This window comes from Pseudomonas sp. Au-Pse12, assembly GCF_021341665.1.
In the GTDB taxonomy this organism is placed as follows: domain Bacteria; phylum Pseudomonadota; class Gammaproteobacteria; order Pseudomonadales; family Pseudomonadaceae; genus Aquipseudomonas.
Window position 1 is genome coordinate 849,093 of record NZ_JAJTTH010000001.1, and the last position, 57,671, is coordinate 906,763.

General features: G+C 65.6%; 39 protein-coding genes (2 of these 39 cut by a window edge). 20 read left to right on the forward strand and 19 right to left on the reverse strand.

What is annotated here, in order from left to right:
• The 5 genes from LXM55_RS03725 to LXM55_RS03745 form a co-directional block, all read left to right on the forward strand.
• Positions 1-1,673, forward strand: partial view of an ATP-binding protein gene (locus LXM55_RS03725; protein ID WP_233318687.1) — the 3' portion only. It extends 1,165 nt beyond the left edge of the window; 1,673 of the gene's 2,838 nt are visible here — the last part of the coding sequence; its start codon lies off the left edge, out of view; it ends in the stop codon at positions 1,671-1,673.
• Complete coding sequence (locus LXM55_RS03730) at positions 1,660-2,850, forward strand: EAL domain-containing response regulator (RefSeq protein ID WP_233318688.1); 1,191 nt, start codon at positions 1,660-1,662, stop codon at positions 2,848-2,850. Before LXM55_RS03725 ends, LXM55_RS03730 begins: the two co-directional genes overlap by 14 nt.
• Before the next feature lie 107 nt (positions 2,851-2,957).
• Positions 2,958-6,140 (forward strand): hybrid sensor histidine kinase/response regulator, encoded by a 3,183-nt coding sequence (locus LXM55_RS03735; protein ID WP_233318689.1) that lies wholly within the window; start codon positions 2,958-2,960, stop codon positions 6,138-6,140.
• 74 nt (positions 6,141-6,214) lie between these two features.
• Entirely contained in the window at positions 6,215-6,862 is a 648-nt protein-coding gene (locus LXM55_RS03740) for a response regulator (RefSeq protein WP_233318691.1), read from the forward strand.
• Positions 6,863-6,888: 26 nt separating this feature from the next.
• On the forward strand, positions 6,889-7,299 hold the full coding sequence (locus LXM55_RS03745; RefSeq protein ID WP_233318693.1) for a TIGR03067 domain-containing protein: 411 nt from the start codon (positions 6,889-6,891) through the stop codon (positions 7,297-7,299).
• A gap of 27 nt (positions 7,300-7,326) precedes the next feature.
• Here LXM55_RS03745 and LXM55_RS03750 read toward each other — a convergent pair whose 3' ends face one another.
• Together LXM55_RS03750 and LXM55_RS03755 are read right to left on the reverse strand one after the other, a co-directional pair.
• Positions 7,327-9,615 (reverse strand): ATP-dependent DNA helicase, encoded by a 2,289-nt coding sequence (locus LXM55_RS03750; RefSeq protein WP_233318695.1) that lies wholly within the window; start codon positions 9,613-9,615, stop codon positions 7,327-7,329.
• The gene (locus LXM55_RS03755) at positions 9,612-11,264 is read right to left on the reverse strand and encodes a VRR-NUC domain-containing protein (protein ID WP_233318697.1); all 1,653 of its coding nucleotides are present in this window, start codon (positions 11,262-11,264) and stop codon (positions 9,612-9,614) included. The genes LXM55_RS03750 and LXM55_RS03755 overlap by 4 nt, the downstream gene beginning before the upstream one ends.
• Before the next feature lie 206 nt (positions 11,265-11,470).
• On the opposite strand from LXM55_RS03755, the gene LXM55_RS03760 reads away from it, so the two are divergent.
• Positions 11,471-11,695: a YgdI/YgdR family lipoprotein gene (locus tag LXM55_RS03760; protein WP_233318699.1), complete on the forward strand. Its 225-nt coding sequence runs from the start codon at positions 11,471-11,473 to the stop codon at positions 11,693-11,695.
• A gap of 16 nt (positions 11,696-11,711) precedes the next feature.
• On the opposite strand, the gene LXM55_RS03765 is transcribed toward LXM55_RS03760, so the two are convergent.
• The 12 genes from LXM55_RS03765 to LXM55_RS03820 all read right to left on the reverse strand — a co-directional run bounded on the left by LXM55_RS03765 (position 11,712) and on the right by LXM55_RS03820 (position 31,734).
• Positions 11,712-12,092 carry a hypothetical protein gene (locus LXM55_RS03765; protein ID WP_233318702.1) on the reverse strand — a complete coding sequence of 127 codons (381 nt, stop codon included), beginning with the start codon at positions 12,090-12,092 and terminating at the stop codon, positions 11,712-11,714.
• A 164-nt stretch (positions 12,093-12,256) separates the two neighbouring features.
• Positions 12,257-14,110, reverse strand: coding sequence for a polyurethane esterase A (pueA, locus tag LXM55_RS03770; RefSeq protein WP_233318705.1), 1,854 nt, complete (start codon positions 14,108-14,110; stop codon positions 12,257-12,259).
• Between the two features lie 112 nt (positions 14,111-14,222).
• The gene (locus LXM55_RS03775) at positions 14,223-17,342 is read right to left on the reverse strand and encodes an autotransporter outer membrane beta-barrel domain-containing protein (RefSeq protein ID WP_233318707.1); all 3,120 of its coding nucleotides are present in this window, start codon (positions 17,340-17,342) and stop codon (positions 14,223-14,225) included.
• A gap of 65 nt (positions 17,343-17,407) precedes the next feature.
• Entirely contained in the window at positions 17,408-20,386 is a 2,979-nt protein-coding gene (eprS, locus tag LXM55_RS03780) for an autotransporter serine peptidase EprS (protein ID WP_233318708.1), read from the reverse strand.
• 188 nt (positions 20,387-20,574) lie between these two features.
• On the reverse strand, positions 20,575-22,260 hold the full coding sequence (gene pueB, locus LXM55_RS03785; protein ID WP_233318709.1) for a polyurethane esterase B: 1,686 nt from the start codon (positions 22,258-22,260) through the stop codon (positions 20,575-20,577).
• A 49-nt stretch (positions 22,261-22,309) separates the two neighbouring features.
• Positions 22,310-23,659 carry a TolC family outer membrane protein gene (locus LXM55_RS03790; RefSeq protein ID WP_442799725.1) on the reverse strand — a complete coding sequence of 450 codons (1,350 nt, stop codon included), beginning with the start codon at positions 23,657-23,659 and terminating at the stop codon, positions 22,310-22,312.
• Between the two features lie 14 nt (positions 23,660-23,673).
• A complete protein-coding gene (locus tag LXM55_RS03795; RefSeq protein WP_442799736.1) occupies positions 23,674-24,990 on the reverse strand; it encodes an HlyD family type I secretion periplasmic adaptor subunit in 1,317 nt (438 codons plus the stop codon).
• Positions 24,991-25,004: 14 nt separating this feature from the next.
• On the reverse strand, positions 25,005-26,822 hold the full coding sequence (locus tag LXM55_RS03800; RefSeq protein ID WP_233318716.1) for a type I secretion system permease/ATPase: 1,818 nt from the start codon (positions 26,820-26,822) through the stop codon (positions 25,005-25,007).
• A gap of 212 nt (positions 26,823-27,034) precedes the next feature.
• On the reverse strand, positions 27,035-27,418 hold the full coding sequence (locus tag LXM55_RS03805; protein ID WP_233318718.1) for an AprI/Inh family metalloprotease inhibitor: 384 nt from the start codon (positions 27,416-27,418) through the stop codon (positions 27,035-27,037).
• Between the two features lie 93 nt (positions 27,419-27,511).
• Positions 27,512-28,960, reverse strand: a complete 1,449-nt coding sequence (locus LXM55_RS03810; RefSeq protein WP_233318720.1) for a serralysin family metalloprotease — start codon at positions 28,958-28,960, stop codon at positions 27,512-27,514.
• 299 nt (positions 28,961-29,259) lie between these two features.
• Complete coding sequence (locus LXM55_RS03815; RefSeq protein WP_233318722.1) at positions 29,260-30,360, reverse strand: DmpA family aminopeptidase; 1,101 nt, start codon at positions 30,358-30,360, stop codon at positions 29,260-29,262.
• Positions 30,361-30,369: 9 nt separating this feature from the next.
• A complete protein-coding gene (locus tag LXM55_RS03820) occupies positions 30,370-31,734 on the reverse strand; it encodes an APC family permease (protein WP_233318724.1) in 1,365 nt (454 codons plus the stop codon).
• A 205-nt stretch (positions 31,735-31,939) separates the two neighbouring features.
• Here LXM55_RS03820 and LXM55_RS03825 point away from each other — a divergent pair, with 205 nt between their 5' ends.
• Positions 31,940-32,743, forward strand: coding sequence for a helix-turn-helix transcriptional regulator (locus LXM55_RS03825; RefSeq protein WP_233318727.1), 804 nt, complete (start codon positions 31,940-31,942; stop codon positions 32,741-32,743).
• Between the two features lie 82 nt (positions 32,744-32,825).
• On the opposite strand, the gene feaR is transcribed toward LXM55_RS03825, so the two are convergent.
• From feaR to LXM55_RS03845, 4 genes are all read right to left on the reverse strand, one after another.
• A complete protein-coding gene (feaR, locus tag LXM55_RS03830; protein WP_233318729.1) occupies positions 32,826-33,764 on the reverse strand; it encodes a transcriptional regulator FeaR in 939 nt (312 codons plus the stop codon).
• A 149-nt stretch (positions 33,765-33,913) separates the two neighbouring features.
• Positions 33,914-34,507, reverse strand: a complete 594-nt coding sequence (locus LXM55_RS03835; protein ID WP_233318731.1) for a DUF3156 family protein — start codon at positions 34,505-34,507, stop codon at positions 33,914-33,916.
• Positions 34,473-35,993: an APC family permease gene (locus LXM55_RS03840; RefSeq protein ID WP_233318733.1), complete on the reverse strand. Its 1,521-nt coding sequence runs from the start codon at positions 35,991-35,993 to the stop codon at positions 34,473-34,475. Before LXM55_RS03840 ends, LXM55_RS03835 begins: the two co-directional genes overlap by 35 nt.
• A gap of 129 nt (positions 35,994-36,122) precedes the next feature.
• On the reverse strand, positions 36,123-37,610 hold the full coding sequence (locus tag LXM55_RS03845) for an aldehyde dehydrogenase family protein (RefSeq protein ID WP_233318735.1): 1,488 nt from the start codon (positions 37,608-37,610) through the stop codon (positions 36,123-36,125).
• Positions 37,611-37,876: 266 nt separating this feature from the next.
• On the opposite strand from LXM55_RS03845, the gene LXM55_RS03850 reads away from it, so the two are divergent.
• The 13 genes from LXM55_RS03850 (at position 37,877) to LXM55_RS03910 (ending at position 56,769) form a co-directional block, all read left to right on the forward strand.
• Entirely contained in the window at positions 37,877-39,211 is a 1,335-nt protein-coding gene (locus tag LXM55_RS03850) for an aspartate aminotransferase family protein (protein ID WP_233318737.1), read from the forward strand.
• 217 nt (positions 39,212-39,428) lie between these two features.
• Positions 39,429-40,103: a helix-turn-helix transcriptional regulator gene (locus LXM55_RS03855; RefSeq protein ID WP_233318740.1), complete on the forward strand. Its 675-nt coding sequence runs from the start codon at positions 39,429-39,431 to the stop codon at positions 40,101-40,103.
• Positions 40,104-40,190: 87 nt separating this feature from the next.
• Positions 40,191-41,006 carry a molybdenum cofactor biosynthesis F family protein gene (locus LXM55_RS03860; RefSeq protein ID WP_233318742.1) on the forward strand — a complete coding sequence of 272 codons (816 nt, stop codon included), beginning with the start codon at positions 40,191-40,193 and terminating at the stop codon, positions 41,004-41,006.
• 67 nt (positions 41,007-41,073) lie between these two features.
• Positions 41,074-42,462 (forward strand): aspartate aminotransferase family protein, encoded by a 1,389-nt coding sequence (locus LXM55_RS03865; RefSeq protein ID WP_233319051.1) that lies wholly within the window; start codon positions 41,074-41,076, stop codon positions 42,460-42,462.
• Positions 42,459-43,220 (forward strand): SDR family oxidoreductase, encoded by a 762-nt coding sequence (locus LXM55_RS03870; protein WP_233318744.1) that lies wholly within the window; start codon positions 42,459-42,461, stop codon positions 43,218-43,220. The genes LXM55_RS03865 and LXM55_RS03870 overlap by 4 nt, the downstream gene beginning before the upstream one ends.
• 167 nt (positions 43,221-43,387) lie before the next feature.
• Entirely contained in the window at positions 43,388-44,341 is a 954-nt protein-coding gene (locus LXM55_RS03875) for a D-2-hydroxyacid dehydrogenase family protein (RefSeq protein WP_233318746.1), read from the forward strand.
• A 538-nt stretch (positions 44,342-44,879) separates the two neighbouring features.
• Entirely contained in the window at positions 44,880-46,448 is a 1,569-nt protein-coding gene (gene glgA, locus LXM55_RS03880; protein ID WP_233318747.1) for a glycogen synthase GlgA, read from the forward strand.
• 13 nt (positions 46,449-46,461) lie between these two features.
• Positions 46,462-48,258: a malto-oligosyltrehalose trehalohydrolase gene (gene treZ, locus LXM55_RS03885; protein ID WP_233318749.1), complete on the forward strand. Its 1,797-nt coding sequence runs from the start codon at positions 46,462-46,464 to the stop codon at positions 48,256-48,258.
• Entirely contained in the window at positions 48,255-50,336 is a 2,082-nt protein-coding gene (gene malQ / locus LXM55_RS03890; RefSeq protein ID WP_233318751.1) for a 4-alpha-glucanotransferase, read from the forward strand. Before treZ ends, malQ begins: the two co-directional genes overlap by 4 nt.
• The gene (locus tag LXM55_RS03895) at positions 50,333-53,119 is read left to right on the forward strand and encodes a malto-oligosyltrehalose synthase (RefSeq protein WP_233318753.1); all 2,787 of its coding nucleotides are present in this window, start codon (positions 50,333-50,335) and stop codon (positions 53,117-53,119) included. Before malQ ends, LXM55_RS03895 begins: the two co-directional genes overlap by 4 nt.
• Before the next feature lie 21 nt (positions 53,120-53,140).
• Positions 53,141-53,431: a DUF2934 domain-containing protein gene (locus LXM55_RS03900; RefSeq protein ID WP_233318755.1), complete on the forward strand. Its 291-nt coding sequence runs from the start codon at positions 53,141-53,143 to the stop codon at positions 53,429-53,431.
• Between the two features lie 114 nt (positions 53,432-53,545).
• Positions 53,546-55,708, forward strand: coding sequence for a glycogen debranching protein GlgX (gene glgX / locus LXM55_RS03905; RefSeq protein ID WP_233318757.1), 2,163 nt, complete (start codon positions 53,546-53,548; stop codon positions 55,706-55,708).
• A 302-nt stretch (positions 55,709-56,010) separates the two neighbouring features.
• Positions 56,011-56,769, forward strand: a complete 759-nt coding sequence (locus LXM55_RS03910) for a PIG-L deacetylase family protein (protein WP_233318758.1) — start codon at positions 56,011-56,013, stop codon at positions 56,767-56,769.
• Positions 56,770-56,913: 144 nt separating this feature from the next.
• Here LXM55_RS03910 and glgB read toward each other — a convergent pair whose 3' ends face one another.
• Positions 56,914-57,671, reverse strand: the end of a protein-coding gene (gene glgB, locus LXM55_RS03915; protein WP_233318760.1) for a 1,4-alpha-glucan branching protein GlgB. The gene runs 1,474 nt beyond the window's last position; the window shows 758 of its 2,232 coding nt (coding positions 1,475-2,232); its start codon lies off the right edge, out of view; its stop codon occupies positions 56,914-56,916.

Consider the following 57,671-nt stretch of genomic DNA (forward strand, 5'->3'; position numbering starts at 1 on the left):
GCTCCGGGTGGATCGAACAGGCCTTCGACCCTGCCCGCCCCAACAGTTCGGACTACTTTGAAACCGCCGACGGGCGCCACCTTTACCTCAGCTCCGCGCCCACCCGCTACAACGGCGAGGACGTGCTGTTCTGCGCCTTCAGCGATATCAGTGCGCGCAAGCAGATCGAAGCCGCCCTGGAAGAAGCCAAACGCCTGGCCGACACCGCCAACGAAGCCAAGACGCTGTTCCTGGCCACCATGAGCCACGAGATCCGTACCCCGCTGTACGGCGTGCTTGGCACCCTGGAACTGCTCTCGCGGACCCAGCTGGACAACCAGCAGCGGGATTACCTGCGGGCCATAGAAGGCTCTTCCGGCACCTTGCTGCAGTTGATCTGCGACGTGCTGGACGTGTCCAAGATCGAAGCCGGGCAACTGGCCCTGGAGCTCAGCGAATTCTCCTCGCTGGACCTGGTGCACGAGATCATTCAGGCCTACGCCGCCGCGGCCCAGGCCAAGGGCTTGCAGTTCTATGCCTGTGTCGACCCGCATTTGCCGGAAATCCTTCTCGGCGATGTCACGCGGATCCGCCAGATTCTCAGCAACCTGCTGAACAACGCGGTCAAGTTCACCGATTCGGGGCGTATTGTCCTGCGAGTCCGGGTGGAAAGCCGTGATGGCGAGCGCAGCAACATCCTCTGGCAAGTCTCCGACACCGGCCGTGGAATCGCCCAGGACGATCAGGCGCTGATTTTCGAGCCCTTCTACCAGACCGAAGGCAATACCAACGTGATTGCCGGCACCGGCCTGGGGCTGCCGATCTGCCAGCGCCTGACCCAATTGATGAACGGCAATATCCGCATGGTCAGCGAGCTGGGCCTGGGCAGCAGTTTTACCCTGACGCTGCCGCTCGAAGCCTCTTCCGTCCAGGGCGCCGCGCCGCTGATCAGCCCGCTGCTGCCAGAGATGATCTACGTTGTGTCCCCGGTGCGCGAACTGGCCGAGTCGGTGGCCGGCTGGCTGCGCCGCTGGGGCGCCCGGGCCCAGTTCAGCCTGCCCAGCCAATTGGATCGTGCGCGGGGCAACGTGCTGATCGAGCTGCACCCGGGCAGCGTCGAGCAACGCCTGGAGCCCGACTGGCAAGGCCCCCTGGTGCTCGCCAGCGGCGATGGCCATAACGAGCCGCGGATCCGTGGCGGCAGTTGGCAGATCAACACCAACAACCTGCGGGCGATTCACCAGGCCGTCAGCCAGGCCCAGGGAGTCTGGGTGGCCCAGAGCGAGGAACACAACGACGGCCGCGAGCTGAAAAAGCTCAGCCTGCATGTCCTGGTGGCTGAAGACAACGTCATCAACCAGTTGATCCTCAAGGACCAACTGGAGGAACTGGGGTGCAGCGTGGAGCTGGCCTCGAACGGTGAAGAGGCCCTCAACATCTGGAAAGGGGGGCACTTCAACATCGTGTTGACCGATGTGAACATGCCGAAGCTCAACGGTTATGAACTGGCCAAGGAGCTTCGACGCCAAGGCTGCTTGATCCCGATCATTGGGGCGACGGCCAATGCAATGCGCGGAGAAGAAGAGCTCTGTCTTGCAGCCGGGATGAACCACTGCCTGGTGAAGCCCTTTGCATTAAGAGCGTTGTTCAACTATCTGGCGCCCTATGAAAGAGCCTCTCATGAAGTCCTGTAGCATTTTGATCGTCGAAGATCAGCCGTTTCAGTACATGTACCTGCAACACTTGTTCAACGAGTTGGGGCTATACCAGCTGGAAGTCGCGAGCAACGGCAGCGAAGCGCTGGAACGCCTCAAGCAACGGCACTTCGACCTGGTCCTCACGGACCTGCTGATGCCCGGCATGGATGGTGTGCAGTTCATTCAGGGCCTGGCCACCCATCGGGTGCGCCCGGCCCTGGCCATCATGAGCGCCTCCTCGCGGCGCATGCTGATGGGCGCCAGCCTGGTGGCCCGCAACCTGGGCCTGAAAGTCATCGGGCTGATCTCCAAGCCGGTGAACCTGGCCGCGCTGCGCGCGCTGACCGCGCAGTTGCCGGGGCTCGCCAACGACAGCAGCACCCCGCAGATCTGGGTCGAATGCAGCCCCGAGACCCTGCGCGAGGCGCTGCACAACGGGCAGATCCAGGCCTGGTTCCAACCCAAGAAAGCCTTGAGCAACGGCCGTATCGTCGCGGCCGAAGCGCTGGTGCGCTGGATGCACCCGCAACACGGGATGCTGCTGCCCTGCGACTTCCTGCCGGAGATCAACGGCGCCAACCTTGAAGAAGAACTGCTGTGGCTGATCCTCGACCAGGCCCTGGCCGCCCAGGTGCACTGGCGCGAAGACGGTTACGACATCCCGGTCTCCATCAACCTGCCGACCCACTTGCTCAACAGCCCCGACCTGGCCGACCGCCTGCATGACTTCGTGATCCAGCGCAACGGCGTGCCGGGCAAGATCTGCTTCGAACTCATGGAATGCTCGACCCCGGAGCACATCAGCAACTTCTACGCCGGCGCCTGCCGCCTGCGCATCAAGGGCTTCGGCCTGTCCCAGGACGACTTCGGCAAGGGCTACAGCTCCTACATGAACCTGGTGTCGACGCCCTTCACCGAATTGAAGATCGACCGCGGGCTGGTCCAGGGTTGCCACAACAACGAAGAAATGGCCCAGGCCCTGACCAGCATTATCGCGCTGGGCCGGCAACTGGGCCTGACGGTCGTCGCCGAAGGCGTGGAAAGCGCCCATGAGCTGGCCCTGCTGAGAAAGATCGACTGCACGCAAGTGCAGGGCTTCCTGATCTCGCATGCCGTTTCATCGCAACAGTTTCAGCAACTGCTGGCCCAAGACGGGCCGGCTACGGTGTATTAGCCGATGAACGCATTGCCCACCCGCGCAACAGTCAATCGTCGCTGACGGCCCTGCTCCAGAGATAGGAATCTCGGCAGGGACCTTTTTTTGTGCTTGGGAAATCAGTGATGAAAGACAGCAGCACCTTTCTGGAGAACCTGACTCGCAGTTCGCTCCGGTTGAACAAGGGCATGTTGATATTGTTGGGCCTGGCGTTGCTGCTGTTTGCCATTCTGTACTGGGCCACCGAGCGCCTGATCGACGAGCAGTACAGCACCGTAAGCGTTCACTTCACCCGCATGATGGAAAACGTCCAGGAACAGGAGCTGTTTCTCCAGCGCCTGGCCTCGAGCCATGCGATCGAATCGATGACGATCGAGGCCCCCCATCGCCTGTACCTGCAGCAGCCCCTGCACAACCAGGGGGAAAACGCCTATGAAGGCCAGGAATATCCGTTTTCGACGCCCTTCAGCCTGAACTTCAATCACCAGCAATTGCCCTCCAGCGAACTGCCCAAGGTGTTCACCCTGGGGGTTCACCTGTCGGCCTTCTACAGCGCCTTCTGGTCCACCTCGCACTATCCCGCGCCGCGCACCTTCCTGTTCAACACCTTCGGCAACTTCGACATCAGCGTCCCGGCGGCGCGGCACATGCGCGGCACGCCCTGGAAAAGCGATAGCCCCTACAACCGCGTGGTCGACCGGGTGCTGCGGCACCTGGCGGAGCAGAACAACGGTTCTCCCGATCACGCGGTCCGTTGGGAAAAATACAACCCACCCGCCTCCACGGACATAACCCCCAGACTGCTGGCCTACATCAACCTGCATGTCAGGCCGCAACAGCTGCACCTGCACGGCGCCAACAGCTGGATGGTGGTTGCGTCGCTGCTGAACCTGGACGAGATCAACAACATCGAGCGCCTGATGCCGTGGTCGATCCATGACGACTTCACCCTGATCGAACCTGCCGGCACCACCCTCACCGGCTCCCAGGACCCGGCCAACGTGCTGCACGAAGGCCTCAACTTCGGTTGGCGAGGCATAACCTTCAAAGTCTCCAGCCACACCCCGCAACCGTGGACCGGGCTTTACGCCATCAGCTACAAGAGCTATTTCGACTACGCCCTGTGGGCCCTGCTGGGCCTGTTGACGCTGGTGCTGGGGGTCATCGTCTGTGGCTGGTACGCCAGCCGCTGGTACCGCGCCAAGGTGCTCGCTCCGGCGCAACTGGCGCATCAGACCGTGACCGAGAGCGATGCCTTCAGCCGCGTGGTCATCGACACCGCCCCGACGGGCCTGTGCGTGGTGCGCCGCGACAACTTCCAGTTACTGCTGGAAAATCGCCAGGCTGCGCAATGGCAAGGCACGGTGAAGTTGCTGTCGCTGCTGGAACAGGACCAGCGCCTGATCGACAACGGCGAAGTCTATCTCGACATCGATGGCCGCCAGTTGCAGGCAGGATTCGTCTCGACCCGCTACCAGGGCCAGGATGTACTGCTCTGCGCCTTCAACGATGTCACCCAGCATGCCGAGAATGCCCAGGCACTGGAGCAGGCACGACGCTCGGCGGACGCCGCCAATGAAGCCAAGACCCTGTTCCTGGCCACCATGAGCCATGAAATCCGCACCCCGCTGTACAGCGTGCTCGGCACCCTGGAGCTGCTCGGGCTGACCCCTCTGGACAGCCGCCAGAGCGGCTACCTGCAAACCATCCAGCGCTCCTCCAGCACCCTGTTCCAGCTGATCAGCGACGTGCTCGACGTCTCCAGGATCGAGGCCGGGCAGATGAGCATCGAAGCGGTGGAGTTCTGCCCGTTGGACATGGTCGAAGACGCCTTGCACACCTATGCCGCCTTTGCCGAACGCCGCGGGCTGCTGCTGTATGCCTGCATCGATCCGAGCCTGCCGGACCTGATGCTGGGAGATGCCACGCGAATCAGCCAGATTCTCAACAACCTGCTGAGCAACGCGATCAAATTCACCGACAGCGGCCGCGTGGTACTGCGGGTGCGCGTACTCAAAGCGGACGACACCCAGGCCGGCGTCGAATGGCAGGTCACCGACACCGGCATTGGCATTTCACCCGAGCAGCAACCGCAGTTGTTCGCGCCCTTCTTCCAGGTGCGCGACGCCTCCAACGAAGCCGGGGCCGGCCTTGGGCTGGCGATCTGTCAACGCCTGTGCGACATGATGGGCGGCCAGATGCAGGTCACCAGCGAGCTGGGGCTGGGTAGCAGTTTTTCCCTGCGCCTGGAGCTGCAACGCCTACCGGGCAGGCTGCCGGGGCTGCAATCATGGCCTGACGGCGCCCCGGTGTATGTCCGGGCACCGGTGCGGGACCTGATGAAAAGCACCTGCGACTGGCTCGCGCGCCTTGGGCTGCAGGCGTATCCGGCCCCCGCGAACTGGAGCGATGAACCACAGGCCGGCGTCCTGATCGACATGCTCCCGCGAGACGCCCTGGCGCCGTGGCCCGGCCCCTGCATCAGCGCGGTCTCCACTGGCCGCAGCGGCCCTGCCACCCAGCTTGCGCCATGGCAGGTCGACGCCCACGACATCCGCGCCATCGCCCGGGCTGCGGTCCTGGCGCGCCAAGGCCGCCCCCCGTACCCCGAGCAGCACGAGCCCTGCCTCTGGCGGCCACTGGACCTGCACATCCTGGTGGCGCAAGACAGCCCGATCAATCAGGCCATCCTCCAGGAACAGCTCGAAGCCCTGGGGTGCCAGGTGACCCTGACGAGCAACGGCGAGCAAGCCCTCGAACAATGGCTGCCGCAGTTGTTCGACATGGTCGTCACCGACGTCAACATGCCGGTCATGAACGGCTACGAACTGACCCGTGAACTGCGCCTGCGCGACCCGCGACTGCCCATCATCGGGGTCACCGCCAATGCCCTGCGCGAAGAAGGCAGCCGCTGCCTGGCCGCCGGCATGAACACCTGGATGGTCAAGCCGATGAATCTGCAAACCCTGCGCGAACAGCTGTCTAAGCTATGTCAGACAGGCCCCCTGAACAGCCCACCGAACGAGTGCATCCAGGTTTCGGAGAAAATGCGCCCCTTGTTCATCAGCACCATGCACGAGGATCTGCAACGGCTGGCAGACGCTCTGGAAAGCGGGGCCAGCAAGACCGCTGCCGAGCGCCTGCACAGTATTGCCGGCGCCATGGGAGCCGTGCAGGCGGTCGCCCTGGCCAAGGCTTGCGCCGAACTGGAGAGCCAATTGCTGGAAAACGCCCTGACCCCCGATCTGCAAGGCCGGGCCAGACAACTGATGCAACGCTTGTACAAGCTCGTGTTACCCCTTGAATAATGGCCTACAGGGTTTAATGTACCGACGGCCTCAAGCTTCTTTACTAAATTGCGTATTACACGGGTGTGTTTGCCATGGAAAAACTGAAAGTAGTCATTGCTGACGATCACCCTATTGTCTTGCTTGGTGTGCGTGAGCTGATGGAACGTGATGACCGATTTGAAATCGTCGGTGAAGCGGTCTGCTCCAAAGGCTTGATCGAGCAGCTGGAAAACCGCCAGGTCGACGTTGTGATCACCGATTACAACATGCCCGGGGACTCGCCCTACGGCGACGGCCTGAAGCTGGTGGAGTACCTCAAGCGCAACTTTCCGCACCTGCAGATCCTCATCCTGACGATGATTTCCAATCAGCTGATCCTGACCCGTCTGCGAGAGTTGGGGGTGGTTGGGGTGATCCAGAAAAGCCAGTTGCATGAGGAAATCCAGACCGCACTCAAGGCCATCGCCCAGAAAGCCGTCTACCGCAGCCTGGAGCCGGTCTCCAATTCGGTGCTGGAATCGAATGTGGCCATCGACGAGCGCATTTCCACCCTGTCGCCCAAGGAGTTCGAGATCCTGCGCCTGTTCGTCTCGGGAAAAAGCGTCAGCGACATTGCCCGCAGCCAGAACCGCAGCTCCAAGACCATCAGCGCGCAAAAGATCTCCGCCATGCGCAAGCTGGAAGTGCAGAGCGACCAGGACCTCCTGACCTACTGCATTGGCCGCAATATCTTCAACTGACCCTCAACTCAAGGAAGTACCGGCAAATGGATTTTCCAGCATCGCCCAAGGCGGCCGACCAACGGGAACTGCAACGCTTGCAAGGCGCCTGGGAACAGACCGGGATGGAAGACAGCGGCGTGCTGAACCCACCGGACGAGCACAGCGCCCCGGGCGCCCTGACCTTTATCGAAGGCAACCGGTTCCGGGTGGTGACCGTGGCGGGCGAACTGCTGCTGGCCGGGACCTTCACCCTGGACAGCAGCACCTGCCCCAAGTCGATCACCTGGGTCGACTCCATGGGCGCGGACGCTGGCCAGCCGCTGTCGGCCAGCTACCAGCTGACCGACGACGAGTTCGTGTTCATCGCCGCCGATACCGGGCAACCCCGCCCAAGCCACTTCAGCACCGGCCCGGGCCAGACCCTGCGCCGCTTCGTCCGCGCCCGCCAGGCCTGAGGCTGGCGCCGCGACAGTGGCGGCCCCTCACTCGCTGATGGCATCGCGAGCCGGTGGCGCGTCGATGGCCCACCAGCTGGGCAACAACTGCCGGACCCTGGATTCGGCAAAACGATCATCGATCAGCATCAGCACACCGCGATCGCTCTGCCCGCGGATCACCCGCCCGGCCGCTTGCACCACCTTCTGCAACCCCGGGTACAGGTAGGTGTAGTCATACCCGGCACCGAACAACGCGGCCATGCGCTGCTTCATCTGCTCGTTCAGCGGGTTGAGCTGAGGCAGGCCCAGAGTGGCGACAAAGGCCCCGATGAGTTTCGACCCCGGCAGATCGATGCCCTCGCCAAAGGCTCCGCCGAGCACGGCAAAACCGATGCCCTGCCCCTCCGCGCGAAAGGCCTGGAGAAACGCCTCGCGAGAAGCCTCGTCCATGCCTCGGGACTGGCACCACAACACAATGTCCGGGTGCTCCCGCGCCAGCAGCCCGACCACCTGCTGCAGATAATCGAAGCTGCTGAAGAACGCCAGATAATTGCCCGGGCGCGCCGCGAACTGCCGGGCCATGAGCTCGACGATCGGCGCCAGGGAGGCCTGCCGGTGGGCATAGCGGGTGGAAATGCGGCTGACGATCTGCACCTCCAGTTGCCCGGCGTCGAACGGCGACTCGACATCCAGCCACACGGTGTTGTCCGGCAAACCCAGCAGGTCGGCGTAGTAGCGTCGGGGGTTGAGGGTCGCGGAAAACAGCACGGTGCCGCGGGCCGCCGTCAACCGCGGCCCCAGCAGCGCCGCCGGCACCACGTTGCGCAGGCTCAGGCGCGACAGGCTGCGCCTGGCGCCGAGGGCACGCTTGCTGATGTCGAAGATGAACGACTGCTCATCGAACAGCTCGGCCACCCGGGCGAACTGCAGCAACTCGAAGTACAGGCCCTGCAAGCCGCTGTCCAGGCCCTGGGGCTGTTCGTTGAAATAGTCGCCCAGGGCCGCCACGCACAGGGCCAGGGCCTTGAGCAGCGCGGTGGGCAACCGGGCATAGGCCTGATACTCGGCCACTTGCTCCTTATGCAAGGCGTTCCACTCACGGTTGAGCCGCTGCAATGGGCTTTTCAAGGCCGGCGGCGCGCTGCTGCGCACATGCGCCAGTTGCTGCTGGTCCAGGCTCGCGCTGTACATGCCGCGCCCGCGCTCCACCAGGTTGTGGGCCTCGTCCACCAGCACCGCCAGTTGCCACTGGTTGGCCTGGGCCAGGCCGAAGAGCAAGGCGCTGAAGTCGAAGTAGTAGTTGTAGTCGGCCACCACCAGGTCGCTCCAGCGGGCCATTTCCTGGCTCAGGTAGTAAGGGCAGACCTGATGGGCCAGGGCCACCTCGCGCAGCGCCTGGCGATCCAGCAGTGGCACTTGGCTGGCGGCCTGGCGCGCCGCCGGCAAGCGATCGTAGAAACCCTTGGCCAATGGGCAGGACTCGCCATGGCAGGCCTTGTCCAGATGCTCGCAAGCCTTGTCCCGGGCCACCAGTTCCAGCACCCGCAACGGCAGCCCGGCGGCCCCGGCGAACAGCACCCGGGCGGCATCCAGGGCCAGTTGCCGGCCCGGGGTCTTGGCGGTGAGAAACAGCAGCGTGTCCAATTGCTGCGGGGCCATGGCCTTGAGCATCGGAAAGATCGTGCCCAGGGTCTTGCCGATGCCGGTAGGCGCCTGGGCCAGCAGGCAGCGCCCGGTGCTGACCGCCTTGTACACCGACTCGGCGAGCTGACGCTGGCCGCGGCGGAACTCACCATGGGGAAAGACCAGCTCGCGGGTGGCCTGGTCGCGAGCCGCGCGGTGGCGCATTTGCTGTTGCGCCCAGTGCAGGAACAGCGCGCACTGGCGATTGAAGAACTCTTCCAGCGCCTCGGCGCGGTGCTCTTGCACCAGCGCGGTCTCCCCTTCGCTGAGCACATCGAAATACACCAGCGACACGCGGATGCTCGGCAGTTGCAGGCTCTGGCACAGCAACCAGCCATAGACCTTGGCCTGGGCCCAGTGCAATTGCCGGTGGTTGTCGGGCATGCGCGCCAGGTCACCACGGTAGGTCTTGATCTCTTCCAGCAGGTTCTGCGCCGGGTCGTAGCCGTCCGCCCGGCCCTTGACCAGCAGCTCGGCGTATTGCCCCTCCAGGGCCACTTCGCTCTGGTAGCCGGGGTTGCGCCGCGCGGCCACGGTGCGGTGCCCGGCGATCCCTTCCAGCGCGGTGGGCGATGGGGTGAAACGCAGGTCCAGGTCGCCGGCCTTGGCGCTGAATTCGCACAAGGCGCGTACCGCGATCCGATAGCTCACGCGCTACAGTCCTGCCATTGCACGTAGCACACCGCCACCGGCATCCGATGCTCCTGGCAGAAATCCAGCCAGCGCAGCTGGTTGTCCTGCAGGCGATCGCCCGGGCCCTTGACCTCGATCATCCGGTAGGCCTTCTGCGCGGGCCAGAACTGGATCAGGTCCGGCATGCCGGCGCGGTTGGCCTTGATGTCCAGCAGCAGGCGCTGGAACCAGTGCTTCAGGTGCTCGGCGGGCAGGCAGTCAAGGGCCTGATCGAGCAACGCTTCGCTGAGCGCGCCCCAGAACACGAAGGGCGACTGCAACCCCCACTTGGCGACAAAACGCTGGCGGATGCTCTGTCGATAACGGCCATCGTCGAGCTCCGCCAGGCAGGCCTGGAACAGCTCGCGGCGCCGCTCATGGAAGTCTTCACTGAGCAGGTCCACCGGCCCGCGCTGAAACGGATGGAAAAACGCCCCCGGCAAGGGCGCGAAGATCGCCGGCCAGCACAGCAGGCCGAACAGCGAGTTGATCAGGCTGTTCTCCACGTAGTGCACCGGCGCCTGCTCCTGGTGCAGATGGGCCTGGACATGCAGTTCCACCGCCAGGCCGTCGGCATCGCGTGGCAGGCACAGGTCCAGGCGCGGCACCTGGCGGCTGACCGCTCGCGCGGCCGGTGGCCCGCCGAGCTTGCGCCGCAGCCGAGGCATGATGCGCAACAAGTGCTGGGCCTCGGCGGCGCTCTCGGGCGCGGCGGCCGCCTGCTCGGCCAGGGCCAGGGCGGCCTGGTACTCGGCGCTGCGCTCCAGCACCCGGATCAGCCGTGAACGCGCCCCCGGGTAGGCGCACTCACGGTAGATCTGCCGGGCCAGCGGCCACTGCGCCAGGCGTTCGCAATGCTGGCCGAGCAGGAACAGCAGCTTGGCGCGGCGTTTTTCCAGCCAGGGGTTGAGGGTGCTGAACGCGCCAATGCGCGCCAGTACCTCGGGCAGCTCGGTGCCGCCCTCGAAGGCTTCCTGGCACTCATGCAGGTAAAAGTAGCCGTCCACGTCTTCACGGCTGCGCAAACCACGGGCATCGGCGCTGATTTCGACCTTTTCGTAGCTGTAGATGCCCAGGTCCGCGAGGACGAATTCCGACCAGTCCTGGTAGAGGTTGCCGAAAAACATCAGGCGCAAGCGATCGCACAGGGGCATCAGGGTCAGGCTCAAGAGCCGTTCGGCCAGCTCCGGGCACCATTGGGCGAAGGCCCGGGGCGGCAGATCGAGCTCGGCCAGCGCCTGCAGCCACTGCTCCTTCCTGGCCTTGGCCGGCAGGCCCTGGGCCTTGAAGCTGTGCAGTAGCTCGGTTTTCTGCAGCAGGCCGAACAGTTCTTCCAGGCTCAGCGCGGCCTGTTCATCGACCCAGCCCAGCGCCAGCAGCGGCACCAGGGCCGCGGCGCTGTCGCCGATCTCCGGGTAGCTGAGCTTGCTCAAGCGAAAATGCCGGCCCTTGCGCATCACCATGCGCACCAGCAAGGCCTGGGAAGGCTGGGCCAGTTGCGCGAAATCGTCGATGAAACGCTGCTCATCGGCGCTCAGCACGTCGGCATAGCGCTGCCCAAGCCAATTCAGTACCTGCTGGAAGTTATGCAGGTAATAGAGGGGGTTTTCGAGGGGATTGGAAGTCACTGAACGAAGGCGCCACGGCTGGTCGAATACTGGTTATGCGTACAGATAACAGCCGACACCCGGGTCTGGCAAACACTATTGGATAAATGGCCACCTTGAGTTTTTTGCGATCCCCTGGCGAACTTTCGTCGTCTTCACTACACCAAGGGGCCATGGCTATAGTGTCCGCCGCCAATGCGCTTGCGCATCATTGATGAGAGGTCTGTATGAAAGTGAAGCACCTGGGATTGTTCCTTGCCGCTTGCGGCGCCCTGGCCTTGGCCGGTTGCGCCACGCCCACCGTGGTGACCCTGCAGAACGGCACCCAATACCTGACCCGGGACCAGCCCAAGACCAAGACCGCTGACGGTTTCTACGAATTCCAGGACATTTCCGGCAAGACCATCCGGGTCAAGGCGGACGATGTGGCCACCGTCCGCCAGGAAAAATGATCCACCGCGGTTGCAGTCAGTGCGACCAGGGAAAGGGCCCCTGCCCTGGCTCGCAGAAAACCCCCAGGGGCTTGCCGCGCCTGGACAACTCGTTGCGCACCTGCTGGCAACGCTCGCGCTCCCGGGCCTCGGCGTTGTCGATGCTGATGTTGCCGGTGGTGTCCGGCCTCTTTTCGTCTCCCAGGCGCACCTGGGCCCAGGGTTGTTCGGGTTGCACATGGAAGCGGCTCGGGGCCGGTTCCTCCTTCACCTCAGGCGCCGGCTGGCCGGCCGGCAGCTGGTCCGGCGTCACCCCGTAGCGCTTCAGAATCGAGCTGTGAGGCAACTCCTCGGCGGATGCCATGGCCACCCACAGGGCCAGCACCACACCGCTCGCATACCTCTTGCTGTTACTCACCGTCAAAACTCTCCTGTCATTGCCGTAGCGTGAATGCCTGCCTGTACTAACGAGCTGACACGTTTCAGCTTTACCGTTATTGGAGTCGTAAATCGACCGATAGGTCACTTGCCCCTGGCAATGAACGGCGCGAGGCCCATTGCAGGCCCCGCGCCGCAAAGGCATCAGGCGAGAACGATGCCCGAACCGTTGAGGTGCTCCAGGCTGACCCCCACCAGGGTCACCGAGTCCTGGCCGAAGGTCAGCACGGTGTCGTTACTGCTGCTGCTGGCGTGGGCCCGGTAGTCCTGGTCCGGCAGCACGCCGCTGACGCCCATGAACACCAGCTTGTCGCCACTCTGGTAGCCGAGGATGCGGTCCTGGCCGAAATGCCCGGTGAACAGGAAGGTGTTGTGGCCACCGCCCGACTCCATCAGGTCATTGCCGGCACCGCCGACGAACACGTCATTACCCTGGCCGCCGATCAGGTGGTCGTTGCCGTCGAGGCCGAACAGCCAGTCGCCGCCGTCATGGGCCTTGAGCACGTTGTCAGCGGCATCGCCCCTGACCGAAGACGCGTACGAGGTCAATTGGTTGCCGACCTTGAGCCCCTGCTCGCTGACCTGGTGGATCACATCGTCCTTGAGCAGGCCCCAGAGGAACCCCGGCTCCTTGCTCTGGATCGCGCCGATGTCGCGGGTCATGCTGATCCCGCCATGGGCGTCACGCACATACAGGGTGCCAGCGCCGTCGCTGGCGAAACTGTAGTCCTGCACCGAATGCTGCAGGTCCAGGGTGTTGTGGCCCTGGCCGCCAAGGATGATGTTGTAGCCGCCGCCGTCGCGGAAGGTATCGTTGCCGGCCCGGCCTTCCAGGTAGTCGTTGCCGCTGCCGCCCTGGATCAGGTCGTTGCCGTCGCTGCCGATGATGAAGGTGCTGCCCTTGTGCGTCTCGGCGTTGCGGTTGAGGTCCTGGACCCAGGTACTGGCCCGGGCCGGGTCCGACAGGTTGGCCACGACAATGGTCGAGTCCTTGCTGGTGAAGTCGTAGAACTTCGACTCCAGCACCCGGGTCAGGCCGTCGCCGTAGCCGGTGGGCAGGTGCGAGATCCAGGTGGGGATGTTGAGGATCGAGAACGGCAAGGCGTTCCACAGGGTCGAGGCGTAATGGTCGTTGAAGTTGACGATGTTGTTGGTCGCCGAGTCCTGGTGGGCGTCGTGCACCCCGAGCGATGACAGATTGAAGCTGGAGCCGTCCAGGGCACGGAACACCGGGTCGTTCTCGTAACCGATGTTCAGCACCTTGTCGCTGGCGCTCTGGGTTGGCGAGGCATAGGCGATGTAGCTGGAATCCTTGTAGAACCCCGACCAGCGCTCGCTACTCAGGTCCGCCAGGCTGTTGACCCCCAGCCCACCCAGGCTGTGGCCGCTGACCAGCACATCCTTGCCCGACAGGCCGTTGGCCTGGGCGAAGGCGGCGACATCCCCCAGCAGCTTGCCGAACGCCTCGCCGGCATAGTGCTTCGCATAGTCCTTGGGCCCCAGGGCCGCCAGCAGGTCGTTGATCACATCGCCGATGGAGTCGCTAATCACCGATTCCCGCGGACCGCTGGTGCCGCGAAAGGCAATGCCGATGGACGCCAGGTGGCCCTGGGCATCGTACTTGCCGAGGATTTCCACCTGCGCCGTGTCATAACCGGCCTTCTCGCCAAAGAAGGTGCCACGGGCATCGACCTTGCCGTCGTAGCCCAACTGCTGGGCGCTGATGGTGGACCAGCCGGCCTTGTGCAAGGCCTCCAGCGCGGCCTTCTCGGAATCGGGGTTCCAGGGAATCCCCGGGATCACCCCCTGGGAATCGCCGCTGCCGATCAGCGCCGTGACCAGGGTCGCCGGCAGGCCCAGGCCGAAGCCATTGTGCTGGTAACCCACGGCAAAGCCGTTGTCGAGGTTGTGGTAGGAATACAGCGTGATCGCCATGGCATCGGCAAACAGCGCCTTGGAATCACTTGCAGTGAAGTTCTTGTAGTCAAACACACCCATGGTATTGCCTCTTCTGTTGTTGGAGTTGTCAGAGCAAACGCATGCCGCCCAAGCCCCATGACGGGACCCGGGCAACTCGGTGAAGGGCCGGAGACTGCGGGCTACCCGGCCTTCAGAACTGCCAGTCGAGGGTCAAGCCGACCCCATGACTCTTGTCCCGGGCCCCCAGCAGCCCGTTGTAATCCAGGTTGATCCGGGTGCCACGGCCCAGGGCCAGGCCGGCCCGGGCGCCAAGCACCGCGGCGTCGCGATCCAGGGACAGGCTGCGCACCTTGAAACCCTGCCCGCCTTCAACAAACCCCAGGTTCGTCGCGGACTCGGTCGGGTTCAGCTGGAGCTGCCAACCCAGGGTAGCCGACAGCTCCAGGCTCCGGGCCGCGCTCAGTGGCAAGCGCTGGCCGGCGCGCAGCCCCAGGGTTGTGAGCCAGGCATCGCGGTGATCATCGGCGCCCCTGAGGGCCGCAGCGCCGCCCTTCTCCTTGAAGCGCTCGCTGCTCACATTCACGTAGGCCAGGTTGGCGAACGGCTCCAGCACCAGGGGTTGCAGGGCGAATGCCCAGGCGGCCTCGGTGAACAGCTGGGCGCTCTGGGCATCGCGCTTGCTTTTCAGCCGCTGGGACTCCCCGGCAAGCTGCAACTCGCGCTTGACGTCGATGCGGTGCCAGCTGTACGCGCCGCCTGCCGTCAGGCGCAGCGCATCCCGTTGCTGGCCGACATAGGCCCCCAGGTGGTAGCTGTCGACCTTGGCCGAGGAATGGGTGCCGTCGCCCATGTTCAGCGAACTGTCGCTGTAGCCGCCGAACAGGCCCAGGCGCCGGCCCTCGCCGACCTCGCCATCGACCCCGGCCAGCAAGCCGCCGATGGAGGTGGTGTAGCCGGCCCGGGAGCTGCCGCCATCGGCCTTGCCCCAGGTGCCGAGCGCCTTGAACCAGGCGCCGTCGTCGAGGTTTTCAGTGCCGTTGCTGGAGGCCCCGGCGTCCTGGCGCAGGCGCTCGCCCAGGGTGTCGCGCAAGGCGCGGCCCTGGTTGATCAGCACGCTGGCCACGGCCGGGTGGATTTCCCCGGACAACTGCTGGAAGGCCCGCTGCGCACTGGCCGCGGTGGGTGCCAGCAACAGGCTTTCGAACACCGGGTTGCCGGCCCCCAGCTGCTCGCTGGCAGCGGCCACGGCCACCTGATTGTCATTCAGGCCGACACTGGCGAACGAGCGCGCACTGCGCTGCACCGCCAACTGCACGCCGGTCGCCGAATAGTCCAGGCTGCCGCCAAGGAACAGGTAGTTGGGCAGCACCGCACCGAAGCTGCCCTGGACCCCGCCCGCCGCATCGAGGATGTCGAACTGGCGCCCCAGCACACTGCCAAAACCACTGTTGCTCGAAGGTTCCAGGACCATGGCCAGGCTGGCCCCGTTGAGGCTCACCTGGCCGCTGCTGACGATGCGGTCGCTGGCCGTTGGCGAAACCTCCACGGCGTAGGTCGAGCCCGGCTGGAAGGTCACATCGCCCGCCACGTTCAGGGTGCCGATGGAGTTGCCCGGGGCCACCGTGCCCCCGGCATTGGCCGTCAACCCGCCGATCTGCCCGTTGCCACCGAGAATCCCGCCCTGGTTCACCGTCACCGCCGAGGCCAGGCTGCCGTTGACCGCCAAACGGCCCTGGTTGACCAGGGTCGGCCCGGCGTAGCTGTTATTGCCGCTGAGCACCAGGGTGCCGATGCCCTCCTTGGTCAGGCCGCCATGGCCGCCGATGTCGTTGCTCCAGATGTCGAAACCGCAGTTGAACTGGGTGCAGCGCCGTTGCGTGGGCTTGCCGACATCCAGCAGCGCACCGACACCCGGCAGGTTGGCCACCCACTGCGACACGCCATAGGCGCCGTCGACGCGCAGTGCCTGGGGAATGTCCTGCTCGGTGACCAGCATGGCGGGGCCGCGAATGCCCTTTTGCAGGTCGATCATGCCCCAGCCGTACAGCTCGTCGATGCCCGGCGCGCCCATGTCGCGGGCCGTGGTGCGCAGCACCCCGGCGATCTGCGCCGCGTCCATGTAGGGAAAGCGCTCCATCAGTACCGCCGCCGCACCGGCGGCATGGGGCGCGGCCATCGAGGTGCCGTTCTTGTTGGCGTAACCGACCGTCATGTCTTCCAGGCGGGTGCCACCGATCACCGCGCTGTAGATCCGCGTGCCCGGGGCCGAGACACAGAAGCTTGCGGTGTAGCCGCAGCGTGAGGAAAAGGTGCTGATGGTGTAAGGGTCGGCGCTGCTGGTGTCCGGGTTCTGCTGCAAGGCCGCCACGGTCAGCCACTGCGGGGCGATTTGCGGGACGAAATAGCCCAGCCCGGCAATGGCGTCCGGGTTGTTCAGGTTGTAGTCGTTGCCGGCGGCGAAAATGGTCAGCACGCCGCTGCGCGCCGCATTGATCGCACCGTCATAGGCACCGCCGGGCAAGGTGCCGAGCAACGGCTGGATCTGGCTGAACTGGGCCTGGGCGTCACTCAGGCTGAAGTGCGGGAACGCCGGGTCGCGCCCGCCCTTGGCGAACCGATCGGTGATGCCGATGCCCCAGCTGTTGTTGATGATCCGCGCGCCGCTGGCCACCAGGCCGTCCCAGCCGGCCTTGTACACCGCGCCGTCGTTGCCGAGGATGATGCCGTCCTCGGGACCGGGGTCGCCGTTCTCGGCACTGATGATCTGCGCATCGAAGGCCACCCCGTGCATGGCCCCGCCGTCGCGGCTGCCGGCGGCGATGCCGCCCACGTGAGTGCCGTGGGAACCCAGCTTGCCGTCCGAGCCCACCGAGGGCGTGCCGTCGTAGCGGAAGGCATCGCCGGCCTTCACCGGAATGTAGGGATCGGTGTACTGGCGGGTGCCGCTGGTCACCAGGGTGATGACCTTGTCGCTGCCGGAAAACTCGGGGTGCTGGGCATACACCGGCTGGTCGAAGATCCCCAGCTTGATGCCCTGGCCGGTGTAGCCGGCGGCATAGGCGCTGTCGGCATGAATCGCCCCCAGCCCCCAGTCGGCCTTGAACTCGGCGCTGCGCCAGCTGGCGGCATCGCCGAGCTTGCCGGCTTCCACATAAGGCGCCGCCTGGGCGCCGGTGGCCAGGGCCAGGCAGCCGGCCAGGGCACTGGCCAGGGGGCTTCGCGGCCAGGGCAGCGAGTGGCTGTGGGGTAATCCGGGGCGGGTATTGCGAAGGTGTGGCTGTCCAGATTGAAACTGCTTCACTACGACCATCCTTAGTTGTATGGGCAATCGACCGGCACGACCACAGGCTGCGCCGGGGTGTGGCAACCGGCGCTTCAGAAACGCCAGTCGAGGTTCAGCCCCACGCTGTGGAACTGTTCGGCATCGCCCAGCTGGCCCTGGTAATCCAGGCTCAGGTCCAGCTCGGCAGTAACTCCAAGACGCGCCTCAAAGCCCAGCAGCGCGCTCCCCCGGGACAGCTTCGCGCTGTCCACGGCAAAGCTCGGGCCGCCGCTGGCGAATCCCAGGTGTTGGCTGGAAGCCTCATGGCTCAGGCGCTGCTGCCAGGCCAGGCGGCTGGACAGCTGCAGAGGCTGGCCGCTGCTCAAATCGAGCCGCTTCAGGCCACGCGCCCCCAGGGTGCCCAGCAGCGCCTCGGCGCTGTCATCGCCGGCGCGCAGGGCCGCGGCGTCGCCCTTCTCGTGGAAGGCGTCGCGCTGCAGGTACACGTAGGCCAGGTTGGCGAAGGGCTCCAACGTCAGGGCCGGCAGCGGCAGGCGATACGCCGCCTCGCTGAACAGCTGGCTGCTGCGCCCCGTGACCCGGGCCTTCTGCTTGGCGCTGACTGCGGCGTATTGCAGGTCGCGGCGCACCTGGGCGCTATGCCAACTGTGACTGGCCCCGAGACTCAGGCGCAGGTCGCCCAGGTCGTGCCCGGCGTAGGCACCCAGGTGGTAGCTGTCGACCTGCGCGCTGGAGTGGCTGGCGCCGCCCATGCGCAGCGAGCTGTCGCTGTAGCCGGCGGCCAGGCCGAGCCGCGTGTCCGCGTCCAGGTCGTGGTCCAGCCCCAGCAACACCCCGCCGCCACTGCTCTGGTAGGAACGGTGGTCCGAGTCGCCATCGGTACGCGATTGCCCGCCCAGGCCCCTGATCCAGAAACTCGCCGCGCCCTCCCCGGCACGTGGCCCCGAGCGCTGCAAGCGCTGGCCAAAGGCCTCGCGCAAATCACGCCCCTGATGGAGCAGGGTCTGTTCCAGGGCCGGGTAGATTTCCCCGGACAGCTGCTGCAGCGCGCCCTGGGCCGAAGCCTCCGAGGTCGACAGCAGCAGGCTTTCGTAGACCGGGTCGGCCGCGCCTAATTGCTCCACCGCCTCGGCCACGGCCCGCTGGTTGGGGCTGGCGGCCACGCTGGCGAAGGTCGCGGCGCTGCGCACCAGGTCCAGTTGCACGGCGCCCGCGGAGTAATCCACCACCGCGCCGAGAAACAGGTAGTTGGGCTGTACCAGGGCGAACTGGCCGTCGATGCCGCCGGCGGCCTGGAGAATGTCGAACGAGCGCCCCAGCAGGCCCTGGACCTGGCCGGCACTGAGCAGGCCCGCGCTGTGCTCAAGCGTCAGGCTGAGCTCGGCGCCCTGCAGATGAGCGCGGCCACCGGCGACGATGCGGTCGCTGGCCGTCGGCGACAGCTCCACGACGTAGTTCGAGCCCGGCTGGAAGGTCACATCGCCCGCCACCGTCAGGGTGCCAATGGAATTGCCCGGGGCCACCCGCGCGCCACGGTTCGCGGTCAGCGCGGCGATCTGTCCGCTGCCGCCCAGGCTGGCGCCGCTGTTGACCGTGACCGCCGACGCCAGGCTGCCATCGACCACCAGCAGGCCGCCCTCGACCCGGGTCGGCCCGCGGTAGCTGCTGTCCCCGCTGAGCAGCAGCCAGCCGCCGCCGGACTTGACCAGGCTGCCCTGGTACAGGCGTTGCGCGGCCGCCGCATCCCGGGCCATGCCGACCGCGTAGTCGCTCAGCTCCTGCTGGCTGGCCTGAGCCCCCGGGCCCTGTTCCCAACCACGCTCCCTGAGGGTCTGCTGCCAGGCCTGATGCTCGGCGGCGTCCTCCACCTGGCGCTGGGCCAGGGCCTGGTCGGAAATACCGTTGCTCCACACATCGCCCTGCCCGGCGCCGAGGTTGACCCTGAATTCCCCCAGCAACTGCCCGGGCCCGTGCAGCGCCCGACCCAGGTCCGGCACACCCCAGCCCACCCGGCTGCCCGGGGCCTGGGTCAGCGAACCGTCGAGCTGGCGGGCGGTGGTCAGCAGCACCTGCAGGGCCTGCTGGTTGTCCAGGTAGGGGTAGCGCTCCATCACCAGGGCCAGGGCCCCGGTGGCATGGGGCGCGGCCATCGAGGTGCCGTTGTAGGTGGCATAGCCGCCCCCGGGCACGGTGCTGGTGATGGCCGCGCCGGGCGTTGCCAGGCACCAGTACTTGGCGATCCCGCACTGGTTGTATTTCTGCTGGTTGTTCTTGTCCAGGCCCGACACCGCCAGCCAGTGCCCCTCCAACTCCGGCTGGAAGTACGGCAGCGCCGAACGCACGCTGGCGTTGGCGTAGCCGCTGTTGCCGGCGCTGAAGACGTTGATCACGCCCCGGCGCGAGACCTGCGCCGCCGCATCGAGCCAGGTGCCCTGGCCGAAGTGCTGGGCATAGGCGGCGTGCAGGCCGTCCAGGGTCTGGTAGCTGACATCCTTGGGCTGGCTGCCCCAGCTGTTGTTGATGACCCGCACCCCGGCGTCGGCCAGGGCTCCGTACACCGCCTGGAAATAGCGCAGGTCGGGGCTCGGGCCGAAGAGCATGCCGTCGTTGCCGTTGGTATTGCCGACATAGACCTGGGCGTTGAAGGCCACCCCGTGCATGCCGTTGCCGTCGCGGGCGGCGCCCAGGGTGCCGGTGACGTGGGTGCCGTGGGTGTCGTTGCCGGCATTGAGCCCCCCGGACACCTCGAACGCGCTGCCGTCCGGGTAGCGACCGCTGGCGATCACCGGGTGGTAGCGCAGGGACGAGGCCTCGGGGTGGGTCGCATCGAAGCCCGAGTCCAGGGCGCCGATCTTCACCCCGTTGCCGGTGAAACCGGCGGCGTAGGCCTGGCTCGCCTGCATGCGCTCCAGGCCCCAGTCCTGCAGGTATTCGGCAGAGCGCCAACTGTCCGCGTCCCCTGGCCGGCCGGCTTCCTGATAGGCGGCCAGGGCCGTGTCGGGCTGGCTCGCGGCAAATGCCAGGTACACCCCGGCCGCCAGCATGCTGAGCTGATGAACATTCACATCCATGTTGATGACATCTCTTGTTGTTGTTCTGGGATCGACTTTCCGTAACCGATCAGCAGCCGTGCGTTACTTCATTGAACCTGCTCCTTGAGGGGTGCCCCCGTGCCGTCATGGCGTTTTTCGGGCAAAGCTGTCGCCGCCGCAGGCCCTTTCGGGGCTGCGGGAGCGTTACTGCAAGCCGTGTGTGCGGGTCAGGCGAAGACCAGGCTCGATCCGGACAGGCTGTCCATGCCAACCCCCACCAGGGTCACCGAGAACTCGCCGACACTGAGCAAGGTGTCGTTGCCGTTCTGCGACAAGTGCTGGCTGTAGTCGTAATGCGCGTCGACCCCGGGCACGCCCATGAACACCAGCTTGTCGCTGTTCTGGTAGCCGTGGATCAGGTCGAAGCCGAAGTTGCCGCTGAACAGAAAGGTATTGGCCCCACCGCCACTGGAATGCATGACGTCGTTGCCGGTGCCACCGACGAAGGTCACGTTGGCCTTGTCGCTGCTCAGTACGTCATCGCCGCCATGGCCGAACAGCCAGTCGCCATTGACGCTGGCCACCAGCGCATTGCCGTAGGCATCGCCATTGAGCGAGTGGTTGTAGGCGGTCCACTGGTTGCCGTTCTGCAGGCCGTCGGCGGTCACGCTGTAGCTGACGTCCTTGCCGAACAGTTGCCACCAGCTGCCAGCTTCATGGCTGACCAGCGCCCCTACGTCGCGGGTCATGCTGATGCCGCCGTAGGCATCGCGGATGTACAAGGTGCCGTCGCCGTCGTTGGCGATGGAGAAGTTCTTCAACGGCTGTTGCAGCTCCAGGACGTTATGCCCCTGGCCGCCATGGATGATGTTGTAGCCGCCGTCATCGCGGAAACGGTCATCGCCGGCGCCACCGTCGATGTAGTCATTGCCCTTGCCGCCGTGCAGCAGGTCGTTGCTCTGGGTGCCGACGATGAAGGTGCTGCCGGTGTGTTTCTGCGCGTACAGGTTGAGGTCCTTGACCCACACCTGATCACGCTGGCCCTCGGACAGGTTGGAGACCACCACCGTCGAATCGCGGCTGGTCAGGTCATAGAAGTCCGAGTCGATCAGGCGGTTGAGGCCAGCAGCGTAATCCACCGCGCTGTGCGCCGACCAGGACTTGGGGTTGAGGATGCTCTGGGGAATCAGGTGGCCAAGGAACGACGAGTAGTGATCGGTGAAGCTGACGATGTTGTTGGTCGCCGACTCCTGGGGCTTGTCGTGGGTGCCCAGGGACGAAGCGTTGAAGTGCGTGCCGTCCAGGGCGCGGAACACCGGGTCGTTTTCATAGCCGATGTTCAGCACCTGCGGGCCGTTGCCGCTCTGCGTTGGCGAGGCAAAGGCCACGTAGCTGGCGTCCTGGTAGAAGCCGCCCCAGTGATCCGTGCTCATGCTCGCCAAGCTGTTGACCCCAAGCCCGCCCAGGCTGTGGCCGGTGACCAGCACGTCGTGGCCGCTCAGGCCCTGGGCCGTGGCGAAGGCCGCCACCTTGCCCAGCAGGTTGTCGAAGGCCAGGCGGCTGTAGTTGTCGGCAAACCCCGAGACGAAGGCCGCCTGCAGGTCGTTGATGCCGTCCTTGAGGCTGTCGGTGCCACGAAAGCTGATGCCGATGGCCAGCAACTGCCCGCTGGCGTCGTACTTGCCCAGCACCTCGACCTGGGCGTCGCTGACGATCGCCTGCTCGCCGGAAATCGTGCCCTGGGCGCTGACATTGCCCTGGTAGCCCAGCTGGCTCGCGCTGATCGGTCGCCAGGCGGTGCCCGGCAGGGCCTCGCCGGTGGGGGTGGAGGCGTACAGGGCCAACGTAATGGCCTCGCTGTAGAGGGCCTTGCCGTCACCGCCAAGGGCATTCTTGTAATCGAAGATACTCATGCTCATTCCTCTTTTTTATTGTCCCTGTGCCTGGGCCGCGCGATGCCGCCTAAGGCGTTGCACGCTGAGCGAAGGCTTCGTCGACCCTGGCCAGATCCTCTTCGCGCAAGGTGCCTGCGTAGTAGTGCAACTTGGTCCAGGCCATCAAATAGTCATAGCGGGCCTGAGCCAGGTCGCGGCGTGTGGTGTACAGCTGCTGCTCGGCATTCAGTGCATCGAGGTTGACCCGCTCACCGCCGAGAATGCTCTGCTTGGTCGACACCACCAGGGCCTCGGCCGAAGCCAGGGCCTTCTGGTACGCACGCAACTTGTTCACCCCCGAAAGACAGGCACTGAATTGCCGGCGGAGTTCAATCAGGGTTTCCCGGGTCTTGCCGTCCAGCTCGTATTCGGCCTGCTCCATGGAGCGGCTGGCCTGGCGGGTCGAGGCCGAAACCCCGCCACCGGCATACAGCGGCAGGCTGACTTCGATGCCGATGGTGTTGGTGTCGTAGCGCTGGTTGTAGGTGTTGCCGCTTTCCGATTCGTTCTGGCGCATGGTGGCGTAGGCGTTGAGCTTGGGCAGGTGCCCGGCACGGTTGCGTTCCACCTCGTAGCGCGCCACTTCGACCCGTTGGCGCTGGGAAGCCAGCACCGGGTTGTTGCTCAGGGCCAGCTCGTGCCAGGTGTCGTAGTTGGCCGGGCTCAGGGAGAACGACTGGAAGTTCTCCTGCAACGGGTCAAGGTCGCGCACATCGAGCGTCGGTTCGCCAATCAGCGCCCCCAGCTCGCGCAGGGCGGCGTCCTGCTCGTCGCGGGCCTCGATCTCTTCGGCGGTGGCCAGCTCGTAGCGCGACTCGGCTTCGAGGATGTCGGTACGGGTGCCCTCGCCCTGCTGGAACATGTGCCGGTTCTGCTGGAACTGCTGCTCGAACGCCTTTTTCTTGGCCAGGGCAATGTCGATCTGGTCCTGGGCGAACAGCGCCTTGGTGTAGTAGCTGAGCACCCGCACCAGCAGCTCCTGGCTCTTGCCGCGAAAGTTCTCGTCGGCGAACAGCGCCTGGGCCACGCCCTTGCGGTAATTGGCGTAGGCCTCGTAGTCGATCAGCGGCTGCTGCACGGTCAGGGACGAGCCGTAGCTGTCGTAGTTGCGCTTTTCGGTGACGGTGCCGCGCACGGTGTCCAGGTAACTGACCTTGGAATTGTTGTGGCCCTTGTTGTAGCTGTAGCCGACCTTGGGCAGCAGCCCGGCGCGGCCGATGGCGCGGTTCTCCAGGCCGGCGTCGCGCTCCTTGATGGCGCCGAGGAACACCGGGTCGTTGCGCAGCGCCTGCTCGTAGATCTGGAACGGGCCCACGGCCTGGGCCGCCTGACAGGCAAACAGCGCCAGGGCCGCCGCGAGAATGGAAAGCTTACTCATACGACGCGACATCCTTATTCTTCGGTCAGTGCCGAGCCTGCCCGGTCGAGCAACGGCTTGAACAGGTAGTTGAGCAGTGAACGTTCGCCGGTGCGCACGAACATTTCCGCCGGCATCCCGGGCTTGATCACCAGGCCGTTGAGCTTCTCCATGGCCTGGTCGCTGACACTGCTGCGCAGCACGTAGTACGGCACGCCGGTTTTCTCGTCGAGCATCTGGTCGGCGGAAATCAGGCTGACCTCGCCAGGCACGCGCGGTGTGCGGCTCTGGTTGAAGGCGGTGAACAGGATGTCCACCGGCAAATGCGTGCCGACCTTGTCCACCAGGTTCACCGGCAACCGCCCTTCCACTTCCAGGTGGGTGCCCTGGGGCACGATTTCCAGCAGGGTCTCGCCCTGGCGCACCACCGCGCCTTCGGTGTGCACCCCGAGGTTGACCGCGATGCCGTCGGCGGTGGCGATGATCTCGCTGTGCTGCAAGTCGAAACCGGCGGAGGTCAGTTGCTGCTCCAGGGTCTGGGTCTTGAGCTGGGCTTCGGCCAGTTGGCTGCGCACCTCTTTCTGATATTCCTCGCTGTGCTGTTGCAGCTTGAGCCGGGATTCGAGGATGCCCTGCTCGACCCGCCCGCTTTCCCCGGTGTTCTGCGCCAGTTCCTGTTGCACCTGGGACAGCTGGCGCTGGTATTCCAGCAGGCGGTTGCGCGGGATGTAGCCGTTGTCCGCCAAAGGTTGCAGGTTGCTCAGTTGCTGGCGCAGCGATTCGGCCTGGTTGCCGAGGTCGGTGCGCGCCCGGCGCATGCCGGCCAGTTGCGCGGTGGCGCCTTCGATATTGGCACGGATGCCCGCCTGCTCGCGGGAGAACGCCTCGCGCCGGCTGCTGAACAGCTGGCGCTGGCCTTCCAGCACCAGCGCCAGGCGCGGGTCGTCACTGCTGCTCAGTTGCGGCGGGAAGTCCACCTGCTTGAGGTTGTCGCGCTCGCTGCGCCAACGCGCCAGGCTGGCCATGGCCATGCGGTACTGGGCCTGCAGCGACTGCACGTCCGCGGCCACCTGGGTCTGGTCCAGGCGAAACAGCGGCTGGCCCTGCTTCACGCTTTCGCCCTCGCGCACCAGGATCCGGCTGACCACCCCGCTGCTCATGGATTGCACTGCTTTGCGCTTGCCGGACACCACCACCGTGCCCTGCACCGGAATGCCTTGATCCAGGGGCGCCAGCGCCGCCCAGACGAAGAAACTGCCCGCCCCCGCCAGGGCCAGGACCCAGCCCATGCGGGCGAAAAAGCCGGCGTCGCGTTCAACCCGTTCCGGCGCGTAATCCTCTTCGATCATCATGTTGCGGTCCTTGCTCATGCGCCTGAGTTCCGTGTCGGAGCCTGATATTGCCGGCTCATGCTGAGGCCGCCGGGGGCCGCCGCTGCGGGCTTGGGCGCCTCCTGAGGCTGGGGCTGAGCCTGGGTCCTGGCCTGGGGTTGAGCCTGGGCCTGCTGGCCGCCGGCCAGGGCCTTGAGCACTTCCTGGCTGGGGCCGAACGCCTGCAAGCGGCCGTCATTGAGCACCAGCAGCTTGTCGGCCAGGGCCAGCACGGAGGAACGGTGAGTCACCAGCACCACGCTGGTGCCCCGGGCCTTGAGCTGGGCAATGGCCGCCGCCAGGGCGCTTTCGCCCACGGTATCGAGGTTGGAATTGGGTTCGTCGAGCACCACCAGGCTCGGGTTGCCATACAGCGCCCGGGCCAGGGCCACTCGCTGCTTCTGGCCACCGGACAGGCCGCTGCCGTCATCCCCGAGCACGGTGTCGTAGCCCTGGGGCAGGCGCAGGATCAACTCGTGCACCCCGGCCATCTGCGCGGCCTGCACCACCTGCTCGGGGTCGGCCTGGCGAAAGCGCGCGATGTTCTCGGCGATGCTGCCGGTAAACAGCTCGATGTCCTGGGGCAGATAACCGATGTAGGGCCCCAGCTCGTCGCGGTTCCAACGATGGATATCGGCGCCGTCCAGGCGCACGGTGCCGCCCAGGGTCGGCCATACGCCCACCAGGACCCGGGCCAGGGTCGATTTGCCGGAACCGGAGGCGCCCAGCACCCCCAGCACTTCGCCGGCATTGATGTTGAAACTCACCTGTTGCAGGGTCGCCACGCGTCGCCCGGGAGGGCCGGCGCTGACCGCCTCGAAACTCACCTGGCCCTTGGGCGCCGGCAAGGACATCGCCGTGTCGCTGGGCGGGAACTCCCGCAGCAACGCATCCAGGCGGCCGTAGGCGAGCTTGGCCGAACTCCACTGCTTCCACACCGCGATCAACTGGTCGATCGGGCTCAGCACCCGGCCCATGAGGATCGACCCGGCAATCATCATCCCCGCGGTCATGTCGCCCTTGATCACCAGCAAGGCGCCAAGGCCCAGCACCAGGGATTGCAGGCACAGGCGCAGGGTCTTGCTCAGGGAGCTGATGACCGAACCGGTGTCGCTGGCCTGGTTCTGCAGGCCGAGAAAACGCGAGTGCACCCCGAACCAGCGTTTGCGCAAGGCGCCGAGCATGCCCATGGCCTGGATGGTTTCGGCGTTGTGCAAGTGGCTGGTGGCCAATTGGGTGGACCTTTGCGAGTAGCCGCTGGCCTCGGCCAGGGGCTTGCGGGTCATGGCTTCGTTGAGAAACGCCAGGGCAATCAGCAGCACCGCCCCCACGCTGGCAAAGACCCCGAGCCAGACGTTGAAGGCATAGATCACCAGCAGGTAGATGGGAAACCACGGCGCGTCGAAGAAGGCAAACAGCGCCGGCCCGGTCAGGAACTGGCGGATGTGGGTCAGGTCGCCCAGGGCTTGCCCGGCATGGCCTTCGCCGCGGGACAGGTTGCGCTCGAACGCCGCCTGGTAGACCCGCAGGTTGAAGCGGCGCTCCAACTGGCTGCCGATGCGGATCACGATAAAGCTGCGCAACACTTCCAGCAGGCCGATGAACACGAAAAAGCCCATCACCATCAGCGACAGCATTACCAGGGTGGTTTCATTCTGCGATGACAAGACCCGGTCGTAGACCTGCAACATATAAATCGAAGGCACCAGCATCAGCACGTTTATCAGGGCGGTGAAACAGCCAACACTGACAAGAATGCCCTTATATTCGCCCAGTGCCTTAAACAGTGGTGCCGGATGAGTGATCTTCACCATCTTCAACATTTTCCCTGAGCTGACCATCCACGCCAAAAGCGCGAAACCAATATACGGTACAACTAATAGCGCGCCGAACTTGCTGCATAAAGTTTGCGAGCACAACCTAACCGGACAGCTGTGATTAACAGCGACCCGGTTATAAGACTGCCCTTCAATAAAGAGGCGATTTAATGGCCGCCTAGTATTAAACGAACATTGCCGCCACTTAATTAAGGCGCGCGCTGCAGGATTATCAACCCGTCATTGTTCACACGCGCTTCATACAGCCCTTCTCGCTGTCGGCTGAAAAAAATGATTCTTGAACCTTCGCGGCCAGTAATGGCAATCCCGTCGGGTTCCGGGAACCAGCCGACGGCGGCTTGCCCGAGCCATTTCGACAGGCATTCGGCGCCATCGCCCAGGGCCGCATTGTCCAACAGTTCCAGGCCACAGCCCTGATCGGGCGCAGCCGCTTGCTGCAGTTGCCAGTGTCCAACCAGTTCCGAGGGGTCCGCCAAGCGCAGGCTGCTTGCCATGGTTGTTGCTCCATAAAAGATCATCAGCGTCGCCAGCAACCATCGGGCCGCCTTGCAACTGGAAATAGTCAGGGTCATAGGGTGCTCCGTTCGCCCGCTAGACTCGCTCAGCCCAGGGGCCAAAGCAAGAACACAGAGCCGCTCTGCAGCGCGGCCCTGCGCTCAACTCACTCAGGCGACGATGTCACTGACCGCTGCCTGGCCGACGGTGCTGACCAGGAAATCCGCCACGCCGTGCCCGGAGAAGTCCACCGACAGGGTGCTCACGCCACCGGAGGTGGTGAGGATCGCGTCACCCGCCGCGCCGGTGAAGGCGTTGACGAAGTGCAGGCCCGCGCCCTTGGTGATTCCGGTCAGATCGATCTTGTCCAGGCCGCTGACAAAATCCATGATCTGGTCGGCCGCGCCCGGCTTGGAATCGGTGCTGGCGCCGAACACGAAGGTGTCCGCGCCCGCGCCGCCCCACAGCTGATCCGCACCACCGGCGCCGTAGATGATGTCGTTGCCGGCACCGCCCTTGAGCACGTTGGCCGCGTCGTTGCCGATCAGCAAGTCGTTGCCCGAACCGCCAATGGCGTTTTCCACGGTCACGCCCTGGGCGATGGACACGTTACCCACCATGCCGCCAACGTCGGAGAAAGAGCCGGCATTGATGTTGATCTTCTGGTTCTGGGTGAACCCGGAGAAGTCCAGGGTATCGTTGCCGCCACCGTCCCATACCGAGAACACCAGCTTGTCCGCAGACGAGCTGGCGCTGTAGAAATCACGCCCGGTGTTGGAGTTGAACCCGTAGGTGGTGTCGCCGGCACGGGTGCTGTAGTTGGCGCCGTAGAGCTTCTGGATCGCCGCGATATCGTCCATCAGCGGGCCGGACGAATAGGCTTCGACCCCGCCCTTACTGAAGTTCTGGCTGGTATTGCTTTCACTCCAGTAGCTCATGACGCTGTAGCCACGGGTGTCCTGGCCGTAGCTGGCGTCCTTGTAGCTGGGGTTGCCTTCGCCGGCGTTGTAGTCGCCAGGGTGAGCCAGGCCCAGGGTGTGACCGATCTCATGGGTCAGGGTCTGACGGCCATAGTTGTTCAGGTCGGGGTTCTTGTTCTGCGTGTAGCTGCTGTTGGTCAAGTACCACGAGGTGCCGTCATAGCCGGCGCCGGTGCCCGGCAGGTAGGCAAAAGCCGCCGCACCATCCTGGCCACCGCTGTAGTTGCCAAAGGTCATGTGGGCGTCGCCACCCGAGGCTTTCTCGGTAAACACGACATTGGCCACATCCGCCCACGACTGCATGGCCAGCACTGCCTGGGCCTTCTGCTGGGCGCTGAACTGGCTGAACCCGGTAATACCATGCTTGTACATCGTGCTCGTAGAGGCCGACGTCAGGAAGGTATAGGTCAGGTCGATCTTGCCGTTGCCGTTCAGGTCCTTGTAGGCAGCGCCGTCACGCAACAATTGCGTGGCGGCCTGGTCGGCCGAGTAAGAAGGTTTGCCATTGACCGTTAGATCGCCACCACGGTCGTATTGGTGGCTGAAGCTATTGATCTGGTTATACGCCGAACTTGCTGCGGCCAGAGGCACCAGTTGTTGTTCGGCAGATGCAATAGCGTTCTCTGTTACTTTCGACATAAACACACTTCCTTGTAATCAATGGAACAGTTTTTGTCAGATAGCGACAATCCCTGGCGAGATCGTCCTATCACTCGCCCTAAGCAGGCGCAAGAAAACTGACACAGTTTGAAATCAGGCGTCCACTACTTTTTTGACGTCAAATCTCACTCTTCCATCGAACTCCAGCAAACAATGACTGTGCAGTCGGAAGAATCGTTTCCGACTGATTAACGGCAGTCATTGTCCGACAATCTACAATTTAATTATTAAATATCCATATAAAGAGTTATGCCGACTGCGTCGCAGTTTTTAGTCCTTCAACTTCTGTTCCAACCAGTTAGTTCCAATGTTTCAAGCAATACTTGCGGGCTCAGGGCCGGTACTTGCACCCCGTCGGCGCTGGTCATCGGCTCGCCCGCCAGCAAGGCATTGATGATGGCTTCCTCCACCGCTTCGGCCGCGGCGCTGAACAGCGGCGAGATGTGATCGTTGTTGAGCATCGCCAGCGGCGTGCTGAACCCCAGGTTCTTGCGGCCGTAGTCCGCCGTCGGCAAGTCCCGGTTTCCCGTGGCAAAGGCCAGGAAGAGGTCACCGCTGGAATCCTCGGTGCCACCACCGGTGCGGGCAATACCGATGGACGCCCGCTGGGCCAGGCGCTGGCACTGGTGCGGCAACAACGGTGCATCGGTGGCCAGGATCACCACGATCGAGCCCATGCCCGGGGTGCCGCGCTCGGCAAAGGGTGAAGGAATATGCCCCAGGCGCCGCCCCACCGGATAACCATCGACCCGCAATTCCTCGCGCTTGCCATGGTTGGCCTGGACCAGCGCACCGACGGTATAGCCCCCCTGCTCGGCCGCCAGCCGCCGCGAGGCGGTGCCAATGCCGCCCTTGAACTCGTGGCAGATCATCCCGGTGCCGCCGCCCACCGCGCCCTCGGCCACCGGCCCGGACTCGGCGCAGGCCAGCGCCTCGCGCACCTGCTGCGGGCCGACATGCTGGCCCCAGATATCGTTCAGCAGGCCGTCGTAGGTTTCCATCACCACCGGCATGCACCAGTACACCGCCGGGTCCGCCAGGGCCTCGCGCTCCAGGGCAATCAGGGCATCGCGCACCGCCCCGACACTGTGGGTATTGGTGATCGCCAGGGGCGTCGTCAGGGTGCCAGCCTCGCGAATCCACTCCAGCCCGGTGGCATCGCCATTGCCGTTGAGCACATGACAACCGGCAAAGCACGGCTGCTGGCGGGCATGCCCGGCCCGGGGCTGGATCAGGGTGACACCGGTGCGCACCTGTTTGCCGTCCACGCGGGTATTCAAGGTGCTGTGTCCCACCCGCACTCCGGGAACATCGGTGATCGCGTTGAACGGGCCCGGCGTCCCCAGGCCCAGGCTGATGCCCAATTGTCGTGCTCGCATAACCACTCCTTACAATTTCTGAAACGCCGGGCTGTACCGGCCGTTGGTGCCATAGAGGATCACCGACAGCGCCAGCAGCCCGATGATGACCATGATGTCCCGCAGGGACGCTTCGAGGAACAGATTGACCAGCAGGTAACCCGCGCCGAGCACCGCCAGCAAGGCCGGCAGCGGCCACAGCGGCATGCGGTAGGGATGCTCGCGATCGCGCAGCAGCACCCGGCTCATCAGCGCGCTGAGGGCGACGATCAGGTACACCAGCATGATCAGCAGCACGCTGAAGGACGTGAGGTCCGCCAGATTCGAGCTAAAACTGAGTACTGCCGAAGGAATCGCCAGGAACAGCGTAGCCAGCCATGGCGAGTCCCAGCGCGGGTGGATCCGTGTGAACAGGCGGTTGATGCCGGGCGTCCACAGGGCGTCCCGGCCGCTGCTGAACACCACGCGGCCGATCTGGATAACGATGGCGACGATGGCGTTGAACACCGACAGGAAGATCCCGCCACTGACGACCCTGGCGAGGGTTTCGTTGCCATGGCTGGTGAGCAGGTAGCCGATGGGATCCGGGCTGGCCAGCATCGCGCTCAGGGACGGTGCGCCAATCAGCAGCGCGGTGAGCGGCACCAGCTCGATGATCACCACCAGCACCAGGGACCACAGCACCGCCTTGTGCACGCCGCGGCCCTTGCACTTCATGTCTTCAGCCAGCAGCACCGCCGGGCCGTAACCGTTGTAGGAAAACAGGCCGATGCCCACCGCGCCGATCACCAGCGCCCAGGGCGCCATCTGCAACGCGCCATGATCGACGATCTGCGGCTGCAGCAGAATGCTCACCGGCTGCGAGGCATTGCCAAAGCCCAGCCAGACGATCACCAGCAAGGCCGCCACCTCCAGCAACAGGCAGGTGCCGGTGATCCAGGCATTGAGCTTGATGTTGAGGATGCCCAGCAGGTAGCTGCAGACCACGATCACCAGGGCCACGGTCTGGGAATCAAAATGCGTGCCCAGGGCGTTGTTCAGGTAAGTGGCGGCGCCGGTGGCCAGCACCGGGGGAATGAACAGCAGCATCACCAGCACAGTGAGAAAGGTGGCGTAGCCGGCCATGCCGCCGAACACCCGCTTGGCATACACGTACTCGCCGCCAGCACTGTTGTGCGCGCGGCCCAGCTCGGCGTAGCAAAAGGCAAACATCAGCGCCAGCAACCCGGCCATGACGAACGCCAGGAACACCCCGCTGCCGGCCTGATGGATGGCAAAGGGCGCGATCACGAACACGGAACTGGCGGGGGTTACACCCGACACGGTGATGGCCACCACGTCGAACACACTCAAGGTAGGTTTCAGCGCACCGTCGGGCGCAGAGGGAGAGCTCATATCGTTATCCTCGTGTTTATTGTTGGTCTGAGGCAGAAACGAAATTCATCGGGCGGGTGCGTTCTGGGGCGCACTTGCCGGGAGCTACTCTAGGCAGTTGCAGCCCCTCGCCCAATTCCCCTATTGGAGTACTCCCCTTGACGACAGCGGCCAAATCGACGAAACCGGGTCACGACATTTTCAGCGAATCGACGGAGCAACGCCTTTGAGTCATCTGTTCAGGGAAGTAGGCCTGCATGCCAGCCTGGGTCGCACCCTTGCGCTTATCGGCAACCCACGCTTCTGGAAACAGCTGATCCTGTTGCTGCACCAGGCTACGCCGTTCGACAACGCCCTGGCGATCTTCTACCCGCTGGACGGCCCGCCCCGGGCCCTGGAGGAATATGACGCCGAACCCAGCAGCAAGCCGGCGTCGATGCTCACCTATCTCAACGGCCTGTACCTGCTGGACCCGTTCTTCCAGGCCTGCCGCGAAGGCTACCCCAGCGGCCTGTACCGCCTGGAGGAAGTGGCTCCGGACCACTTCCGCCAGAGCGAGTACTTTCTCAGCTACTTTCACGACAACGTGCTGGAGGACGAAGTGCAGTTGATCCTGCAGTTGCCCGAGGCCGGCACCCTGTCGTTGTCGCTGGGCAGCCAGCGCGTCTTCAGCCACGACGAAATCGGCCTGCTCACCACCTTCGCCGCCTGGGTGCTGCCGCTGATGCAGCAGCACTGGCAACACAGCCAGACCCGCGCCCAGGGAGCCGCACCGCAGGAAATGGCCAGCCAGATCCGTGACGCCCTGAGCCATTTCGGCAGCGCCGTGCTGTCGGAGCGGGAGCTGGAGATCGCCCGCCTGATCCTCCGGGGTTTCTCCTCCAAGGCCATGGCCGAACGGCTGAAGATCTCGCCGGACACCATCAAGGTGCACCGCCGCCACCTCTACGCCAAGCTGGACATCTCCAGCCAGCCGGAGCTGTTTTCGCTGTTTATCCAGTCCCTGGGGCACGACCTGGAAAACCCCTGACCACTACACCGCTGCGCCTGTAGGAACTGGCTTGCCAGCGAAAGCGCCTTCAAGACCGGCGCCTGGCTTGCGCACAACCGCCTCAGGCGTTCAGGGAGCGGGCGCGGAAATCCCGGGGCGATTGTTCGAAATGCTTCTTGAAGGTACGGCTGAAATGCGCCGAATCGGTGAAGCCCCATTTGAAGGCGATGTCGGTAATCGACTCATTGCGCAGTTGCGGGTTGCTCAGGTCGGCGGCGCTGCGCTTGAGCCGCGAGCGCTGGATGAAACGGCAGACGCTGTCGCCTTGCTCTTCGAACAGTCGGTACAGCTGGCGCACCGAAATGTTCAACTGACCGGCCAGTGATACCGGAGTCAGGCCCGGCTCGTTGAGGGACTGGCTGATCAACTGCCGGGCCTGGTCACGCAGGCAACCGCCATGCAGGCCCTCGTCAAAACCATCCAGGCTGCTGGCGGTCTGGCGCAAGGTTGGCCCAAGCAGGGCAATCAGCGCCTCCTGCAGGGCCTGCCCTTCCTGCTGGGCGGCGCAGCCCTGCAGTTCGCCCGCGCAGATCTGCTCGACCAGCAAGCGCATGAGCCGGCCACTGGCGCAATGTTGCGAGAGCTTGCCGAATTTGCGCTGCTGCGCCGGCAGGTGACGGTAGACCTCCTCCCGGCACAGATGGAACGACGCATGTTCGATCAAGCCATGGGGAACGATTTCGCAGGCGCCGGCGGAATCCAGCAGGGCCATGTCCCCCGGGGCCAGTTCGATGCTTTCGCCCCCCTGGCTCAAACGTGCATGGCCACTGCGCTGGATGATCAGGAAGCAATAGCGGTCATCCTCATGGTCGGCCTTGGTGCTCTGCCGGGAGATCAGCCCGGCGTTGGTGCGGATCTGCGCCACCTCCAGCCCGGCGTAGTCCTGCATACCCACTTCACCGATGAACAAGGCGGGATTGCGCGCCGGACGGGCCTCGAATCGACCGCAGACACCCTGCAGGGCGCCAACCCAGGAACTGAAACTATGCGAAGCAAGCACTGTGCACCTCCAGAAGCCGGTTCCAACCGCCTTTGTTGTTATGGCGATATCATTAACATGTTATCTATTTGCCAAGCAAGACGCCTGACAGCATGGATAGTCTGTTATGGCTTAAGCAGGGTGTATGCCAGCACTTACGGTTATGGCGGTCAGAAACCTCGCAGAATCCTGTACAACTCGGTGAAGCTGCCCAACAGCGCAGCCCGCTGTTCAACGCTGAGGCGGATGTAGCGGCGAAACCCCGGCAGGCGGTTGACCACCTCGCTGGCGCCGAAATGCTCCAGCCGCACCTGCCAGCCCTGCGCGTCGCGCCACAGCTCCAGGTGCTTGAAGTCCAAGGGCAGCAGTGGCTCCAGCAGGCGCGGGTCACTGCACAGGCGCTGCAGCAGCGGCGCCCATTCAGCCTGCTCCCCTGTCAGCAGCCCAGCCGCGACCCCCTGACGGCGGATCGCGCCGGTGTGACGCAGGCGAATCCGCGCCTGCCGGGCGGTGTCACAAGGCACCGCCAGGCGCCACTCGCAGACCACGATGTGCATCAGGAACTGCGCCTGGGGGCGCTCCAGCACGTCGAACTTCAGGCCACTTTGCGGGCAATGGAAAGCCCCCTGCACCGCGCCTTGCGAAGTGAACTCAAGCCCCGCCAGGTCACGCCGCAACTGCCCCAGGGTGACCCCCGGGCGGTAGCCCGAAGGTGCCCGGTGCCACCGTTCAAAGAGACTTTGCCGCCAGCTTGAAAGATTCATCAGCCAGGCTCTCCCGCGGGTTATGAGCGGTATCGGGGTTCAGGCTCAGCGCCTGCTCCAGCACCTCTTCCACCGGCACCGGGCGAAACGGATTGACCTTCTGCACCAGCAACGTCCAGACCAACGCATAGATCGCGGTCAGGCCCAGCATGCTGCCGAACGGCACATAGATGTCCCGCGGGTTCATCCCCGGCGGCGTAATGAACCACATGCCCAGCAGGATGCCCGCCGAAGAGAGGATCTGCGGCAGCGGGAACCACGGAGATTTATAGGCCCGTGGCAGGTCCGGCCGGCGAATGCGCAGCATCACCACCGACAGCGTGACCAGCAGGTAAGCGGTGCTCCAGGCACAGACCGCCGCCAGCACCAGGTGCATGATGCTGTCGGTACTGCCCCCCAGCCACCAGGCGTGCAGGCAGGGAATCAGCACCGCCACGGCAATGCACAGCAACGGCGTCTTGAAGCGTGGGTGCAGGTAGGTGAAGACTTTTGGCAGCGCACCATCCAGGGCCATGCCGTAGAGAATCCGTGGCAGGCCGGCCATCAGCGTATTGATGGTCGCGGCACCGGCGAACAACAGGCCGATGCCCAACCAGATGCGGCCGAAGGGGCCCATGATCTGCTCGGCAAAATGCGGGATGGCCATGGGGGTATCCAGCAGGTGCACGCTGCCGTCCTCGCTCAGGGCGATGTTTTCCACCTGGCGCTTCATCGCCGCGCCGTAGATGAACATGCACACCGCCACGCCCACCAGCCCCAGGGCCATGGCCCGGGGAATGGTCCTGGCGGCCTTGCGTACATCCGGCGTCAGCGGGGTGACGAATTCGCAGCCGACGAACATGAACATGGCCATGCCCACCAGGGACAGGATGGTCGGCAGGTCGGTGCCGACCATGGAGGCACCAAACCAGCCGTCGAGCTGCACCGCCGGGGCCTTGAGCACCCCGAGCACGCCGAAGATGATCAGGGTGGTCCACATGCCGAAGGTCAGGATCACCTCGGCGCGGCTGAAAGCGGTGATCCCCACCGCATTCAATGCACCGAAGAACAGCACCAGCCCTACCCCCACCAGCCAGGCGCTGCCGCTCTGCTCCAGCAGGGTATTGAGGGACTCGAAATTAACCAGGGCCATGATCCCGCTGAGAATGGTTTCCGCGGTGCCGGCAAACACATGCACGATCAGGTAGGCCGACAGCGTGCCGGTGATGGCGAAGAAGCGCCCCAGGCCACAGGCCAGGTAGTCATAGACCGAACCGTTGGTGGGCAGCAGGCAGGCGGCTTCGGCGAAGGTGGTGGACTGCGCCAGCATCATCACCAGGGCGATCACCATGGCCACGGCGAAAGCCCCACCGCCGATGCCAAACCCCGTGGTGGCGGTGAGGATCACCGGGCTGGCCATGATCAGGCCCACGGCACTGGCCAGGGCCGTGGGAAAACCGACTACACCCTGGTCCAGGTGGCGGCTGAGTCTGTCGTTGAGCGACATGGTGGTAAACCTCGAAAGCATGGGTTGATGATTGTTGTTCTAGGCATTTCAAGGGCACGCCTGACGGCGGAGTGCTTGGCTGTCTGACGCAGCTGTCTTCACATTTTCGGCTTGTCCCACAGGGGCGATTCAATAGGCAATGCATACCGATTTGTTCTCGGTGTAGGCCTCGACGGCCGCATGGCCCATCTCGCGGCCAATACCCGACTGCTTATAGCCGCCGAAGGGCATCGACGGGTCCAGCATGTTGTGGGTGTTGACCCAGACGGTCCCGGCCTTGATCTGCGGAATCAGTTGCATGACCTTGCCCAGGTCGTTGGACCAGATGCTCGCCCCCAGCCCGTACTGGTTGTCGTTGGCCAGCCCCACCACTTCGTCCAGGGTGTCGAACGGCGTGGCCACCACCACCGGGCCGAAGATCTCCTCCCGCACCAGTTGCTGGTCGGCGCGCACATCCGCGACCACCGTTGGACGAACATAAAAGCCCCGCTCGCCGTGGGCGACACCGCCGCAGAGCAGCCGGGCGCCCTCTTCGACGCCGCGCTGAACCATCTGCAGCACGCGCTTCTGCTGCTTGGCGGAAATCAGCGGGTTGATCTGCGCCTGCTCATCCAGCCCCGGGCCGATGCTCAGGGCCCCGGCGATCGCCACCAGGCGCTCCAGCACCTCGCTATAGATGCCGCGCTGGATGTACAGGCGCGAACCGGCGGTGCACACCTGGCCCTGGTTGAAGAAAATCGCCCCGGCGGCTCCGGCGGCGGCGGTCTGCGGATCGCAGTCGTCGAGTACGATCACCGGTGACTTGCCGCCCAGCTCCAGGGAGAAGCGGGTCATGTTGTCCACCGCGGCATGGCCAATCAGCTTGCCGACCTGGGTCGAGCCGGTGAAGGCCAGCTTGTTGATTCCCGGATGGGCGGCCAACGCCGCGCCGGCCTGGGCACCACTGCCGGTGACCACGTTGACCACGCCGGGCGCGATTCCTGCCTCCAGGCACAGCTGGCCCAAGCGCAGCGCGGTCAGCGGGGTCTCGTCCGCCGGCTTGAGCACCACGGTGCAGCCGCAGGCCAGGGCCGGGACGATTTTCCAGATGGCCATCAGCAACGGGAAGTTCCACGGCACGATCGCCCCCACCACGCCCACGGGCTCTGGCACGGTGTAGGCGCGGTACTGCGCCCCGGGCACCGCGGCGATGGAAACGTCCAGGCTCTTGCCCTCGATCTTGGTCGCCCAGCCAGCCATGTAGCGGGTGAACTCCGCCGCCGCGCCGACTTCCAGGGCCCGGGCCAGGTGGATCGACTGGCCATTGTTGAGGGTTTCCAGTTGCGCCAGTTCCTCGCCATTGGCCTCCAGCAGGTCCGCCAGCTTCAACAGCAGCCGCTCGCGATCGGCGGGCCGTTGCGCCTTCCAACTGCCCTCGAAGGCACGGCGCGCCGCGCCAACCGCCAGATCGATATCGGCCTGGGCGGCCGCTGCGACCTCGGTCAACTGTTCGCCACTGGCGGGGTTGTACACCGCCATTCGCGCACCGCTGAGGGCGGGCTGGCTGTGCCCGTCGATCAGCAAGCCATGCTGGCTGTCTATGAATGCAGCGACACGTGGGTCAATGGCAACGCTCATCTTGAATCCTCGCAGGTAGGCCTAGTTCGAGGTCGACTTTGAGCGCAAAGGCGCAAGCCGTCTTGATCCTGGCTGCCGCAAAACTTGGCCCTGGCTGCCAACCCCACCCGCGCCTGCTGGACCGCGCCCCGCGTGTTTGCGCGGGGCCGCGCCAATCCGCCAGTGGCAGCCTGGGTCAAGTGCCCTGGCACACAGAGGCAAGCCAGGAGCACATAAATGACGCACTAATATCTCCACGCTGTCCGTGCGTTATCAGGAGACTCAACGTGAGCGAACCAAGCCGTTTCTGGCACCCCATGCTGCACCCCAACGAAATGAAACAACGCGAGCCGATCCGCATCGTCCGTGGCGACGGCTGCTATGTGTATGACGACAAGGGCCACCAGCTGGTGGATGGCGTTGCCGGGTTGTGGAACGTCAACGTCGGCCACAACCGCAAGGAAGTGAAGGCCGCGATCACCGCGCAGCTCGATGAACTGGAGTACTTCCAACTGTTCGACGGGGTCAGCCACCCTCGCGCCGAGGAACTGTCGCGGGTGCTGATGAACCTGCTGGAACCCGAGGACATGCGCCGGGTGTCCTTCAGTTCCGGCGGTTCGGACGCCATCGAAAGCGCCCTGAAGCTGGCCCGCCAGTACTGGAAGCTCGAAGGCCAGGCCGACCGCACCAAGTTCATCTCGCTGCGCCAGGGCTATCACGGCACCCATTTCGGTGGCGCCTCGGTCAACGGCAACACGGTGTTCCGCCGCAACTACGAGCCACTGCTGCCCGGCTGCTACCACATCGATACGCCCTGGCTGTACCGCAACCCCTACAGCCAGGACCCGGAAGAGCTGGGCAAGATCTGCGCCGACCTGCTGGAACGGGAGATCCAGTTCCAGAGCCCGGACACCGTCGCCGCGTTCATCGCCGAGCCGATCCAGGGCGCCGGCGGCGTGATCGTGCCGCCCGCCAACTACTGGCCACTGATCCGCGAAGTCTGCGACAAGTACGGTGTGTTGCTGATCGCCGACGAAGTGGTCACCGGCTTCGGCCGCAGCGGCTCGATGTTCGGCAGCCGCCTGTGGGGCGTCAAACCCGACATCATGTGCCTGGCCAAGGGCATCACTTCGGGCTACATCCCCCTGGGCGCCACCGTGGTCAACCGGCGCATCGAGGAAGCGTTCGAGAAGAACGCCAACTTCACCGGGGCGATCATGCACGGCTACACCTACTCCGGGCACCCGGTGGCCTGCGCCGCCGCCCTGGCCTGCCTGGACATCGTGGTCAAGGAAGACCTGCCGGCCAACGCGGCGAAAATGGGCGCCTACATGCTCGACAAGCTGACGCCCTTCGTCGAACGCTTCGACACCGTCGGCGAGGTGCGCGGCCAGGGCCTGATGCTGGCCCTGGACCTGGTGGCGGACAAGACCACCCGCGAACCCATCGACCCCATGAGCGGCTACGCCAACCAGGTGGCGCAGATCGCCCGGGATAACGGGGTCATGGTGCGCCCGGTGGGCACCAAGATCATTCTCTCGCCGCCGCTGGTGATCCAGCAGGCACAGGCCGACGCCATCGTCGCGGCCCTGGCCGAGGGGCTGAGCAAGGCCCGCCGCTAACCTGCATCGCAGGCTGCGATTGCCGCGGTGGCAATCGCAGCCGATGGTGCCCGGATACGTGCCCGGCGCGCCCGATGGCTTGTGACTCAGGCCGCCCGCGTCACGGCCCCGATAAACCCAGGTCGTTGCGCCCCTTTCACCGCGCCGGCGCACCTTTCCCCACGCCAGCGCACCTTTTCACCGTGCCAGAGCCCAATGGGCAGCCAGGAGCCATCCGATGAACGCGCCCGTCTCTCTACCCGGCCCCCATGAACTGGGCCAGCGCTGCATCGCCGCTTTCACCCGGGTAGTCCCCGCCACCCTTTGCGCCTTCTACCGCATTGATCGACAGCTGCAGGCCAGGGATTTTTCGCTGTACCGCATGCCCGAACAGATGCACCAGGCCTACCTGCAACACTTCCGTCACTACGACCCCCTGCAACCGCGCCTCTGTGCCGCCGCCGGGCGCCCGGTGCTGTCGCTGCGCATGGGCATGGCCCACCAGGGCCACCACGAGAGCGAGGTCTACCAGGGGTTCCTGCGGCGCCACGGGGTGCTGGACGTGGTGGAAATCCTCGCCCGCGATGGCGAGCAGCCGATTGCCGGCCTGTCGCTGCTGCGCGACGCCGGGCTGGGCCCTTTCAGCGTGGAGGAACTGGGCACCCTGCATGCCCTGCAAGGGCTGCTGGAAATCGCCGCGCTGGCGCCCTGCTGCCAAATCGACGAGCGCCTGTCGGGCCTGACGCCCCGGGAGCGGGAGATCGCCTGGCTGCTGCGCGACGGCGCGGACAACAAGACCATTGCCCGACGCCTGGACCTGGGCCTGCCCACGGTCAAGACCCACCTGATCAACCTGTTTCGCAAGGCCGGCGTCGGCAATCGCAGCGAACTGGTCAGGGCGCTGTTCCTGTAAACCTTGGGCCCATCAACCATAAGGTTGATGGGCAACCCGGGGGCGGCGGCCGAACATGCAACTCTCCTTGCAGCCAAGAGCCTTGCCATGAACCCGCAACCCGAATGGATCACCGTCGGTGCCCTCGCCGACGGCTTCGCCGAAGACAACCACATACTCCCAGCCGTGAACGACCTGGCGGGTCGCTGCCTGACCCTGCACTTCGACAACCACTGGCAGATCGAACACCACTTCAGCGCCCATACCCTGCGCTGGAACAATGTCGGGGAAGCGTCCGACAGCGAATTGCCCTACCGTGCCACCTGCCTGCGCCACGGCATCTACCTGGTGGATTTCCTCAAGCAGGAACAGGGCCAGACGCACTCGGTGAGCCTGATCCTCGACCTTGAGCAGCAGTGTTTCACCGCCGTCATCGGGCAGATGCCCAGCCAGGCCGAATGCAGCGTCGACCTGTTCAGCCGGGCCCTGGCCGGTGGCGAGCTGACCTCGGTCAAGGCCCAGTTCCTCCACGGCGCCATCGACACCCCGCTCACCGCCCGCACGCCCCGCCATGAACCGACCGATGAACTGCTGGGCCTGCGCAACCAGTACGTCTACAGCGCCAGCGAGGCTTACGAGCACCTCTACCTGAACGCCCACTTCTATAGCTGGCAATGCCTGCGGGGCGTCGAGCAAGGGCTGGCGGATACCGATCGCTGCCATTACTACAAGATCGCCGAGCAGCTGTACCTGTTCGTCTGGCGGGAAAAGATCGTCCCGACCCTGGGCCTGGTGCTGATCGACCTCAAGGCCGGGCGCAGCGACGGCAAGATCTTCGGCTACCAGGGCGCCGACTTCAGCAGCGCCGCCAACTTCCCGGTGGGTGCGCTGGCCGAGGTGCTCAATCGCACCCTGCACCGCTGATTCCAGCCATTGACCGCAGACCGCCAGCCCAGGCCAGTACCTGGACCGGCCCTACACCCCACAGGACATTTCCATGACCCTAGGCCTCGACCTGCAACGCGTCGCCCGCTGTTACCAGTCCGAACTGCAGCTGTTTGCCGAACAACACCCGCGCTCCGGCGCCTTCTACCAGGAAAACCTCCAGCACTGGCTGTACGGCGCGCCCCTGCACTGGATGCAGCAATGGCCGGGGGCCTACCCGATCATGGTGGCCGATGCCCAGGGGGCAACGCTCACCGATTGCGACGGCCATCACTACGCGGACTTCGCCCTGGGCGACACGGGCGCCATGTTCGGCCATGCCCAGCCGGCGGTTGCTGCCGCGATTGCCGAACAGGCGCGGCATGGCTCGACCCTGATGCTGCCCACTGCCGACAGCCTGTGGGTCGGCAAGGAACTGACCCGGCGCTTTGGCCTGCCCTACTGGCAGGTCACCACCTCGGCCACCGACGCCAACCGTTTTGTCCTGCGCCTGTGCCGGATGATCACCGGGCGGCAGAAGGTCCTGGTGTTCAACTGCAACTACCACGGCAGCGTCGACGAGTCCCAGGTGGAGTTCGACGCCCAGGGCCAGATGGTTCCCCGGGACGGCGTGCACGCCAACGGCCTGCAGCACCAGGCCACCACCCGGCTGGTGGAGTTCAATGACCTGCCGGCCCTGGAAGCGGCCCTGGCCCACGGCGATGTGGCCGCTGTACTCAGCGAACCCTTCATGACCAACGTCGGCATGGTGCCGCCGGCCCCGGGCTTTCATGACGGCCTGCGGGCGCTGACCCGGCGCTTCGACGTGCCGTTGATCATCGACGAAACCCATACCCTGTCCTGCGGCCCTGGCGGCTACTGTGGCGAGCACGGGTTGCAGGCGGACTTCTTCGTCCTCGGCAAATCCATCGCCGGCGGCATTCCGACGGCGGTCTGGGGCGCCAGCCAGGCCATGGCCGAGCGGATCTGGCAGGTACTGCCGCATTTCCAGCCGGGCCAGGCGATCAACCACTTCGGCTTCGGCGGCACCCTGGCCGGCAATGCCCTGCAGATGGCCGCCATGCGCGCCACCTTCAGCGAAGTGATGAACGAAGCCAACTACGCCCACATGTTTCGCCTGGCCGAGCGCCTGCGGGCCGGGGTCGAAGCGATCATCGAAAAGCATCGCCTGCCCTGGCACGTGACCCGCATCGGCGCCCGGGTCGAATACCTGTTCATGCAGCAGCCCCCGCGCAACGGCGGTGAGGCCCACCATGCCCGCCATGGGCTGATCGAGGCCTACCTGCACCTGTATCTGCTCAATCGCGGGGTGCTGCTGACGCCGTTCCACAACATGGCGCTGTTGTGCCCGAGCGCCAACGAAGAACAGGTCGACCTGCACAACCGCCTGCTGGACCAGTGCCTGAGCCAGGTCCTGCCAGGAGCCCGCGCATGAACCAGGACCTGCACGGGCGCATCGCCCTGGTCACGGGTTCCGGCCAGGGCATAGGCCGGGCGATCGCCCAATTGTTCGCCGCCCAGGGGGCCAGGGTCATGCTCGCCACCCGCAGCCTTGCCTCGGGAACTGAAACCCAGCGCCTGATTCGCCAGGCCGGAGGAACCGCCGAGTTGCTCTGCGTGGACCTGGCAACCCGGGCCGCGGCCGAACAGGCGGTGGCGGCAACCCTGGAGGCGTTCGGCGGACTGGACCTGCTGCTGCACAACGCCGGGATCTTTCCCATGCAGAAGCTGGCCGAACTGGAGGAGCAGACCCTGGACAGCACCCTGGCGGTCAACCTGAAAAGCTGCTTCTGGCTGACCCGGGCGGCGCTGCCAGCGCTGCGCCAGGCACCGCAGCCGAGGATCGTCGTCACCTCATCGGTCACCGGCCCGCGCACGGCGATTCCCGGGCTCGCCCACTACGCGGCGTCCAAGGCCGGGGTCAATGGCTTTATCCGCGCGGCGGCGCTGGAGCTGGCGGAATACGGGATCACCGTCAACGGTGTCGAACCGGGGCTGATCGCCACCCAGGCCATGGGCAACCTGGGCGACGCCGCGACACTGGCCGCGCACATTCCCCTGAAACGCCTGGGCACGGCCGAGGATATCGCCTGGGCCATGCTGTTCCTGGCGTCGCCACAAGCGGGCTACATCACCGGGCAGACCCTAGTGGTGGACGGTGGCGCCCTGCTTGCGGAAAACAGCCAATTGTAGAAACGCACCGGGCAGGCTTTGGAGGCCCGTTCGCCGGCAAGCCGGCTCCTGCCGGGCGGGGGCGCTCCCGCTGCCGGGTCTCGGCTACCCTTGTCCGCTGCGGTCACAGGAACCAAGGCTGCCGTTGGCCGATAGGCATGTACCGCCCCTGACCCAGGAACCCGAACATGGCTGTAGAGATAGCGGTAATCGATGATTGGCAGGACGTAGCGCAGGACGTGGTGGACTGGTCGGTGCTCGACAGCATCGGCAGGCTCAGTTTTCTCCACGACTACCCGGCCGACCCCGCCACCCTGGCCCAGCGCCTGCAACCCTTTCAGGTGATCTGCGTGATGCGCGAGCGCACGCTGTTCGATGAATCCCTGCTGCGCAGCCTGCCGCGGCTCAAGCTGCTGCTGACCGGCGGCATGCGCAACGCGGCCATCGACCTCAAGGCCGCCAGCGCCCTGGGGATCCAGGTGTGTGGCACCGACAGCTACAAGCACGCTGCGCCGGAACTGACCTGGGCCCTGCTCATGGCCCTGAGTCGCAACCTGCTGGCCGAAGCCAATGCCTTGCGCGCCGGCGGCTGGCAACAGGGCCTGGGAGGCGACCTGCACGGCAAGACCCTGGGCATTCTCGGCCTGGGCAGTATCGGCCAGCGGGTGGCGCAGTTCGGCCAGGTGTTCGGCATGCGGGTGATTGCCTGGAGCGAAAACCTCACGGCTGAACGCGCGGCCGCGGCCGGGGTGGTTCATGTCGGCAAGCGCGAACTGTTCGAACAGGCCGATGTGCTCTCGGTGCATCTGGTGCTCAGCGACCGCAGCCGTGGCCTGGTGGACGCTCAGGCGCTGGCCTGGATGCGGCCCGGCGCGCTGCTGGTGAACACCGCCCGCGGACCGATTGTCGATGAGGCCGCCCTGATCGCTGCCCTGGAACAGGGCCGGCTGGCGGGGGCGGCGCTGGATGTATTCGCCGAGGAACCGTTGCCCGGCGACCATCCTTTCCGGCGCTTGCCCAATGTTCTGGCCACACCTCATGTCGGTTATGTCAGCCGGCAGAACTACCGGCAGTTCTTTGCCCAGATGATCGAAGACCTGCAAGCCTGGCACGCCGGCCAGCCGATCCGGCTGCTCAACTGAGCCTGGGATCGATACGAACCTGCACGACGGCAAGCCTGCGAAAAGGCCCGCAAGACCTTGCCTGGCGATCACCCGTCCACACAGGCACTGCCCGTTCTTCGGGCAGGAGCGCACCAGAACGGCCCCCGCCTCCGGCCCCGCTCACCCTTTTCGCGCTCGGGCGGCAACGGCCGCGCGCTCGGGCGGTGCACGCCCGACCTTTCGTCGGGACGAATCGGCCGGCCACAGCAGCCAACCCAGGAAACCTCCAGCTCGCCCGGCACCGCTCTAGGTTCTGTCCTAGACTGAGTTTCGCACTGTGACCGGGCAGTCACATCCGCATTGAAAAAGTCGAAACTTTTCGCTTCGGCCCAAGGTCAGGTGAAAGGTAGGGGCGCTGCCACTGGTGCATTCCTTGCAGCGGCCACTTCACCCTTTCTGCTTCAGCGCTTGAGCAGCTCAGGCTGATCGACGCATGGCGCGCTTGCGCCCGGCCGCAGGAATTGGCCGCACGTGGCGCTAGAAACACCAGAACAGATCAATAAGACGGGAGAGACCTATGATCAGCGCCGTATTGGACACTCAGGGAGAGCATCCTCAACAGCAGGCGGGTGACCGCGCCGCCCCTTCGGTTCCGGTCCCTGGGAGCAAGACGGTGCTGCCGCTGGCCCGGACCCACCCCAACCGCAAGCGGGTGCTGTTCGTCACCTCGGAAATAGCTGATCTGGTGAAGACCGGCGGCCTTGGCGATGTCTCCGCCGCCCTGCCCCGGGCCATGGCCCACCTGCACGATGTGCGGGTGCTGATTCCCGGCTATCCCCAGGTGCTGCACAGCGAAAACCCGATCCACATCATCGGTGAGCTGGGCGGCCATGCGGCGCTGCCGGCCTGCAAGATCGGGCGCATGGACATGCCCGACGGCCTGGTGATCTACGTGCTGATCTGCCCGGAACTCTACGAGCGCGAAGGCACGCCCTACGGCGCCAACAACGGCCGCGACTGGCCCGACAACCACATTCGCTTCGCCCGCCTGGGGCTGGCCGCCGCGGATATCGCCGCCAACCTGGCGCAGATCCACTGGTGCCCCGACCTGGTGCACGCCCATGACTGGCCCGCCGGGCTGGCCCCGGCCTACATGCACTGGCGCGGGCAGCGCACCCCGACCCTGTTCACCATCCATAACCTGGCCTACCAGGGCGTGGTCAGCCTGGCCTCGTGCCCGGAACTGGGCATCCCCGAGCACGCGTTGCAACAGGAAGGCATGGAGTTCTACGGCAAACTCTCGTTCCTCAAGGCCGGCATGGCCTACGCCAGCCACATCACCACGGTCAGCGCCACCTACGCCCAGGAGATCACCACCCCGGCCTTCGGTTGCGGGCTGGACGGTTTCCTCGCCAGCAAGACCCAGCAGGGCCTGCTCAGCGGCATCCCCAACGGCATCGACGAGAGCTGGGACGCCGCCACCGACACGCACCTCATGCACCCCTTCAGCATCGGCGACTGGGACGGCAAGGCGGCCAACGCCGCCCATGTGCGGCAGATGTTCGGCCTTGACGCCAGTAGCGGCCCGTTGTTCGCCGTGGTCTCGCGGCTGGTTTACCAGAAGGGCCTGGACCTGACGGAAGCGGTGGCTGAGTTCATCGTGCAAGCAGGTGGCCAGATCGCCATCATCGGCCGCGGCGAGCCGGAAGAAGAACAGTCCATGCGCGCCCTGGCCCGGCGCTTTCCCGGCCGCATCGGGGTGCATATCGGCTTCAACGAAACCGACGCCCGGCGCATGTTCGCCGGCAGCGATTTCCTGCTCATGCCCTCGCGCTACGAGCCTTGCGGCCTGAGCCAGATGTACGCCCAGCGCTTCGGCTCGCTGCCGGTGGCGCGCAACACCGGCGGCCTGGCGGACACCATCGAGAATGGCGTCACCGGCTTTCTGTTCGACGAGTCCACCGTGGCCAGTTACCAGCAGGCCCTGACCCGGGCCTTCAAGGTGTTTGCCTACCCCGCGCTGCTCAATGCCATGCGCTGCCGGGCCATGGCGGCGCCCTTCAACTGGTGCAAGGCGGTGGAACCCTACGCCGAACTCTACGAACGACTGGTGGCCAAGGCCCTGGGGCAGGTCGCCAGACAGTAAGAGGCCCGGACAGATGCCCTCAAGCACCGTGCAACCCTGGACTCACGGCGCGCGGCTGGTGGATGCCGAGCACACCCGGTTTGCCCTGTGGGCGCCGGATGCGCGTTGCGTCAGCGTCGAGCTGGCGGACGGCCAGTCGCTGCCGATGCGCGCCCAGGCCGACGGCTGGTTCGTGATTCAGGCGCGCTGCCCGGCAGGCAGCGCCTACCGCTTCGCTATCGATGATCGGCTGCAGGTCCCGGACCCGGCCTCGCGAGCCCAGCTCGGCGACGTTCACGGGCCGAGCCTGGTGGTCGACCCCGACGCCTATCAATGGCAGCACCCGCAGTGGCGCGGCCGGCCCTGGCACGAGGCGGTGATCTACGAACTGCACGTGGGGGTCATGGGCGGCTATCAGGCGGTGCAGCACGCCCTGCCGGCCCTGGTGGAACTGGGCGTGAGCGCCATCGAGCTGATGCCCCTGGCGGAGTTTCCCGGCGAGCGCAACTGGGGCTACGACGGCGTGCTGCCCTTCGCCCCGGAAGCCTCCTATGGCGCCCCCGAGCAGCTCAAGGCACTGATCGACGCCGCCCATGGCCTGGGCCTGGCAGTGCTGCTGGACGTGGTCTACAACCACTTCGGCCCCGACGGCAATGACCTGCAGCAGTACGCCAAGGGCTTCTTTCGCCAGGACCTGCACACCCCCTGGGGCGCTGCCATCGACTTTCGCCGCCCGCAAGTGCGCGAATTCTTCATCGAGAACGCCCTGATGTGGCTGCTGGAGTACCGCTTCGACGGCTTGCGCCTGGATGCGGTACACGCCATCGACGATCCGGACTTCCTCCAGCAACTGGCGCAACGGGTGCGCCAGGCCGCGCCACCGGAGCGCCACGTATGGCTGAACCTGGAAAACGAGTTCAACCAGGCCAGCCTGTTGCAACAAGGCTTCGACGCGCAGTGGAACGACGACGGGCACAACGCCCTGCACGTGCTGCTGACCGGCGAGACCGACGCCTACTACGCCGATTTCGCCGAACAGCCCACTGCGCAACTGGCGCGCTGCCTGAGCCAGGGCTTCGCCTTCCAGGGCCATGCCAACCGCCACGGCAAGGCCCGCGGCGAACCCAGCGGGCACCTGCCGCCCAGTGCGTTCGTGCTGTTTTTGCAAAACCACGACCAGATCGGCAACCGGGCCTTTGGCGAGCGCCTCAACCAACTGGCGCCGACCCAGGCGCTGCATGCGGCGACGGTGCTGTTGCTGCTGTCACCGATGATTCCCCTGCTGTTCATGGGCGACGAAGTGGCTGCTCAGGAACCGTTCCTGTTCTTCACCAGCCACCGGGGCCAACTGGCCGACGCGGTGCGCGAAGGCCGGCGCAACGAATTCGCCGCCTTTCGCGCCTTTGCCGACGCCGAGCAACGCCAGCGCATTCCCGACCCCAATGCCGCCTCGACCTTCCAGGCCTCGCGCCCGCGGCCCCAGCCCAGCCAGGCCGAAGCCACCCGCGAGCTGTACCGCAGCCTGTTGCAGATCCGCCACCGCGAACTGATCCCGCGCCTGCCCGGCACCCGGGCCCTGGGCTGCCAGGTACTGGCCGAAGGTGCCCTGAGTGCCAGCTGGCGCTTGGGCGACGGCAGCCTGCTGCGAATCGACCTCAACCTCGGCCCGCACCCGGTGCCCGTGAGCGCCGACGCCGCGCCGCCGCTGTGTTTCGAATACCCGGCGCAGACCTTCAAGCACTGGTGCCTGGGCCAACTGCCCGCTTTCAGCGTGCTGGTGCTGCTGACCCCCGGCCCGTCCCCGACCGCCCCTGATGGAGAATGCCCATGAGCGATGCGCAACTGGAACTGCTTGCCAGCCGCGCCGGCCTGGCCGTGGACTGGGTCGACGCCAACGGCCGCCCGCAAAGGGTCGAGGACCGGGTCCTGCGGGCGGTACTGGCCGGCCTCGGGCACCCGGCCGAAGACCCGCAACAGATCGAATACAGCCTGTTGCAGCTGCAACAGTTGCAACAGAGCCGGCACCTGCCGCCGCTGCTGACCGCCGACCTTGGCCAGCACCTGGACCTGAGCCGCTACTTCGCCGCGCACACCGCCTGCAACCTGCAGCTGGAAGATGGCAGTTCGCTGCAGGCCCACCTGGATGACCAAAGCCGGCTGCCGGGCACCCTGCCCGTGGGCTACCACGCGGTGAACATCGAAGACGAACACTTTGTCCTCGCGGTGGCGCCCGAACGCTGCTTCAGCGTCGCCGATGCGGTCCACCATCCCACCCCCCGCGCCTGGGGCCTGAGCGTGCAGCTGTACGCCCTGCGGCGCCCCGGCGATGGCGGCTTCGGCGACACCCAGGCCCTGGAGGAACTGGCGCGCCAGGCCGCCGAACGCGGTGCCGATGCCCTGGCCATCAGCCCGCTGCACGCCATGTTCAGCAGCGACCCTTGGCGCTACAGCCCTTATTCGCCTTCCAGCCGGCTGTTCCTCAACAGCCTGTATGCCGCCCCCGGCGCCATCCTCGGCGACCGTGCCTGGCGCAGCGCCATCGAGGCCTGTGGCTTGAGCGAACAGTGTCACGACCTGGAACAGCTGCCGTTGATCGACTGGCCCCTGGCGGCCCAGACCAAGCAGCAGGCGTTGCGAGCGCTGTATGAAGGCTTCTGCCAGGGCCAGCATCCGCTGCACGAGGATTTCGCCAGCTATCGCCGGGCCGCCGGCGAAGCCCTGGAAAACCATTGCCGCTTCGAAGCCATCCAGGTGCAGCGCGCCGCCCGCGGCGAAGACCCGGACTGGCGTCACTGGCCAGCGCAATGGCGTGACCCGGCGAGCCCGGCGCTGGCGCTGTTCGCCGAGCAACAGGCCCACGAAATCGGCTTCCATGCCTTTTGCCAGTGGCTGATCGCCCGCAGCCTGGAACGGGCGCAAAGCGCCGCCCGCAGCAGCGGCATGGGCATCGGCCTGATCGCCGACCTGGCGGTGGGCGCCGACGGCGGTGGCAGCCAGGCCTGGAGCCGCCAGGAGCAGTTGCTGGCGAACCTGACCGTCGGCGCGCCGCCAGACATCCTCAACCGCCAGGGCCAGGGCTGGGGCATTTCGGCCTTTTCCCCGGAAGGCCTGCAACGCCACGGCTTCCGGGCCTTCATCGAAATGCTCCGGGCCAACTTCGCCCATGCCGGCGGCTTGCGCATCGACCATGTCATGGGCCTGCAACGGCTGTGGGTGATACCCCTGGGCGCGCCGCCCAGCGACGGTGCCTACCTGTATTACCCGGTGGATGACCTGTTGCGCCTACTGACCCTGGAGTCGCATCGGCACCAGGCCATCGTGCTCGGCGAAGACCTGGGCACGGTGCCTGACGGGCTGCGGGAAAAACTCGCCGCCCGGGCCATGCTCGGCATGCGCGTGCTGCTGTTCGAACAGGAGCATGGCTGTCGCTTCAAACCCATCCTCGACTGGCCGGACAACGCCCTGGCCACCACCAGCACCCACGACCTGCCGCCCCTTAGCGGCTGGTGGCAGAGCCGCGACATCGACTGGAACCAGCGCCTGGGCCTGGTGGATGAAGCCACGGCGCGACACTGGCGCGAACACCGCCAGCACGAGCGCAACGGCCTGCGCCAAGCCCTGGCCCAGGACCCGCAGAACTTTCGCGAGCACAGCCACGAGGCCGACCAGGTGGTGGATGCCAGCGTGCGTTTCCTCGGCCATACCCGCGCGCCCCTGGTGCTGCTGCCTCTGGAAGACGCCCTGGGCATCGACGAACAGCCCAACCTGCCCGGCACCCTCGACAGCCACCCCAACTGGCGTCGGCGCCTGGCCACTGCCAGCCGGCGCTTGCTGGACGACAGCGACGCCGCGCGGCGCCTGGAGCTGCTGGCCTGCGCCCGGCAACAGGCCCTGGAGCGTGACCGATGAGCCCGCCGGCCACGCCGTTGCTGCGGGCCACCCTGCGCCTGCAGTTTCACCAGGGTTTCAGCCTCGACGACGCCGTGCCCCTGGTGCCCTACTTCGCCCGCCTGGGGCTGAGCCACCTCTACGCCTCGCCACTGCTGTGCGCCCGGGCCGGCTCCCTGCACGGCTACGACGTGGTCGACCCGACCCGGGTCAACCCGCAGCTGGGTGGCGAAGCGGCCCTGGTGCGGCTGGTGGCCGCTCTGCGCGAGCATGGCATGGGCCTGATACTCGACATCGTCTCCAACCACATGGCGGTCGGCGGCGACGACAACCCCTGGTGGCTGGACCTGCTGCGATGGGGGCGCCTGAGCCCCTATGGCGAGTTCTTCGATATCCAGTGGCACTCCCCCGACCCGCTGCTGGAAGGCCAACTGCTGCTGCCGTTCCTTGCCAGCGACTATGGGCAGGCCTTGCAGGAAGGCCTGCTGCAACTGCAACTGGATGACGACCGCCGTGGTTTCCACGTTCGCCACGGCGGGCACTGCTTCCCCATCTGCCCCAGCGACTACGGGGAGTTGTTGCGCATCGAGCACCCGCTGCCGAGCGCCACCGCCCAGGCCTTGAAAGCCCTGGCCGACGGCTTTGCCGCCTTACGCTTCAGCAGCGCGGCCCACGCCCAGGCGCAGCCCTTGCAACAGGCCCTGGGCCAACTGCTGCAACAGCCGCCACTGCAACGCGCCATCGCGGCTCATCTGCAAGGCTACGACTCGCGCCACGGCGAGGGTTTCCAGCGCCTGCACCGGTTGCTGGAACAGCAGAGCTATCGCCTGGCCAGTTGGCGCACCGCCGCCGATGACATCAACTGGCGGCGCTTCTTCGACGTCAACGAGCTGGGCGGCCTGCGGGTCGAACGCCCGGCGGTGTTCGAGGCCACCCACGCGAAGCTCTTCGAGCTGATCCAGCACGGCCTGGTGGACGGCCTGCGCATTGACCATATCGACGGCCTGGCCGACCCCAGGGGCTATTGCCGCAAGCTGCGGCGTCGGCTCGACCGCCTGCGTCCGGGCCAGCACCTGCCGATCTACGTCGAGAAGATCCTCGGCGCCGGGGAAACCCTGCACCGCGACTGGGGCGTGGATGGCAGCACCGGCTACGAATTCATGAACCAGCTGTCACTGCTGCAACAGGCGCCCGAGGGCCAGCCCGTGCTGGCCGAGCTGTGGAGCCGGCACAGCCAGCGGCCCTCGGCGTTTGGCGAAGAGGCCCAGCTGGCACGCCGGCAGATCCTCAACGGTTCGCTGGCCAGCGATTTTGAAAGCGTGGCCCAGGCCCTGTTGCAAGTGGCGCGCCTGGACCTGATGAGCCGCGACCTGACCCTGGGAGCGATCCGCCGCGCGCTGCAGGAGCTGATCGTGCATTTTCCGGTGTACCGCACCTACGTCAGCGCCTGCGGCCGTGGGCACCAGGACCAGCGCCTGTTCCAACACGCCCTGGACGGCGCCCGAGCATGCCTGAGCGAGGCCGACTGGCCGGTGCTCGACTGCCTGGATCGCTGGCTCGGCGGCCAGGGCTGGCGCGGCCAACCGCCAGGGCGCGGGCGCAAGCTGTGGCGCCACGCCAGTGTGCGCTTCCAGCAACTGACATCACCGGCGGCGGCCAAGGCCGTGGAAGACACCGCCTTCTATCGCTCGGCGGTAGCACTGGCACGCAATGACGTGGGCTTCAACAGCGAGCAGTTCAGTGCGCCGATCGCGGCCTTTCATGCCGCCTGCCAGCAACGCCTGGAGCGCTTTCCCGACAACCTGCTGACCAGCGCCACCCATGACCACAAGCGCGGCGAAGACAGCCGCGCGCGCCTGGCGGTGCTCAGCGAACGGGCCCCGTGGTACGCCGCGCAGGTGGACCATTGGCGGACCCTGGCCGCGCCCCTGCGCCGGCAGGCGCATGCACCATCGGCGGGGGATGAATTGATCCTCTACCAGAGCCTGCTGGGCAGTTGGCCCCTGGACCTGCAAGGCGACGATCAGGCGGCCCTGGAGCGCTATGCGCAGCGGATCTGGCAATGGCAGCTCAAGGCCCTGCGCGAAGCCAAATTGCACAGCAACTGGGCAGCGCCAAACAGCGACTACGAAGACGCCGTGCAAGCCTTTGTCCAGGCGCTGCTGGTGGCGCCCCAGGGCCTGGCGCTGCGCCAGTCGATTGCCGCGGCGGCCCATGCGCTGGCCCCGGCGGGCGCCCTCAACAGCCTGGCGCAAACTTTGCTGCGCATGACCGTACCGGGGGTCCCGGACCTGTACCAGGGCAACGAGTTCTGGGACTTCAGCCTGGTGGACCCGGACAACCGCCGGCCCGTCGACTACCGGGCCCGGCAGGCCGCGCTGGAAGGTGGCGGCGATCCACGGCAGTGGCTCGCGCAGTGGCGGGACGGGCGCCTCAAGCAGGCCGTGATCGCTCGGACCCTGGGCCTGCGCCGCCAGTACCCGGAGCTGTTCCAGCGGGGCCGCTACCAGCCGCTGCCGGTGCTCGGCCAGCACGCTGCGCGGGTCCTGGCGTTCATGCGCGAATACCGCGAGCAGCGGGCCGTGGTGATAGTGCCGGTGCAAGTCGCCGGCTGGCTGGAAAATCGCGCAACACCGACGATCGATGCGCCGCTTTGGGGCGACACCCGGGTGCCATTACCGTTCGACGCCGCGGGCCGAAACCTGAATGGACTTTTTTCCACGGTAACAGTCACACCCCACAGGGAACTGATGATCAGTGCCGTACTGCAAGACTTTGCGCTCAACCTCTTGATCCAACCTTGAGTTCAGTCCAGGAGCATTGCGATGAGTACCGACGACAAACGCATTCGTGAATTCGCTTATCAGATCTGGGAGTCGGAAGGTAAGCCTGAGGGCCAGGAGGCCCGCCATTGGGACATGGCGCGCAAGCTCGCCGAGGCCGAGGCCCTGGCCCCGAGCACGCCGCCCAAGGCCAAGCCGGCAAGCGCCAAGCCCGCGGCCAGAAGCGCCGCCAAACCCAAGGCCAAGCCCGCCGCCGCGGTCGTGGTGCCGCCGGGGGAAAAACCCGCCACCGCGAAGAAGCCCCGGGCGCCGCGCAAACCGCCGGCCAACTGACGCCCCGGCGGCCACCTGACCCGCGTCACCCAGTGGCGCGCCCCGGCGCCACCACGGCCGCGCTCGCCCTGAAGAACAGGCCCGCCCCGCCACCTTGTTATTGCAGGAGCCACCATGAGCAGACCCAAGCAACCCGGCACGCCCTCTCCCGAGAGCGAGCCCTCGCGCATTCGTGAAGGCCTGCCCTTCCCCCTCGGCGCCACCTGGGATGGCCTGGGAGTCAACTTCGCACTGTTTTCGGCGAACGCCACCAAGGTCGAGCTCTGTGTGTTCGATGCCGCTGGCGAGGTGGAGCTCGAACGCATCGAACTGCCGGAATACACCGACGAGATCTTCCACGGCTACCTGCCCGACGCTCACCCGGGGCTGATCTACGGCTACCGCGTGCACGGTCCCTACGACCCGCAAAATGGCCATCGCTTCAACCCCAACAAGCTGCTGATCGACCCCTATGCCAAGCAACTGGTGGGCGAGCTGAAATGGTCCGAGGCGCTGTTCGGCTACACCATCGGCCACCCGGACGCCGACCTCAGTTTCGATGAGCGCGACAGCGCGCCCTTCGTGCCCAAGTGCAAGGTCATCGACCCGGCGCACACCTGGGGCCACGACCAGCGGGTCAGCGTGCCCTGGGACAAGACCGTCATCTACGAGACCCATGTGCGCGGTTTCACCATGCGCCACCCCGCGGTGCCGGAACACCTGCGGGGCAGCTTCGCCGGGCTGATGGTGGACGACGTGCTGGAGCACATCCGCACGCTCGGGGTGTCGTCGGTGGAGCTGCTGCCGATCCACGCCTTCGTCAACGACCAGCACCTGCTGCACAAGGGCATGACCAACTACTGGGGCTACAACAGCATCGCCTTCTTCGCCCCGGACCCGCGCTACCTGGCCAGCGGCAAGATCGCCGAATTCAAGGAAATGGTCGCGCACCTGCACGAAGCCGGGCTGGAGGTGATCCTCGACGTGGTCTACAACCACACCGCCGAAGGCAACGAGCAAGGCCCGACCCTGTCCATGCGCGGCATCGACAACGCCTCCTACTACCGCCTGATGCCCGACGACAAGCGCTTCTACATCAACGATTCGGGCACCGGCAACACCCTGGACCTGAGCCACCCCTGCGTGTTGCAGATGGTCACCGACTCGCTGCGCTACTGGGCCACGGAAATGCACGTGGACGGCTTCCGCTTCGACCTGGCGACCATTCTCGGGCGTTACCACGACGGCTTCGACGAGCGCCACAGCTTCCTGGTGGCCTGCCGCCAGGACCCGGTGCTGCGCCAAGTGAAGCTGATCGCCGAGCCTTGGGACTGCGGCCCCGGTGGCTACCAGGTGGGCAAGTTCCCGCCGGGCTGGGTGGAGTGGAACGACCGCTTTCGCGACACCGTGCGCGCCTTCTGGAAAGGCGACGACGGCCAGCTCGCGGACTTTGCCGGGCGCCTGACCGCCTCCGGTGAAATGTTCAACCAGCGCGGTCGCCGGCCCTACGCCTCGGTCAATTTCGTCACCGCCCACGACGGCTTCACCCTGCACGACCTGGTGTCCTACAACGACAAGCACAACCAGGCCAACGACGAAAACAACCAGGACGGCAGCAACCACAACCTGTCCTGGAACCACGGTGTCGAAGGCCCCAGCGATGACCCCGAGATCAACGCCCTGCGCCTGCGCCAGATGCGCAACTTCTTCGCCACCCTGCTGCTGGCCCAGGGCACGCCGATGATGGTCGCCGGCGACGAGTTCGCCCGCACCCAGCACGGCAACAACAACGCCTACTGCCAGGACAGCGAGATCGGCTGGGTCAACTGGGAGCTCGATAGCGACGGCAAATCCCTGCTCAGGTTCGTCAAGCGCCTGATCAAGCTGCGCCTGAGCTACCCGATCCTGCGTCGCGGGCGCTTCCTGGTGGGCAGCTACAACGAAGACATCGGGGTCAAGGACGTCACCTGGCTGGCCCCCGACGGCAGCGAAATGACCACCGAGCACTGGCAGGACGCCCACGGCCGCTGCCTGGGCATGTTGCTGGACGGGCGCGCCCAGGAAACCGGAATCCGCCGCCCGGGTGCCGACGCCACCCTGCTGCTGGTGGTCAACGCCCACCACGACATCGTCAACTTCCGCCTGCCCGAGGTGCCGGCGGGTGAATGCTGGACCTGCATGCTCGACACCCACCAGCCGGCGGTGCACGGCCAGGAACGCTTTGCCTTCGGCCACGAGTACTCGGTGACCGGGCGTTCCCTGCTGCTTTTTGAACTGCAGCACGAAGACCCGGACTGATCACCGCCGCTGAAGCCGGCCCCTGCGCTCGCCGGGCGTTCGTCAGAAGCTCGGGCCTGGCGGAAAAATGCGGCTACCCTGAGAACCGGGCGGCAATCGGCAAATTCAACTCACCCCCTGTGTCGGCAATCCGGGGCTGAGTATGATTGCGCTCGGATCACGGTGTGCCAAAGGTCGGCGACACCGGTACTTCACGCTGAGGCAAACGCCATGGAATCAGCGTTCGTGCAAACCCAGGGTCACGATTGAACAGAGGTTCAAGCGCTATTGCGGTGATCCGGAAAACAGGGATGTGACACCTCATGAAAGCCATACCCGCATTCGACAGCAGCTGGCCCAGCCAGATCTGGAACGGCGCGCGAAGCCTCGTCGACGTTCCCCCCATCAGCCTGGCCAACCTGGTTCCGGCTGGCTCCCGGGCCGTGATCGTCGCCCCTCACCCCGGAGACGAGGTGGTGGCCAGCGGCGGCCTGCTGCAACTGCTCGCCCACCACGGCCACCCTCTGCAATTGATCTCCATCAGTGATGGCAGCGCCAGCCACCCCGGCTCGGCGTTGTGGCCCAAGCGCCGCCTCAGCGTGTTCCGCCCCCAGGAAAGCGCCGAAGCCCTGCGTCGCATGGGCTTGCCGCTGCACAGCCTGAAGTGGATTCGCGGCGGTTTTGCCGACAGCGCCCTGACCGAGCGCGAAGCGCAGTTGGTGCCGTTCATCCGCCGCTACCTGCGCGATACCGACGTGGTGTTCAGCACCTGGCGCGCCGACGGCAACCTCGACCATGAAGCTGTCGGCCGGGCCACGGCCAAGGCGGCGAGCCTGGTGGGCGCGCGCTTTCATGAAATACCGATCTGGGCCTGGCACTGGTCGCTGCGCGAGGAGCACCAGTTCCCCTGGCAGCGCGCACGCAAGCTGCGCCTGGACACCTGGACCGTGGCCCGCAAGCGCCATGCTGCCCATGCCTATGCCAGCCAGCTGCAGGGGGAACCGGCGATCGGCCTGGAACCGTCGCTGTCGCCGATCGTCCTGGAGCGCTTGCGCCTGCCCTACGAAATCATCCTGATGTAGGGCCCCACCCGCCGCCGTCCGCGTAGCCGCCGAGCCCTTAGGGCCTTGCCTGACAATCACCCGCCGAACCCGCGGCGACCTCCAGAGCGCCGTGGCCCTGCGGGCCGTTCGCAGCCTGCGGCAGCGGCTACAGGCACCCGTGGGTCAAGGGGCCGGGTGCAGGATCAGCACCGCCAGCGGCGGCAGGTTGAGCACCAGGGACAGGGGCTGGCCGTGGCTGCTCTGTTCTTCGCTGAAGGCCTCGCCAGCGTTGCCGTAGTTGGAGCCGGCATACAGCTGCGAATCGCTGTTGAGCAACTCGCTCCAGCGGCCCGCGACTGGCACGCCCACGCGGTAGCCCTGGCGCGGCACCGGGGTGAAGTTGGCCACCACCAGCAGCGGTTCGCCGTCCTGGCTCCAGCGCAACCAGGCATACACGCTGTTGATCGCGTCGTCGCCAATCAGCCACTGGAAACCCTGGGGCGCGTTGTCCTGGTCATGCAATGCCGGGTGTTGGCGATACAGGCGGTTGAGGTCGGCCACCAGTTGCTGCACGCCGCGGTGCTCGGGGTATTGCAGCAGGTACCAGTCCAGTTGCTGGTCGTGGTTCCACTCGCGCCACTGGCCGAACTCGCAGCCCATGAACAGCAGTTTCTTGCCCGGGTGGGCCCACATGAAGCTCAGGTAGGCCCGCAGGTTGGCGAACTTCTGCCAGCGGTCGCCGGGCATCTTGTCGATCAGCGAATGCTTGCCGTGCACCACTTCGTCATGGGAGATCGGCAGGATGAAACGCTCGGACCAGGCATACACCAGGCCAAAGCTCAGTTCGTTGTGATGGTGCGCGCGGTACACCGGATCCTGCTGGATGTAGTGCAATGAATCGTGCATCCAGCCCATGTTCCATTTATAGGCGAAGCCCAGGC

Excerpts from the sequence above, each read along its gene's own strand:
- LXM55_RS03730 (WP_233318688.1), top strand. The coding sequence starts at position 1,660 with ATGAAGTCCTGTAGCATTTTGATCGTCGAAGATCAGCCGTTTCAGTAC.
- LXM55_RS03735 (WP_233318689.1), top strand. The coding sequence starts at position 2,958 with ATGAAAGACAGCAGCACCTTTCTGGAGAACCTGACTCGCAGTTCGCTC.
- LXM55_RS03740 (WP_233318691.1), top strand. The coding sequence starts at position 6,215 with ATGGAAAAACTGAAAGTAGTCATTGCTGACGATCACCCTATTGTCTTG.
- LXM55_RS03745 (WP_233318693.1), top strand. The coding sequence starts at position 6,889 with ATGGATTTTCCAGCATCGCCCAAGGCGGCCGACCAACGGGAACTGCAA.
- LXM55_RS03760 (WP_233318699.1), top strand. The coding sequence starts at position 11,471 with ATGAAAGTGAAGCACCTGGGATTGTTCCTTGCCGCTTGCGGCGCCCTG.
- pueA (WP_233318705.1), bottom strand. The coding sequence starts at position 14,110 with ATGGGTGTGTTTGACTACAAGAACTTCACTGCAAGTGATTCCAAGGCG.
- LXM55_RS03775 (WP_233318707.1), bottom strand. The coding sequence starts at position 17,342 with ATGGTCGTAGTGAAGCAGTTTCAATCTGGACAGCCACACCTTCGCAAT.
- eprS (WP_233318708.1), bottom strand. The coding sequence starts at position 20,386 with ATGGATGTGAATGTTCATCAGCTCAGCATGCTGGCGGCCGGGGTGTAC.
- pueB (WP_233318709.1), bottom strand. The coding sequence starts at position 22,260 with ATGAGTATCTTCGATTACAAGAATGCCCTTGGCGGTGACGGCAAGGCC.
- LXM55_RS03790 (WP_442799725.1), bottom strand. The coding sequence starts at position 23,659 with ATGAGTAAGCTTTCCATTCTCGCGGCGGCCCTGGCGCTGTTTGCCTGT.
- LXM55_RS03795 (WP_442799736.1), bottom strand. The coding sequence starts at position 24,990 with ATGATGATCGAAGAGGATTACGCGCCGGAACGGGTTGAACGCGACGCC.
- LXM55_RS03800 (WP_233318716.1), bottom strand. The coding sequence starts at position 26,822 with ATGGTGAAGATCACTCATCCGGCACCACTGTTTAAGGCACTGGGCGAA.
- LXM55_RS03805 (WP_233318718.1), bottom strand. The coding sequence starts at position 27,418 with ATGACCCTGACTATTTCCAGTTGCAAGGCGGCCCGATGGTTGCTGGCG.
- LXM55_RS03810 (WP_233318720.1), bottom strand. The coding sequence starts at position 28,960 with ATGTCGAAAGTAACAGAGAACGCTATTGCATCTGCCGAACAACAACTG.
- LXM55_RS03815 (WP_233318722.1), bottom strand. The coding sequence starts at position 30,360 with ATGCGAGCACGACAATTGGGCATCAGCCTGGGCCTGGGGACGCCGGGC.
- LXM55_RS03820 (WP_233318724.1), bottom strand. The coding sequence starts at position 31,734 with ATGAGCTCTCCCTCTGCGCCCGACGGTGCGCTGAAACCTACCTTGAGT.
- LXM55_RS03835 (WP_233318731.1), bottom strand. The coding sequence starts at position 34,507 with ATGAATCTTTCAAGCTGGCGGCAAAGTCTCTTTGAACGGTGGCACCGG.
- LXM55_RS03840 (WP_233318733.1), bottom strand. The coding sequence starts at position 35,993 with ATGTCGCTCAACGACAGACTCAGCCGCCACCTGGACCAGGGTGTAGTC.
- LXM55_RS03845 (WP_233318735.1), bottom strand. The coding sequence starts at position 37,610 with ATGAGCGTTGCCATTGACCCACGTGTCGCTGCATTCATAGACAGCCAG.
- LXM55_RS03855 (WP_233318740.1), top strand. The coding sequence starts at position 39,429 with ATGAACGCGCCCGTCTCTCTACCCGGCCCCCATGAACTGGGCCAGCGC.
- LXM55_RS03860 (WP_233318742.1), top strand. The coding sequence starts at position 40,191 with ATGAACCCGCAACCCGAATGGATCACCGTCGGTGCCCTCGCCGACGGC.
- LXM55_RS03870 (WP_233318744.1), top strand. The coding sequence starts at position 42,459 with ATGAACCAGGACCTGCACGGGCGCATCGCCCTGGTCACGGGTTCCGGC.
- LXM55_RS03875 (WP_233318746.1), top strand. The coding sequence starts at position 43,388 with ATGGCTGTAGAGATAGCGGTAATCGATGATTGGCAGGACGTAGCGCAG.
- glgA (WP_233318747.1), top strand. The coding sequence starts at position 44,880 with ATGATCAGCGCCGTATTGGACACTCAGGGAGAGCATCCTCAACAGCAG.
- treZ (WP_233318749.1), top strand. The coding sequence starts at position 46,462 with ATGCCCTCAAGCACCGTGCAACCCTGGACTCACGGCGCGCGGCTGGTG.
- malQ (WP_233318751.1), top strand. The coding sequence starts at position 48,255 with ATGAGCGATGCGCAACTGGAACTGCTTGCCAGCCGCGCCGGCCTGGCC.
- LXM55_RS03895 (WP_233318753.1), top strand. The coding sequence starts at position 50,333 with ATGAGCCCGCCGGCCACGCCGTTGCTGCGGGCCACCCTGCGCCTGCAG.
- LXM55_RS03900 (WP_233318755.1), top strand. The coding sequence starts at position 53,141 with ATGAGTACCGACGACAAACGCATTCGTGAATTCGCTTATCAGATCTGG.
- glgX (WP_233318757.1), top strand. The coding sequence starts at position 53,546 with ATGAGCAGACCCAAGCAACCCGGCACGCCCTCTCCCGAGAGCGAGCCC.
- LXM55_RS03910 (WP_233318758.1), top strand. The coding sequence starts at position 56,011 with ATGAAAGCCATACCCGCATTCGACAGCAGCTGGCCCAGCCAGATCTGG.